The sequence below is a fragment of the Aquimarina sp. AU58 genome (genome assembly GCF_900312745.1).
Taxonomy (GTDB): Bacteria; Bacteroidota; Bacteroidia; order Flavobacteriales; family Flavobacteriaceae; genus Aquimarina; species Aquimarina spinulae.
Map to the genome: position 1 here is coordinate 1,441,787 of NZ_OMPD01000014.1, position 57,671 is coordinate 1,499,457.

Below are 57,671 nucleotides of genomic sequence, written 5' to 3' on the forward strand. Positions count from 1 at the left end.
AAAAGAGAGAATTCATATTATTAATCAGGAATTAGGTGACTTAGAAAAAAACGTCGAATTCTTTAAAACCAAAAATAATTTAACAAATTTATCTTCAGAAGCTTCTATAATGCTAGAAAAGTCTTTTGTTAATGAAAAAGAACAGTTAACTGCAACAATACAAATTGGATTAACAGATTATTTAATGGATTATTTAGAAAATTCTAAAAATGATCTTCTTCCTGTAAATCTTGGGTTTGAAGACCGTAAGGCAGTTACCTTGATTTCTCGATACAATGATATAGCATTGCAACGAAATAGAATACTTAAGAGTTCTGGAGTAGAAAACCCACTATTAATAAGCTTAAATGATAAGCTTTTTGATTTAAGAAAAAGCATACAACAAAGTCTCATCAATCTAAAAAAGACGCTTCAACTTAAAATAGATAACCTTAAAAGCAGTGATGCTATAGTAAATGCTCAAATTTCATCATTACCAGAAAAAGAACGAAAACTTAGAGATATACAGCGACAACAACAAATCAAAGAAACTTTGTTCTTGTATTTATTAGAAAAAAGAGAAGAAACAGCAATCTCTCTTGCTGCAACCGTTTCAAATGTAAAAGTTATCGAAAAAGCATATATTTCTCGTAGTCCCATAAGACCAAAAAAGAATATTGTATTTCTAACAGGCTTTCTTGCGGCACTAATTGTACCTATCGTTATTGTTTTCTTTAAAGATTTAATGAATACTAAGGTCAATGATATTAAAGAACTAAAAAAGAAATTAAAATTGCCGCTACTAGGTAGTATTCCTTCATCTCCAGAAGATAAAAAGCTGGTAACACATAAAGCAGATCGATCAATATTGGCAGAAGCATTTAGACTATTAGAAACCAATCTAGACTTTCTCTTGGCGCATTCTAAAGAAAAAGGAAAAACCATTTTAATTACTTCTAGTATTAAAGGAGAAGGAAAGTCGTTTGCCGCTAGTAATCTAGGGATAACTCTTGGTCGTTCTGGAAATAAGGTTGCTTTGTTAGAAATGGATTTAAGATCTGCAGAGTTAAAAGAGCGAATGGATGTTGATGGTAAAAAAGGAATTACCAACTTTATTAGAGACGAATCTATACAGATTGAGGATATAATGTCTAATATGAAAGGCTTTAAGAACTTAGACGTTTTTACCTCTGGGCCTAAACCTCCAAACCCTGCAGAATTATTAAAACATGAACGAATTGAAGAATTATTTGGGTATTTAAAAAAAGAATACGATTATATTCTTATAGATACACCTCCTATTACTGTTGTAGCAGATACTTTATTATTAAGTTCTTATGCCGATTTGTGTGTCTATGTAGTAAGACAAAAGTTTTCAGATAAAAGACTTTTGGATATTCCTAAAACACTAAATCAAGAAAAACGATTTGCTTCTATAGCAGTTTTGTTTAATGATGTAGACTTTAGAAAAATTGGATATGGATATGGTTATGGATATGGCTATGGAGAAAGACGAAAAGCAGGGTTCTTTAAAAGAATACTAAACCTTATGGTTAGTAGATAACCTAAACTCTATAGGTATTAGAAGAACTATAGTTTTAATCGATCAAATTGTCGTATTCGAGGCTACTTTATATATGTTTAAATTAGTAAGTATATCGATAAGGATCTTAGTATAAAACAAGTTTCTTTATTGGATAAGAATTGAGTTTTTGCTATATTCATATTGTAAATACATCATGTCATACAATCTTAATTAATCAAAATTTCCCCTAAAAAGAAGCTCGTGTCTTCTCGAGAAAATAAGTTGAGTAAATAATAAAATTTTGTAATCATTATTTTGAATTACAAAACAAAAAACAACTTAATGCATTTAGAATAGAATACTTGTTCTTTTATGTGAAAAACTGAAAAATACAATGGCTGAAAAAATTTACACCGAAGAAAATAGTGAGTATTTAAAAAAAAATCCTACCTGGCACGCCGAAGACTCGCCTTGGAAAGCTAAACAGATCATTAAAATGTTAGATCGTAATCCAATACATCCAAAATCTATTGTAGAAGTTGGTTGTGGTGCAGGTGAGATATTAAATCAATTGCATAAGACGATGCCCGATGATGTGTATTTTACAGGATATGATATTTCGAATGATGCTATTAATATTGCCCGGCAAAGAGAAAAATCTAGATTAGAATTTAAATCTGAAGATTTTCTAAAGATAGATTCAAAATTCGATTTATTACTAATGATAGATGTTTTTGAACATGTTGATGATTACCTTGGGTTCTTAAAACTATGTAAGCATAAAGCAAAAAATACGATATTTCATATCCCATTAGATATATCAGTTAACCGACTATTGAAAAATGATCTTATGTCTTTACGAAAATCTGTGGGACATCTACATCATTTCACAAAAGAAACAGCAATAGCTACATTGAAAGATTGTGGATATGAGATTGTTGATTTCTTTTACACGACAAGTTTTTTGGATTTCCCTAGAAAAACAATAAGTTCAAAAATTACGTATTTACCCAAAAAAATAATGTATAAAGCCAATAAAGACATAACTGTAAAGCTATTAGGTGGATGCTCATTATTGGTCATGACAAAATAGTGTAAATTACAATCACACTAATTTATATTTAGATACACTTAATTTTTAATAAAATTTCAGATATAGTTTATAGAGATAATTAAAATTCTGAAGTAAAGTGAAACTCGATCGATGGATATTTTTGCTGTGTCATTTGTAAGCTGAAAGAAGAATCAGCCAAAAATACAAGTTGCCCCTGCTTATCTTTTGCCAGAAATTTACTTTTTACACGTTTAAAGTCTTTAAACTCATCATTGTCCTGATCTTTAGCTTCTACCCAACAGGCCTTAAAAACATTTAGATTTTCATACGTACATTTTGCGCCATATTCATGTTCTAATCTATATTGAATTACTTCATATTGTAAAGCGCCAACGGTTCCTATCACTTTTCTTCCGTTCAATTCTAATGTAAAAAGCTGCGCAACTCCTTCATCCATTAATTGATCTATTCCCTTTGCTAATTGCTTAGATTTCATAGGATCTGCATTGTTGATATACCTAAAATGTTCTGGAGAAAAACTAGGTACTCCTTTATAATGCAAAATTTCTCCTTTGGTGAGAGTATCCCCAATTTTAAAATTCCCGGTATCATGTAATCCAACAATATCACCAGGATATGATATATCTACAATCTCCTTTTTTTCAGCAAAAAAAGCATTAGGGCTAGAAAATTTAAGTTTTTTATTATGTCTTGTATGCAAATACGGAACGTTTCTTTCGAAAGTCCCTGATACAATTTTGATAAAAGCCAGTCTGTCTCTGTGTTTGGGATCCATATTGGCATGAATTTTAAATACAAATCCGGTAAAATCTTTTTCTTCAGGATGCACCAATCGTACATCACTTTCTTTTGGTTTTGGCGGAGGAGCAATAGTAACAAAACAATCTAATAATTCTCTAACGCCAAAGTTGTTTAATGCTGATCCAAAAAATACAGGTTGTAAATCACCATTTTGATACTGTTCTTTTTCAAATTTTGGGTATATCCCTTCTACCAGCTCTAATTCTTCACGTAATGTGTCTGCAGCAGTATCACCAATTATGTCATTAAGACTCTGAGACGATAAATCAGATATTTCGATGGTCTCTTCAATATTTTTTCTGTTATCACCACTAAAAAGATTGATGTTTTTCTCCCAAATATTATAAATTCCTTTAAAATCATATCCCATTCCAATAGGAAAACTTAGTGGGATAACGGTAAGACCAAGTTTTTGTTCTATTTCATCCAGAAGCTCAAAAGCATCTTTTCCTTCACGATCCAGTTTGTTAATAAAAACAATCATAGGGATATTTCTCATTCTACAAACAGAAACTAATTTTTCAGTCTGTTCCTCAACACCTTTTGCAACATCAATCACGACAATTACACTATCTACAGCAGTTAAGGTCCTAAATGTATCTTCAGCAAAATCTTTATGCCCGGGAGTATCCAGAATATTAATCTTAATATCTTTGTACTCAAAAGCTAATACAGAGGTAGCGACAGATATACCTCTTTGACGTTCAATTTCCATAAAATCACTAGTAGCTCCTTTTTTAACTTTGTTTGATTTTACGGCCCCTGCTTCTTGAATAGCACCTCCAAAAAGTAATAATTTTTCGGTCAATGTAGTCTTACCTGCATCAGGGTGAGAGATGATTCCAAAGGTTCTTCTTCTCTCAATTTCGTCTATAAATTTCATTTGATTTTGTTTATTATTCTAAATATTTAGATACACTCGCAATCGCACCAAATTTCATAGTAAAACAGGCCTTTGCAGCTTATTCTTTTAACTATCCTATAGTTGGTGATATATTTATTATCTGCCCTTATATCTAAATGAGGATGCAAATATAGTACTAAAATGAACAATAATACTTATTGATATCATTAAGTAAAAAGGATATTGTTCTATATTAAAATAGATTCATTTTTAGCAGGCAAATATTCTAAATAAAACCTTGATGGTATATGCGTAGGAAATTTGCTCTGTATAGATTTTTATACCTGTCTTAATCGATTTTTTACGTTTTTTATCGAAAAAAACTATTTTTTGGCAAAAAAATAAAGAAAAACGTAAATCTATTGTCATATTTGTGTTGATTTCTAAATACGGTTTTACCTTACTATATGTGAGGTTTTTTTAATTAAAGGATTTGTAGAAACTAATTACCCCCGTAGTTTTTGCTTTAAACACAAATACATCGTCAAAATGAAAAAAATAGAGTATTACTTTTTTTTAAAAAATTATGTATACCATCCTATGAAGTATACAAATTCTTCCCCTCTTAGATTTTTTGAATATTGGATTAAAAGTGTCCAGCTGCATTAATCAATTAATTAATCAAAATTATTACGCTTTGATATTACGCTATATTTTGAAAAATAATTCACACAATGTTAATTAGTTAGTATATTGCTTATGTTAATTTTTACTCTATTTCTGCAAAGAAAGTTTACTTCACTTATTAGAATTGTATTTTTTACAATCTTATTTTCTTTTGGTAACGGTTATTCTCAAAATTTGTTAACAAATCCAGGGTTAGATGTTGCAGGAGTTGATTGTACAATGGACAACGGGGCGTTTGATGTAGCACCTGATGGTTGGGGTAAAATATATACTCCCGATAGATCTACAGAGACTCAAAGAACCTGGTATATTATTAATGCTCCAAGGCCAGCTTCTCCTGGTGGGGGGTGTTATTTTGGGTTTAGGATGTTTGGTGCTACTCAAGAAGGGATAAAACAAAATGTAACTTTGGTAGGAGGGGTGCAATATTCATTTTCGTTTGATTATCTTATAGAAAGCCGGCCGGGTTTACCGCCTTGTGCACCTCAAACAGAGATTAAGTTAGATGGTACAGTTGTAGCTACTGTTCCGATATCAAGTGTAGAAAATGTTTGGGAAAGACCTGTCGTAACATTTATTGCTCCAACAAGTGGTTCGTTTTCATTCGAATTTGTAGCAAAAGGAACTTGCCAAAACACATGGAATTTTGTAGATGATTTGGTTTTAGAAGTTACCGATCCCGATACCGATGGCGATGGTAATCCAAATATAAGTGACCCTAATCCTTTGGTAGCAACAGCTGTTGATGATAATGTAGCTGCAATGGTTGGAGGAAGCGTAAGTATTGATATTTTGGCGAATGATGATTATTTGAATAATAATGATCCCAATAATTTAGGTACAACCAGTATTACTCAGATAGGTGGTTCTGCCGGTGGTACAGTTGCGTTTGATGCATCTACAGGAGAGATGACATATACCCCAATAGTAGGAGAAGCAGGAAGTTCTGTTACAATTATTTATCAAGTATGTAATGATGAGAGTGGCGTATTGGTTTGTGATGATGCTATAGTAACAGTTGTAGTGGCAGATAATATAATAGCAAATGATGATACAGTGACTATTAATAGTGATACAGGTGGTAATTCTATCAATGTTGTTAACGATAATGATATTTTAAATGGAAATGGAGTTGCACTGGGAGTTGATGTTATGGTAACCACAGTCGCAGATCCCAATCCGGGAGATGGTGTTAGCTTCGATCCAAGTACAGGCGAGGTTACAGTTGTATCCAATACCCCACCAGGTGATTATATCATAACCTATACGCTATGTAGCATCGCGACACCATTAGTTTGTGATGATGCAATTATTACAATTACAGTAGTACCTGCACCAAATGGTACTATAACAGGGCATTTGTATAGTGACTTAAACGATAATAGCACACAAGATATTGGTGAACCAGACTTAGAAGGAGTAGATGTTAATATTATTGATGTTAATGGGGTAGAACAAACTGTAACTACCGATGTAAACGGAGACTTCACCGCAAATGTTCCTGTAGGAGCAACCGTAGTAGATATCGATAATACAACGCTTCCGTTAGGAAGCTTACAAACCGAAGGAACCGATCCAACAACAGTAAATGTAATAGGAACCGGAATAACGGTAGAAGAAAATAATGGATTTGTGATAATTGCTGATGTTGATGATGAAATCGTTGTATATACCGGGATTTCTCCGAATGGAGATGGTATTAATGATCAGTTTAGGATCGTAGGATTAGATAATTTTCCGAATAATACATTACAAATATTCAATCGTTGGGGAGTTAAGATATTTGAAGAGAACGGATATGAACAATCTGGAGCTAAATTCTTTGAAGGAATTAGTGAAGGAAGAGCTACAATGGGTAAGAATAAAGAATTACCAGTAGGGACTTATTTTTATGTTTTAGAATATGAAAACGCTAGTGGAATCAACATGTCCAAAGCTGGTTACTTGTATATAAATAGATAAATGTATCTGGAATATCATATATTTGTTATTCCCTAAATCGAATTAAATACTTATGAATACATCGTCAATAATGTTTATGCTTGTAGTTTTAGGTTTTGCTACAACTTCTATTTGCGCACAACAAGATGCTCAATATACCCAATATATGTACAATACGATAAGTGTTAATCCTGCCTATGCTGGTAGTCGTGGAGTATTAAGTATTATGGGATTGCATCGTAGTCAATGGGTTGGCTTAGATGGCGCGCCTCGTACTCAAACTCTTACCGTTAATACTCCGATAGGAGGTAATGAACGCCTTGGTTTAGGTCTATCTATTGTTAATGATGAGATAGGCCCTACCGATGAAACATATTTTGATATTGATTTTTCCTATTCTATTCCTACTTCAGATGAAGGAAAACTAAGTTTTGGATTAAAAGCAGGCGGTCATTTGTTAAATGTAGATTTTCAAAAACTATCTCAGTTTAATAGTAATGATGCTTTGTTTGAAAACAATATTGATAATAAGTTTAGCCCTAATGTTGGCGTTGGAGTCTATTATCATACAAATCGTTTTTATGTGGGATTAAGTGCTCCTAATCTATTAGAAACAAATCATTTTGATGAAAGTACAACAAGTAGTACTAGTACTGCAGTGAGTTTTTTGGCAGAAGAACGTATCAACTATTATTTAATAGCGGGTCATGTTTTTGATTTGACCGATGATATAAAATTTAAACCTGCCGTTTTAAGCAAACTAGTGTTTGGAGCACCATTACAAGTAGACGTTTCTGCAAACTTTTTGTTATATAACCGCTTAACTTTAGGAGCAGCATATCGTTGGAGTGCAGCGGTGAGTGGTATGGTAGGCTTCCAGATATCAGACTCTATGATGATCGGATTTGCTTATGATCGAGAAACAACAGAGTTAGGACAATCACAATTTAATGATGGAAGTTATGAAGTGATGCTACGATTCGAACTTTTCAAAAAATATAATAGAATGCTAACACCGCGTTTCTTTTAATTAAGTTTTTAAAATGTAATAGTAAAAAAATGGGGAAATATTTACTTAAATCATTATTGATTTTTATGCTGTTGTTTTTCGGAAACAATACTCTTTTATCTCAGGAAAAAAAACTCAAAAAAGCCAAAGAGCAGTACGATAAGTACCAATATATTGATGCACAAGAAACGTATCTTAAAGTAGCTAGAAAAGGATATAAGAGTGCAGATCTTTTTATGAATCTGGGAGATAGTTATTATTTTAATAGCCAGTTTGAAGAGGCACTAAAATGGTATGAAGAATTAGTAAATTCTTATCCCGATCAAGTCCAACCCGAATACTACTTTAGATACGCACAAACACTAAAAACTGTAGAAAGATATCAGGATTCTGATACATACATGCAAAAATTTGCGACTGCTAATGGAAATGATCTACGCGCAAAATTATTTTTAGACGGCTCTGATTATCTAAAACGGATCGATTTTCAATCGGGTAGATTTGAAATAGAAAATGCATCAGTAAATTCTTCTTTTGTTGAGTTTGGAACTGCTTTTTATGGAAAAAATATAGTTTTTAGCTCATCTAGAGATACGCTAACATTTAAAAAAACTATTCACCAATGGAATGGAGAGGCTTTCTTAAATCTTTTTGAAGCAACATATGACTCGGTGAATAGTAATTTTTCGAAAATTAAAAGGTTTGATCGAAAAATAAATTCCAAATTTCATGAATCAACACCTGTTTTTACAAAAGATACACGAACTATTTACTTTACAAGAAATAATTTTGAAGAAGGAAAACTAGGCCGTGATCAAAGAGGAACAAATAAGTTGAAAATATATCGTTCCTATAAAAACCCTGAAGGAGGATGGACAACACCGCAAAATTTACCATTTAATAGTGACGAGTATTCTGTTGCACACCCTACATTAAGTAGTGATGAAAAAACATTGTATTTTTCATCAGATATGCCTGGAGGAAAAGGACTCTCTGATTTATATGAAGTGGCTATTAATGGTGATGGTAGTTTTGGAGAACCAAAAAATTTGGGAGATAGAATTAATACAGAAGGAAAAGAAACCTTCCCATTTATAGGAGCAGATGGCGAGTTGTATTTTTCGTCTGATGGGCATATGGGCTTAGGAGGATTAGATGTATACGTTACAAAGGTTAATCCGCAAACAGATAAAGAAAAATTAGTAGTAAATGTTGGTAGGCCTATTAATGGACCTAAAGATGATTTTGCATTTATAATTGATGAGAATACCAAGAAAGGATATTTTTCGTCCAATCGTGAAGGAGGAAAAGGAAGCGATGATATTTATAGCTTTGTAGAACTAGAAGATTTAAAAGATTTCTGCGAGACTACAATTGCAGGATTGGTTACCGATAAAGATACTAATGAATTACTACCAGGGACCAAAGTCTCTCTATATGATAGTAACAACAATTTAATACAAAGTTTTGTTATGGGTAATGAAGCTACCTATTCACAACTGGTAGAATGTGAATCCAGCTACTTTGTACGAGCAGAGAAAGAGGAATACAATACTTTGGAGAAACTTGTGAATACGTCGGATAAATCCCAAACTATGGATACTCCACTTGCACTAGAAAAGAAAATTAAAACTGCAGATGTAGGAGATGATTTAACAAAGGTATTAGCGCTTAAACCGATTTATTTTAATTTTAATGGCTACACAATACGTTCTGATGCAAAAATAGAACTGGCAAAAGTAATTGAAGTGATGAATCAGTACGCTAATATGAAACTAGAAATAAGAGCGCATACAGATAGCCATGGAGAAGATCAATACAACTTATATTTGTCTGAAAAAAGAGCCGAAGCTACTGTAAATTATATGATCGATAATGGTATATCTGCAGATCGATTAATAGGAAAAGGATATGGAGAAACCCAATTGGTTAATGACTGCGGTAATGAATCGAATTGCGAGAAAGATAAACATCAATTAAATAGACGAAGTGAATTTATTATTATTAAATAAATTTTAGTACAATATATTTTTACATATAGTCAAAAACGCCTCAATAGCATGAGGTGTTTTTTATTCAAGAAATTCTGTTTTTTGAAAACTATAAGTGCATACCCCAAAATAGATATAAACCAAGCCTTGAGATGTGGTAGGTTTCTTGCTTTAGTATTTTTAATTCTATGACAAAGATTTTTACTAAGAATAGATATTGCTAAATTAATCTCTATAGGCAATATGGATTATGAATTACTCTTATGATTTTGTAATTTTGAAGCAATTAAAAACAATGGAAGAAGAAGAAAAAGTTATCCTGGTTAACGAAAATGACGAGCAAATCGGGTTGATGCCCAAACTAGAAGCACATCAAAAAGCTGTATTGCATAGAGCCTTTTCGGTATTTATTATGAATAGTAAAAACGAATTGATGCTTCAGCAAAGAGCGCATCATAAATACCATTCACCAGGTTTATGGACAAATACATGCTGTAGTCACCAAAGAGAAGGAGAAACTAATGTAGAAGCAGGAATACGAAGATTACAAGAAGAAATGGGGTTTACCACTTCATTAAAAGATTCTGTTTCGTTTATATATAAAGCTCCTTTTGATAATGGACTTACCGAACATGAATATGACCATGTGTTATTAGGAAAGTATGAAGAAGATCCTGTTATTAATCTAGAAGAAGTAGTCAATTGGAAATGGATGTCTATAGAAGCTGTGAAACATGACATATTAGTACATCCCGAACTATATACAGAATGGTTTAAAATCATTTTTGAAAAATTTTATTCGCACATAACCTTATGAGGATTAAAGCATGTAGAAAAGCTCATTTTAATGCAGCACATCGATTATATAGAAAGGATTGGAGTGACGAAAAAAACCTTCAAATATTCGGCAAGTGTAGCAATCCAAAATATCACGGCCATAATTACGAACTTATCGTAGCTGTAATAGGAGAGATTGATCCGGAAACAGGTTTTTTGATGGATCTTAAGATTTTAAAAGAGTACATTAAAACCGAAGTCGAAGACTATATGGATCATAAAAATCTTAACGAAGAGGTAGAAGAGTTTAAGAGTTTAAATCCTACAGTAGAAAATATAGCCTTTGTAATATGGCATAGATTGCGTAAAAAGATAGCTTCGCAATACGATATTGAAGTTACTTTATACGAAACTCCTCGCAATTTTGTAATCTATAAAGGAGAATAAAACATGGGACTACAAGTAGGTGATAAGGTTCCCGAGTTTATCGCTACAAATGATAAAGGAGAACATTTTTTGAGTTCTGGTATTATCGGGAAAAAGCCCCTGGTACTTTATTTTTATCCTAAAAACTTCACTCCCGGTTGTACAAAAGAAGCCTGTAATTTTAGGGATAATTATGTAGATTTTGAAAATCTTGGTGTAGAAGTGATAGGCATAAGTGCCGATAGTATAAAATCACACACAAGATTTAAGAGCTCATACAAACTTCCTTTTATGTTTTTATCTGACCCTAATGGTGAATTAAGAAAACTTTTTGGTGTGAAATCAGAATTGTTGGGATTACTACCAGGAAGAGAAACCTACGTGATAGATGAAAAAGGAATCATACAACTAAAATTTAATAGCATGAAAGCCTCAGAACATGTAAATAAAGCACTAGAAAAAATAAAAGAAATAGTAAACAAGTAACCAACTTCTTCAGAAAATAAAAATTAGAGGAGGAGTTCGTCTTTTACATACTTCATTATTAAATTGAAAACACTAATTTTGCACAAAACAAATTAGATATGGCAAATAAGAGAGACCTTAAAAAAGATATAAACTACGTTTTAGGAGATATTATAGAAGAAGTCTATATGTGGGAATTAGAAAACCCTGGTAAAGATGGTAAATCTGGAGAAGCAATCATTGATGAAGCAATTACATCTTTTGATGGTTTTATGGCTAGAGCTAATGAACGAAAACTTGAAAATCCTAAAAAACATTTTAAATCTCTTCGTGATGATTTAGAAAAAATAGCTAAAGCTTTAGTTAAAAAAGTAAATGCATTGTAATTTTTCTTTAAAAAATATTTGTAAAAACGGTTGTAGAAATTATATTTGCAACCGTTTTTGCCGATATAGCTCAGCTGGCTAGAGCAGCTGATTTGTAATCAGCAGGTCGTGGGTTCGAGTCCCTCTATCGGCTCTTAAAAAAAGTCCTAAACATTAAGTTTAGGACTTTTTCTTTTTTAGACTGTTTAAAAAAGAAAGAATACATTTAGAATAATTAAATATTCTATAAAACGATTTTTCTAGATACAGCAACCGTTTGATGGGTGATAAGAGCATCCTGGGATATAAGTAGCGCCACAACTAGGATTGTTTAATGCTACATGAGAAGTAGTACAGCATCGTAGCGCAGGGTTACAACATTTTCTAAGTACCGGAATACGACCACCGTGTATTCCTTTTTGTTCACTTTTTTTAAGACTTTTTGTTCCTTCTAAATTTAGAATGGTTTTTAACATGATGTTTAGGTTTTAAGTTTCATCACTAAATTAAGGAAAATACATATCGATGATATACGGTAATACCTCAATTAACATTTTATGATAGATGCTTATACGAATAGATCAAACTTTCCTTTTATTAATCGTTTTTTAACTTTTGTAAGTAGATATTTTCTTAATTTGGTTGTGTTATTAACCTTTAAATATATATCATGAAAAAAAAGAATCTGAAATCATTGAAACTTAACAAAAAATCTATTTCTAAATTAGGGTTAACGCAAGTTAAAGGAGGAGCAACAGGAGGTTGTCCAGGCCCAAGTGAGATTAGTTGTTTTAATACATGTCCAGCAAAATGTTGGCCATAAAATTTAGCGAACTTCGGTTCGCTTTTCTTTTTTATGAGTTTAAGTCGTTTATAAAATTTAACAAAGAATTTGTGCGCAAATTCTTCTTCCAAAAATAATTTTTAGGGAATTAAAAGACACTTTAAATATTGGGAAATCTGCAGAGTTTTAGAAAGTTATTCTTCTATAGTAGCCTTTACTTCTGCTTCTTTAGCCTTACGATCATCAATATACTTGATCAACTGCTTTCCGTATAATGATTTTTTTACCTTAGGACTTAAAGATCTGGCAACGGTATCCAGAAATTTTATGTTGGCATCAAAAACTTCATTAAGTGTGATATAAGGGGCTACTTCTAATTTTCTGTTTGTTACCGCAAAATTAATAGTATATAGATATTTTTGACGCATTAAATTTTTGTATGCCTTATCATTTTCAATGAGTTTTTCATCATCTTTTTGCTTACTGGCTTCAAAATCTTCTTTGATGATCCTAAGATTTCTTTCATTAAATCTTTTAAGCATTTTTTTGTATTCAGTATACTTCTCTTGATTTTTCCCGCCCTTTATTTTTACATCATTTTCAAAATCAAGTAAATTAGTGGTTATAGTGATCTCTCCTGGCTCTACAAAAAAGTCAATACGATCATTGTATTGTTTTCCATCATTTTTATCGAGGTATAGGTAATGAATTTCTGGCTCTTTAACCTCAGATTTAAGTACAAATTCAGAATTACCATCAATACTTACAGAATCTACATTCACCAATAGCGTATCTTGTATTTTTTGTAAGTATACGATTCCTTTTTTTAATCCTTTGATGTTACCTATTACTGTTACATTCCCTTCCTTAGTAGGTGAACTGCAATTCGTTAATAATACAGTTAATAATAATAGAATAGAAAAATACTTCATGTACTAATTTTTGATTTTTACTAGGGCCACAAAGATGCGAGTTTTATTTTAAATGAAATAAAAAAATAGAATCTAATGGTCAAAAAAATGGTCTCTTTTTTATTAGCTTCCCGAGGCTATTTGCATAAGAATGGTACATAAAATGGCTCCGTAGGTTCCTACTACATATCCAAAAACGGCAAGCAATACACCTACTGTTGCGAGTGAAGGGTGAAATGCAGCAGCAACTACTGGCGCAGATGCGGCCCCTCCTATATTAGCTTTACTACCCACAGCAAGGAAAAAGTATGGAGCTTTGATTAGTTTGGCTACTCCAATAAGAAGGAAGACATGTATAGCCATCCAAACAAGTCCGATGGCAATAAGTCCCGGGTTTTCGAAAATCTTACCGATATCCATTTTCATTCCTATAGTAGCTACCAGAATATAAATAAAGACACTTCCTAGTTTACTGGCTCCTGCTCCTTCATATTGTTTAACTTTGGTGTATGATAACAGAATTCCGATTGCAGTAGCAATGGTAATCATCCAAAAGAACTTAGAAGTAAACGAGGATAATGCAGAACTCTTGTCGTTAAAGACTTCAAAGTTATCAGATAATAGATTGGAAATCCCTGCAGCTCCCCAATGCGCAATCCCTACTACAGTGAATGCAATAGAAAGCATAATAATATAATCCGATAGAGAAGGGGTTCGGGTTATGCTTTCTGCATAACTAGATACTTTTTGCTTTAACGCTTCGATGGCACTATTGTCTGCTTTTAACCACCGGTCAATTTTATCACTCTTGCCAATACCCAATAATAATACAGCCATCCATATATTAGCAACTACAATATCAACCAATACCATTCCTCCATATTTTTCGGGATTATATTGATAAATTTCTAGCATAGCGGCTTGATTTGCTCCTCCACCAATCCAACTACCGGCTAACGTAGATAAACCTCTCCAAATGGCATCAAATCCAGCTCCGCCAACAGTTTCTGGTGAAACCAGAGAAATGAGTAGAATTGCAATTGGACCACCAATGATAACACCAAGGGTGCCTGTTAAAAACATAATTAATGCTTTTGGACCTAAATTAAAAATACTTTTAAGATCTATACTTAATGTCATTAACACCAAAGAAGCAGGAAGTAAAAACCTACTGGCTACATAATACACATTAGAAGATTTTTCTACTAATACTCCTTCTGCATTTAGTTCTTTCCATTCTGGAGAAATGATTCCTAATGAATTGAATATAGCAGGTAATAAATAACAAAGTAGTAGTGCGGGAACAAACTTATAGAAAGTTTTCCAAAAATTATTGTGAATAGAGGAAGTATAAAAAACTAACCCTAAACAAAGCATTAAAATCCCAAAAACTATAGTGTCATTTGTGAAAAAAGGAACGTTTTCCATTATTAATTATTTAGTTTTAAAAAAGATATATCGCAAAATACATTTAATTTGAAGAAGACAAAAATGACATCAAAATAGGAGTTTCTAGTCATTAATCCATTTTTTTAATACCATCTTTTGTTGTTCTGAAGCCTTTGGATCTTGTTTTAAAATTATCTTCTCTATAGTAGGTTTGGTTACATTGGATTTGAGTGTCATGATCTCGTTATTACGCTTAATTCTAAATGTAATTTCGTCTCCAATTTTCCATTTATTAGAATCACCAAACAGATCATATATATTATTAAGATTATATTCTTTTTTGTTAATGCTAAGCAAAACATCTCCTTCTAAAATCCCCAGTTCTTTTAAAAAGCTGTTAAACGGGATATCAGATGTGAAAATCACTTCTTTAGTAACTTCAGAACCAGTTACAAAAGGTTCTTGTTTAAAAATAAAATAAGAAGAAGGTGCATTCTTTGTTCCATAAAGTACTCCGGCCATATTAAGATAAAATTCATAATCAATAGGAGTATTACTCATAACATGTGTTTGTAAAAATGTACTCACTTCTGGATATGAATCTTCTTCTACAGCTTTAATAAGTTCTTTATCATCAAAAGGAACATCAATACCATATCGAACCGATAAATTTTTAATAAGATCAAGTAATCCATAAGCTCCTTCACTTTTTTCCCGCATTATGATATCCAGACACATAGAAATTAACGCTCCTTTCTCATAAACATTTCTGTAGCTATTGCGATAGGGATCAATCAAAATGTTTTTACTCATAGTTGTAAAAGCTATAGAATCATCAAAAGAAGAGGATGCTTCAATCTTACCAATAATTCGTTCAAAAAATTCATCTTTAGTAATAAGCCCTTGTGTAATTTGAAATAGCATCGAAAAATACTCTGTAGTACCTTCATATAGCCACAAATGTTCAGACATTTTTGGACTGTTATAATCAAAATTATGGATTTCTTTAGAATGAATGGTTAACGGTGTTACAATATGAAAAAACTCATGAGAAACAACATCGGTAAGTGCTTCATTAAGTTTTTTATGAGATAGTGATTCTGGCAATACAACTACTGTAGAGGTGTTATGCTCCAGAGCTCCAAATCCTTGTGCATCATCAGATTTTGCAGAGGATAGATAAAGCAATATAGTATACTTTTTTGTAGAGTTAATATCACCAAGAAAATCCTTTTGTGCTCTAATCATACGCTCCATCTGAGGCATTATTCTTGCTGCTTTGTGAGTTTTGTTTTTAGAATAAACACTTAGAAGTATTTCTATATCATTGACCTTAAAGCTGGCTTTATCAGGAATAGAGTACATAATAGGATTATCTACTACATCGGCGTATCTTTTAAAAGAAAAATAATCAATATCGTTTTTAGAAGTATTTGTTGCGTTGTCAAAAAGGATTTCTTCAACCGAAGCTGAAGCTTCCAGAAAAGAAGGGTGTTTAATAAATAACTTGTATTTATTTTCTTTCATTCCGCCAAAGTACCCTACAAAAGCATATAGATTTAAAATGAAATTTTTATCTTTTATAATATTAGATCCTGTTGGAGAGAAAACATCGTGAGAATCCTCAGAATCGTAGGTGTCATTTACCCAGTAGGTGATTTTGTCTAATTGTTTGGTGTTATTTATTTTCCAACGATTATCCCCATATTTTTGAACACCAATAGAATTTCCCTCGTGATCAAATGCTTTAAGATCGTCAACATATTTACCAAAGTCGTTATTTTGATAAGTACCAGGTACAATTTTTGGCAAGTAGTAACTTATTGTGTCCGAATTTAAGTTATCGATTTGGATTTCCACTTTAACTTTATCGTCTTTTACATTAACAAGATCGATAGAAGCACGTATGGTAGATACATTTGTTGAAGCAACAGGAAGTTGTGTAGTCTTACAACCAGTAGCCAAATAAAATATGGCAAATGCAAATAGTAGGGTTTTTATGGTATGAATCGTTCTTTGCACAGTTATAAAATATTTTTTTGAATATATGTTGCTACTCCATTTTCTTTTCCCGAAAGCGTAATAACATTTGCTACTTGTAAAGTTTCTGGTTTTGCATTTGCTACAGCTACACCAGTTCCTACTGCTTGTAGCATTGCAATATCATTATAATTATCTCCAAATGCAACTGCATCAGAAATAGGAATTTTAAAATAGGAGTCAAGTAGTATTTCTATGGCAGTTAATTTTGAAATACTTTTATGTGCAATCTCTATATATGTTGGTTTAGAACGATATAAATGAAGAGTGTCTTTGAAACTATCTTCTAAAAATGCATACGCTTGATCTATATAAGATTCTTCACCCATACACATAATCTTATGAGCTCCTTTGTTATGAGCTTTCCATTCTTGCACCACATGTTGGGTTGGTTTTACCACCGGATTTACTTTGGTGTTATTCGCTTCACGATTGGCCCAAAAATCCATTTCAGGAACAAACCAATCATTATTGTGATATAAGCTTATATGAAATTTTTTATCTTTATTAAAAGTATCTAATTCTTCTATAACATCGGGAGATATAAAAGTAGAATGAACAGGTTTTTGATCTACCAAAATTAACCCTCCATTATAGCATATCATAGGTTGGTTTTTTATATCTAATTCTTCTTGCAAATGATTCATAGCATCTGGCATTCTAGAAGAAATTAAAACTACAGGTATAGTGTTTTTAATTCTCTTAATTTCTGAAATCGTAAGTTCAGAAAGCTCTCTTTCAGAATTTAACAGTGTTCCATCAATATCAGAGAATACAATGCGATGTGGCATTAGGTGTTTTTGATTAGGGTTATATAATTTTTTTAATAAACTATTGATTCACAAAGTTAGTAATCCCGGTTAGAACTTCGGGCATTATTTTTCTAAAGGGTTCATTATATGATTTGTGATTTTCTAGTCTACCTCCTTTAATTTCTTTTAAGATATGATTCATATTTGTAACAAATAGATATTCGGCTTGTGGTATAATCTCTTTAAATTTCTCTGCTTGGATTAATTCTACCTGGATATCTTTATCACCATAAATTATGAAAATAGGCATTTCTAATTTTAAAATTTCATCAGATGGATTATACTTTATCCAGGAACTCATAAAGGGTTGTAAATTATATCTAAAAATAGATTCTAATGCCGGGTCATAATTAGTAGCCCTTCCATTTTCTTTTAATTGCTTAAAGGCTACAGAAGCACTTTTATCCAAACCAGGAGCTTGTTTCGCAATTTGTTCTATAATTACCTGATCTATTGATGCTGCATTTCCTGCTATAGAAATAAAACCATTTGCCCTTCCTTTTGCAGCAATCATACCTACTAGAGAACCTTGACCATGACCAGCGATAATGATTTTTTTATATTTTCCGTTTTTATTGAAATAATCTATTATTGATATTGCATCTTCAATATAATGATCTAAAGAAATTTCATGCTCCTTAATTCCTAAACCATCCATCTTAAAAAGCCTTTTGTCATAGCGATAAGTTGCAATACCTTCTTTGGCAAGTTCATAGGAAAGTTGCTTAAAAGTATCATTTTTAGACATTCGATCATTACCATCCCTATTAATCGCCCCGGCATCCATTATAAAAATAACCAAAGGAACATTACCCTCAGAATATGGAGTAACCAAAGAACCCTCTATATATTTATTGATTTTAACAACTGCAGAGTTAAATTCTTTTTTTTGAGCAAAACTCAGTGCAGAAATCAAGATCATAAATAAATAAAATTTACTCTTCATAGTAGGTGGGGTTTGTTTATATAACAAATAAGAAATGAATACTAATCAAATTGATATTGGCTAAATGTTTAATATGAATTGAATCGTGTTTGATTATCTAACACAACATACATAAAACAGATAAAACGACAAATTTGAAAGCATATTTTGATTTGAGACAATTACTATTTGTTATTTTTAATGTTATTTACGCGTAATTAATCATTTTTAACGAATCACTAACATACCCTTTTTTATCTTTGCTTCAAAATATATATAAATGAAACTTCAATATAAATGGTTACTTGTTTTATTCGTAATTTCTTTATCTGGATTTTCTGCAGATTATGATTGGGGGAAGACAGGACATAGAGCTACGGGTCAGATCGCAGATTCATACTTAACAAAGAAAGCAAAACGTAATATTGCAAAACTTCTTAATGGTCAAAGTCTTGCTTTGGTTTCTACATTTGCTGATGAAATTAAAAGTGACGAAAAATATAGAGGTTATAGCCCCTGGCATTATGTTAATTTTCCATTTGATAAGAAATATGGTGAAGAAGAGCCTAGTGAGTATGGTGATTTGGTAAAAGGGATAAATACATGTATATCGGTATTAAAAGACGAAAAATCATCTAAAGAAGATATGATGTTTCATCTTAAAATGCTAGTACATTTTATTGGTGATTTACACCAACCGCTTCATGTGGGTAGAGGAGAAGATAAAGGAGGAAATGATATTCAGGTACGTTGGTTTAGAGATGGATCTAACTTGCATAGGGTTTGGGATAGTGATATGATAGATTATTATGGTATGAGCTATACAGAATTATCTATAAATAAGACAGTTTTATCTAAGGATCAGATTAAAGCAATTCAAAACGGTGGTATAGTAAACTGGGTACACGAATCTCAAAAGCTTGCACAACAAGTATATGGATCGGCAAATGTAGGTGAAAAATTAGGTTATAAATATATGTATGATTATTTTCCTACTGTACGCATCCAATTGCAAAAAGGAGGAATACGACTGGCTAAAATATTAAATGAAATTTTTGGATAAAATTACGATTAGCTAATAGACATTTCATTACGGTATTGTTTGGGAGACATCGAAAAATGCTTTTTAAAAGTTTTGGTAAGGTGACTCTCATCTGTATATCCCAATTGATATGCAATTTCTGCAATAGTAAATTCAGTATGTTGTAAACGATACTCAACCAACTTCATTTTATATTTTGTAACGTATTGGTGTATAGATTCTCCTGTTTTTCTTTTAAAATATGTGCTAATTGAACTCTGAGACATATTAAATTTATTAGCCAAAAAATTTATCTTAGTAAGATCATTGTCATATACATGTTGTCTAATATGACTCAAGATCGAATCTATTTTATTGTGAGAAACAAGCATGTTTTTTTGATGTGAATTATATTTTTCAGAGATATTACGAACTATTATACTTAGGATAGTACTTATGGCATTAGAAATGATTTCTTGATAATATACTTTCTCATTTTTAAATTCTTCTAAGACAACATTATGAATATCCCAAATAATACTTCGATCTTCTTCATGAGAAATTACATCTCCTGGTATAATATTGGGTTGGTGTAATAATTGCTCAATACGTTGTAACCAATATTTTCTGTCTGGAAGATTGACTTTACTAGAAAACAAAAGCTCTGTAAACTTGAAATAAGTAAAATTTGTACGCTTTTCAATTTCGAAGTGATGTGTGTCTTCTGGCGCTAGTAAAAAGATATTGTTTTCTTTATAAGGAAACCGTATATCATTAATGGTATGATATCCACTTCCTTTTTCAATAAAAATGATTTCAAAATAGTTATGATTATGAGGTTCCGCTTCCCATTCATCAATAGCATATTGATGTACTACAAAAGTCTCATTCAAGGTATAACGGTTCATAAACAATTCTTTAACATTTTAAAGTTACAAAAATAAAATCAATAAAACAGGAATTCTTTTATACAAGTATTTTTAGTTGAATATGTTTGATTGTATTGATAACTAATTGATTAGGTTGTTTTTTGTACAAGTTATATACAAAATTATACAAGAATTAGGATGAAGGTAAGATATAAATTTGCTGCTCAAAATTTCACACAAATCTATCATGAAAACTAGAATTTATTTATATCATCTCACTAGAGTGATATTTGGAGCGTTGCTGGTGTTGTACGGGACTTATAATGTAATTAGGTATTCTGAGTTTTTAGAGCGACTGGACATCTATTTTGGTAATGTTACGGTATTTAATATAGGTTTTATAGAAGCCCTTGCTCCATTAGTGCCTTTTGAGGAATTTTTGATTGGATTATTTTTGGTTTTGGGAGTTTTTACCAGAAAGACTTTAATTGTTACAAGTATACTATTTGCCTTTTTTACTTTGTTTTTATGGGATGCTAATTCTTCATATCGTGCAGGAGCCCATTTGATTTCTTTTCTGATAACAATAGTACTCATCATTGGCAATACTTATGACCGAAATACAATACGTTATCATAAGGATTCATACCAGATAATACATAAAATATAGTGTTATACTTTTACTTAATATATTACAGATTTTCTAATGGCATATCTTTTTTATAGATAATCCAAACTTTTATTATTGTTGATTGTATACTGTTTCTTTATGATCCTTGCATTATGAAAACAGTTTTTTCAAATTTTTTAGCGATGAGATCTCCTTTACGAATTCCAAAATATCCGATAGAATCACCAATTTTGCTAAAAATCGGTAAAGATAGTAAGTTTACAAAATCAGCTTCCAACTCTTCTTCATCTTCATTTGATTCTTCATGTTCAATATAAGTATAGGCCCAATCAGAAGAAACAAAATCCTGGACAGGGAGAGGTGTTCCTAGTATCTGAATTGTCTCAAAGGTTTTTAAAATATTCTGATGAAATTTTATTACATGATCATTATCATTATAAGATAAATCTTCTTCTTCTTGCCATTCAGTATAGGCATAGATATCACTAGGAATTTCGAAAAATGACTTAAAAGTTACTAAAGAGTCTTCGAATTGATATTCTGGTATCAAAGTATCTGGGAAGTCCATACTTTTCAGTTCTGATATATCCCGGTTATAATATAGTATTTTGTAATTTTCTTTTGGGAGTATAAAATCAAAACATGCACCATATTGATTTACTGGTTCTGGAAAATATACAAAAAAGTATAAAATTCCATCTTTAGGAAGTAGTTCATGATTATGATGTAAGGCAACCTCAGATAAATTTAATTGTGCCAAAAAGACCATTGCTTTACCTTCAAAAACAGGCCATTCCATATCTTTTGGAAGATCAGGAGTTCCTCCTATTTTTGATTCTCCGAGTTTTGCTTTGTTTTTATTTGGGATTAATTTTACAGCAAGGTCATTCTCAGAATTAAGAAAATCAAAGTAGGAGTTTTTTACTGTTTCTGGGTTCTCCCATTTCTCGTTATCAAATTTAATTTTAAGATCTTTAATATATTCTTCTCTACTTTTCATTTTAATTTTTGTTTGAAATAATACTCCGAATGTATACGCATGTTTTAGAGTATCAAAAATAGAGAGGTTATGTCAATCAAATTACCCCGTTTTCAGTGTTTTTGGCTGATTACTATGTAGTAGGGATGTTTTTCTTTTGATTGTTTGGATGAGCATAAGCATATTGTTTTTTTATAAAACGGATTTTTCTGAAACGTAAAGCCGTCCAATCTTTATCTATAGAAACATGATTTATGGGTTCGAGATTATAATCTCCAAGAACTCCCCAACCATAATCTCTATTAATTTCTGTAGTATATTTTTTAGAGTTTTTTTTGGGATATGCAAACCAAAGTATAGCATCACCTACCAGTTTTGGATATACGGTTTCTATACGATTTTCTATTTGCTTCTTTTCGGTAACAAATATAACAGCAAAATCAACCTCTGATACCTGAATCAAAGACTCTTTAACAGTTACACCTTTAAGGCAATCAAGGTCTTCACAAAACCCTTCGGGTTCATTAAGTATTAATATCTCATCTAAAAAGGGAGGTAGCTGTAATTTTTTAAATAAAGGTGTCATGAGAATAAATTTTAGAAAAACTTGTGTCTCTTAAAGATACGAAAAAAACTGGTCATTTTATAAACTTAATGTTTTCATGAAAATATTTACATCTTGATTTGCATTAAGAACAATAAAAACAAGAAAATTGAAGTTTACTTTATAACACAAACTCAAATATATACATTATGAAAACAGTTTTTAAGAGCACCGTACTAGGTGCTTTAGCATTCGTTGCATGCACAACTTTCACTTCTTGTGAGAAAGATCAAGACAATGCTCACGAACAACTAGAAAATCAAACAGTAGTTGAAAAAGGAATCTTACATGAGCAAGCTTATCCAGAACGAACAGGAAAATTAGTTACTATCGAGCTTAACGGGGAATCTGTCGAAGTTGAAGAAATCGACGGGCAGTATGTTTTAGGAGATATCCTTATTGATAAAGAGGATGTTATGATCAAAAACGGTAAAAGTACAGGGCGTACAGGAAGTAGATGGCCAAACAACACCGTGTATTATGAAATACAAAGTAGTTTACCTAATCAGGCAAGAGTAACCAATGCGATTGCACATTGGGAGGCAAATACAAGCCTTAAATTTGTGAAAAGAACTAATCAGACAGCCTATATCTACTTTAGAAGTGGTAGTGGATGCTCTTCTTCTGTAGGTCGAACAGGTAGAAGACAAAATATCAATCTTGCAAATGGGTGTTCTACCGGGAATACAATTCATGAAATAGGTCATGCTGTTGGGTTATGGCATGAGCAAAGTAGAAAAGACAGAGATCAGTATATCACAATCAATTTTCAGAATATACAGGCGAATAGGGATTTTAATTTCAAAACATATTCTCAGCAAGGGTATGATGGTGATGAGTATACCAACTCGTTAGATTTTAATTCGATTATGTTATATGGTTCTTATGCCTTTTCTGCAAATGGGCAACCTACTATTGTAAAAAAAGATGGATCTACTTATAACGCACAAAGGAATGGGCTTTCTAGCGGAGATATCGCCGGAATAAAAATTATGTATCCCGGTGGCGGTGGAAATGATATTTGTGAAGGAGTGGCTCCTTGGTCCAGTTCTCAAAATTACCAAGTAGGAGATCGTGTAACATATAGAGGATATTTGTATGAAAGAACATCTAGTGGTTGGACTCGAATAGGGCAGTGTGGTACATCAAAATCATCAAACGCTCAAGATGCGCCACATCTTAACGATGTAGCAAAAAATTAATACTGCATTTTGTAAAAGAATAGGATAAAAAATAAACCCCTCCAGAATTTATTCTGGAGGGGTTTTTAGTATTGAAGCTACATCATAACTTTATCTCTTTGGCATTATCAGGAGTTTCAAAAATAGAACCTTCGTCATCCAGAAAGGTAATATCTGTAATTGTGGCTTCTCCCAATTCATTAGTGATACCTTTTTCTTCAGTCCAACCATAAAACTTCCATTTTGTAGCAAATGGTATTCCTTCTACGGTTTTAAAATCTTGATATTGTATAATATGCGGATCACTCTCTGCCTTAGTAATATCACCTTTACTTCCAAATGTAACAATATACGCTGTGGCTTGTAAAGTGTGATCTTTGGGATCTGTATAAATAATATACCAGTCATCTGGAGAATCCCCAATACCTTTTTCGAAAGAAAGCTTAGCAGTTTGATACTCTACTTCGCTTAAAGCTCTCATGTTTTCTAGCTCTAATTTGCTGCCGGGATCATTTAGTTTATATGGCATGGCAAAGAAATAAGTCCAGGTAAAGATATCGAAACGTGCTCCTTTATCGTTTGCATCTTCTGGGCACAAAAAAACGTTTTCACCAGTATAGATCAATTTACTCTCATCTTTTTTATCAATTCTGATTTTTGTAGAATTCGTTAACATGGTGATTTTTCCATCCAAACGTAATTTACCACCAAAGGAAATAACAATATTAAAACTTACCGCTTTATGGGTTAGGAAATCAGCTTTTTTATGTGCTTTCTCAATGTTTTTAATATGATGATCCATAATAGATACAGCACCATCTCCCATACCGCTATCTGGTTCTACCGGAATCTTTTCGGTTTTATTATCTGTAGCATCTGTAGTTTGATTTTCTTGCTTTTTATTGTTACCACAGCTTGAAATGATAATGGCCATGATCAAAATCCATAGATTTTTCATAAATAATAGTTTGTGTTACAAGTATTAAAATTACTAAAACCAATACTTCAACAAACAGTTTTTAGGAAAAATGTAACAGAAGATAGGCTAACTTTATAAAAAACTAATCAATACGTTTGGCAGGAGTTTTTTGTCCTCCTTGATTAAGTACAGCGCTAACCACCTTATTATTTTCTTTTATAAACTCTAGAGAAGCAGGGAACTCTTTTACAAAAAATACAGTTTCGCTTTCTGGATATATTTTGAAACTTTTTTGCCCTGTAGCTTGCGAAATCAGTTGTCCGTTTTCTAAAGATATTGTAAGATTAAATCCTTCTTTGATCTGGTAGACCCCTACATATTGGCTAAGTATATTTTCGGATACAGTAATAGCCTTTTTGTCTGCAGGAATAGGCGCATTTGTTTTAAATCCTTTAGATTCTTTAACTCTATTTTTAAAAATAGCTTCAGGTTTTTTACTATCAGTTTTAAACAAGATTTCAGAAAAACTATCCTCGAAGAAAAAAGTGTTTTCTGCTTTAGGAAAGATTTTGAATTTCTTACCGGCATCTCTTTGGCTGTATAATTGACCATCCTTTAAGCTAATACTTCTAACAGCTCCATCTTCAAATTTATATACACCGGTTAGTTTTTTTAATACTGAAGCTGAAACATTTGTTATTTTCTCTTTTCCGTAAGGTTTATCTATCGCTAAGGCTGCAATACGAATTGTAATGTCTGTAGGGCTATTGCAGTTGCAATTGGTTAATATTGCAGCATGTACATCTTCTTCAGGAATATAAATCTGATAGGAGGTATATCCAAAGATGCCGCCACCATGTTCAATTGTGGGTACTCCATTGATCTCATTTACACTCCATCCGTATCCATAATAGGTAGGTTTTCCATTATTTAGTGTTGTATTCTGAAATGCTTTTTTAATAGTCTCTGTTTTAACCAGAGTATTGGTGTTAACTGCATTTTGCCATTTATGTAAATCTTCTACAGTACTCATCAACGAACCGGCAGCATAGGGTAATGTCATGCTTAGATAAGCAGAATTAACATACCCTTCTCGAGTTTGATATCCCGAAGCTCTGTTTTTGATGATTTCTCTTTTACTACCATAGTATGAATTATTCATCGCTAATGGTTTGAAAATATTTTGCTCTACAAAATCCTCATAAGATTGTCCAGAAATTTTTTCAATTATAAAACCCAGGATAATATATCCAGAGTTATTGTATAACCATTTTTCGCCAGGATCAAAATCCATAGGTTCATTTTTAAAATAATTGATCAACTCGGTAGGAGTCATATCTTTTGCAGCGATCTCTGATAAATTCATAGAGGTGTAACTCTTAATCCCTGAAGTATGATTTAAGAGGTGATGTATTGTTATTTTTTTTCCATGTGTAGGGTAATCTGGGATGAATTTGGTGATTTCATCTTCGATGGTAAGTTTACCTTGTTCTATAAGCATTAGGATAGCAACCGAGGTAAATTGTTTAGTGATAGAACCTATTTCGAAAACATTATTAGGCTTCATAGGAACGTCGAGTTCTATATTAGCAAGCCCAAAAGCTTTATGATAAATGATTTTTCCTTGTTTGGCAACCAAAACAGTAGCTCCGGAGCCATCTGGTTTATACCTCTCTTGCAGAAGAGTATCAAATTTTTCTTCGAGACTTTGTGCAAAAGAGGAAAAAGAAAGAGCCGATAAAAATAGTAACACTACAAAAGTTGTGATTGACGAATGTTTGGTGATTTTCATAATAAGCTTTTTAATCGATTTATCCATATGACGCTCTAATACATTAATGGTTACAAAAAAATGAATAACTACTTGACTAATTTATGATGAATGATGTAACAAAAAGTAGAATTTGGTTACTTACTATTTACAAACACTCTTAATTAATCAATAAAATCTAACATATAATGAAAACAAGATCATTAAAAGTATGGACCACCTTTATCGTGTTACTGTGCATGTCTTTTACTCAGTCGTATGGACAAGAAGTTACAGGAACCTGGAAAGGGAAATTATCGGTTCAGGGGGCAGAAATTCCTTTAGCATTTCATATAGAAAAAACGAATGGAGCATTAACAGCAACAATGGATAGCCCATCTCAAGGAGCAACAGGAATCCCTATGGATACAGCACTTTTTGAAAACAATCAATTAACTTTAGCATTAAAACAAGCAGGAGTTAAATATGTAGCAACTGTCGATGCAAAAAAACTTACAGGAACTTTTTATCAAGGCGGAATGGAACTACCACTAGAAATGGAAAAATCAGAAAAAACTATACCAGGTAACCCAGAATTAGTTACTACAGATTCTGCTCTTGTAGAATTAGGTAATTTGGATAAAGGGGATTATAAATATTCAGTTGAAGATTATTTTGCAAAACCTAAAGCCAGAACTTTTCGTTTTTCTCCAAACGGGAAATACCTTTCTTATAGAGAGAAAGATGATAATAAAAAAAATCATGTATATGTAAAAGAAATTGCTACAGGCAAAATTACTCGTGTTATTGAAGAAAAAGAAGAATTGATTCGAGGATATGGTTGGGCAAATAATAACCGTTTGGTTTATGTAATGGATAAGGGAGGAAATGAAGATTATCATCTCTTTGCTGCAAATATTGATGGATCAGATCAAAAAGAATTAACTCCTTTTGAAGGTGTTCAGGTAAATATTCTTGAAGGTTTAAAAGAAGATGAAGATCATATGATCATTTCTATGAACAAGAATAACAAACAAATTTTTGAACCTTATAAAATCAATATAATTACTGGTGAGATTAAACAATTATTCAAAAATGAAGATGCTGCAAATCCAATTGCTGGATATAGTTTTGATAAAGATGGTAACCTTAAAGGATATGCCAAAATAAGAGATGGAGTAAACTTTGATTTATATTATGCCAAGGAAGAAGGAAAATATGAAATCATTAAACAGTTAAACTGGAAAGATACATTTTCTATTCTGAGATTTGATTATGCTACAGATAATCCTCATGATGCATATGTGGTTTCTAATCTGAAATCTGATAAATCTCAAATTTATTTATACGATCTTAAGGCAGATAAAGTGATTAAGAAAATTTTCTCGAACGATGAATATGATGTGTCTAGCCTTTCGGTGTCAAAAAAACGAGGATATGAGTTAGACTACTTTTCTTATGAAGGAGAAAAGAGTATAATTGTACCAGTAAGTGATTATTATAAGAAATTACACGCAAAAATTACAACGAAATTTCCAGATCATCAATACTCTATTGCGGATAAAACGGATGAAGAAGATAAATATTTAATTTTCTTACAAAGTGATAAATTATATGGAGTATATTATTCTTACGACAACAAGACTGGCGAATTTAAGTTGTTATATAACTTAATGCCACAGCTGAAGGAAAAAGATATGGCCGAAATGCGTCCAATTACTTTTACAAGTAGAGATGGCTTAACTATAAATGGATATATCACTTTACCAAAAGAAGCATTACAAGGAAAGAAAGTTCCATTGATTGTAAATCCACATGGCGGACCACAAGGTATTCGTGATTCATGGGGATTTAATCCAGAAGCTCAATTGTTTGCTAGTAGAGGGTATGCAACTTTGCAAGTGAATTTTAGAATATCTGGGGGGTACGGAAGAAAGTTCTTAGAGTCAGGATTTAAAGAAATTGGAAGAAAAGCTATGGATGATGTAGAGGATGGATTAAAGTATGTAATCGATCAAGGTTGGGTGAATAAAGATAAAGTAGCTATCTATGGAGGGAGTCATGGTGGATATGCAGTGTTGAGAGGCCTAACTAAAACTCCTGATTTGTATACTTGTGGTGTAGATTACGTTGGAGTTTCTAATTTGTTTACTTTTATGAAAACTATTCCTCCTTATTGGAAACCTTATTTAAAGATCATAAAAGAAATATGGTATGATGAAGATGTGGCCGAAGAAAAAGCTATCATGGAAGAAGTGTCTCCTGTATATCAAATAGATAAAATTAAAAAACCACTATTTGTAGTGCAAGGAGCAAATGACCCCAGAGTAAATATAGATGAATCAGATCAGATCGTTAAGGCTTTAAGAGATAAGGGGTTTGATGTACCTTATATGGTAAGATATGATGAAGGTCATGGTTTTGGTAAAGAAGAAAACTCTATAGAGATGTATAAAGCTATGATGGGATTTTATGCAAAACATTTAAATAATAAAAAAACAACAAAACCTGTAAAAGGATAAATTAGATTCTTTAATTGTAGATAAGAACCTCCTGAAACTTGATTCAGGAGGTTTTTTATGGTTTTTCTTCAAAGTCAGCACAATCTAATCTGATATCTGCATCTTCAAGCTCTGTTTGTATAAAATTACAATAATGATTGCTTTTATTTTTTTCATAGAACTTACAAGCATAACAAGTTCTCTGTACCGATAATATTCCAGATCTGTTTAGCTGATAAATTAAGATATTAATGGTCTTCAACAAAGATTCTTGTTCCTCGGTATCAAAATTTAAAAGTTGCTTCTTGATAGGGTCTGCAAAGTTTTCAACTTCAGAAACATTTTTTTGTCCTTTTGGAGTTAAGCTTATGTAATAACTTCTATTATCTGTTGACGTCTTATTTTTGAAGATCATTTCTTTTTTTTCTAGTGCCTTAACAGCATCACTAATTGTAGGTTTAGTTACATTAAACTCTTTTGCAAGATGACTTACTGTACATAAACCTTCTTTGTGATATGCAATAAAAATTATGATCTGTATCTGTATAGGACTTAAGCCTGCAGTTTTTGCGTGTTCCCATAACAACGTTCTAAAGACCTCAGAAATGCGTTCCAGGCCAATTACAATTTTGCTATTGATATCTTTATGTTGAAATGATATGTCAAAAATACTTTTACTCATATAAAATGCTAAAGAGAAAGCATCACTTTCTCCTTAGCAAAGTTAGTAATCCTAATTATTTATTTGTCGTTTTTAGCAATTTTCCATTTCAATAATCGAATATCCTTTGATTTGGATATCATTTATCATTTCTGGAGTTGCTTGTTCAATATGGCAGAGCCTACATTCATTAGTAGTAATTTTCTCTGTCTTAAAGGGTTTAGTATCCAGGTAATTTTCTCCGAATTTAAACACCATATCCTGATCTGTTATAGAATCGGGGACGAGTATGTCAAAATGCATTATGATCCCATCATTTCGTTGTACGTAAGTATCCCAAACGGCTATTTTCATCATTATAATATTACTTTGATTGTACGGTATATGGAAGAGACAAGTCGGTGCTTAAAACATTATATACTTTATACACACCAAGCATAGGTTTATCTTTGATTTCTGTATTTACCTGCATATAGGCAGAAACGGCATCGAACTTAAAGTCGGTTTGATTATTTATTCTATAATCTGGTATTACTACTTTAATGCTTGTTTTGTTGGTAATGACTTGAAAACCGGGTGAATCCATATACATAGGCATTCCAGGATTAGTGGGAGGTAATTTTACCGAGGTATCTGTTTTTTTGAATTGCTTTACCGATAATCCGCCTTCGACCCGATCATCTTTATGAAGAACCACCCAATGAGGATGCCATATGATCCCATCGTTATCATAGATAGAATCATTATTCTCATCCCATAATGGGGTGTCATCAAAATCGGGATGAGATGTTAAAGCCAATGCTAGAATACCCTTAGTGTCATTAAACCCTACATCTGTTGGTTTTAGAGTCGTAGGAAAAACATAACCCAAAACGGGAGCACCGTGCAATTGCCCTGCCGGAGCTGGAGTTGTTTTTCCTGCGTTTCCTTTAACATTAATTTCCCAAATAGTACTATTGATATTGGTATCATGTATAACAGAAGCCTTTACTATTTGTAGATCATCAGTATTGTATTTTTTACATTCGTCACAGGCAATTAACGTACTGCTAAGTGCCATGAATACTATAGTTATAATTAAATTTTTCATTTTTTTTTTGGTATTGTTGGTTTAAATGAGTCAACCATGATAAATAATTGACTCATTTCAAAATTGTATTATAATTAGGATTCCTAACTATTTAAATTAAAAAAATTATCCTTTTACATCTGCCATAGAAGCTCCAAAGTTAATATGTAGCACATTTCCATTAGGTGTTAGAAGTGCAGGAACAGATTGAACTCCTGCTGTTTCAGCATTTTTGATTTGAGAACGATCTTCTCCTAAATGAACAATCTCTACATTGTCTTTCCCAATTAGATTAACAATATCATGTTCTGCACTAATACATACTGGGCATCCAGCATGATAAAAAATTGATTTACTCATTTGTATATATTTTAAGGTTATGCAAAATTGCAATGCAAATATAGTAAGGAATCCTAACTAAAAAAAAGAATTTTGTAACTTTTTAATATGATTAAGAGAGAATCTTTTCAATTTAAAAGAACTATTATATAAAAAATGGGGTCTCTTTTTAATCTTTAAACGCTTTGTTAGAATCCTTGTCTTTTAGTTCATGTTCAGGTTTTTCATTTAGGTAGTTTTCCTCATTGTATAAACGAGAAAATAGTTTAATGTATTGATTAAATTCCTCGACTTTATGGTCTATTATTTCATTGTCCTTATATATAAACAATATGTCTACTAAGCTTCTATAATATTCTATGTTTGTGACAATCTCTTGAGCATATTCATATTGTTCTTTAATAGATAGGTTTCCGTAATATGTTAACTGTTCTTGATATTTTTTTGCCAGTGTATTCCATAGATTTCTAGCTTTTTTCTTTTTCTCTAATTGATAATATCCAGAAACGAAAGACCTTAGTAAGCTATAATACCCGTAGTATTCGACTGGTGTTTTTTCAATTCCCAAGTCCAGAATTTCTTCTGCCTTTATTCTTTTTCCTTCATTAATTAATGTTTCAGCCAGTCTGCTTATACTACTTCTATAACTAATTCCGTTTCTTCGAGTCTGTGGATCATGATAGATATTTGGATCTTCTCCATTTCCCCAGCTCCAATTTTTAACAATTGGATACATTATATCAGTATTGATTCTACCCATTTCATATGGATTATCAGGGTCTATTTCTGTTTGAATAGGTACTAATTTATATACCAATCCATCGAGTTGTAGATATTCTTTCATCCAAATATAATCGTCATCACCAAAACTACCTCCCGAAAAATATATTGGTCTTTCCCAATTATTATTAGCGATAATATCCAGCATTAATAAACGATGTTTTAATATATAATCTCCTTTTAGATGGATATCTATATAAGGTACTATTTTATCAGCATCTTTGGGGTGAACAATACCATTTTTGAGTACAGCTTCTTTATCTACAGGAATTCGAATATGTTGAGAAGGAAAGGTATTTACTTTTTTTCCACTTTGAAGACCCCCTTTGGTTCTGGGGTCACTAGACTCGATCCATTGCAACCAATTTTTTATTAGCATTGTATCGTTGGTAATGGGTTTATGATAAATAACATCGTTATTTCCATATCTATAAAATTCATGTAGAAGTTGTGAAGGAATGGGAGCGCTTTTATATGCAGCTCTTTTCATTTGATCAATGTACCAATCGGTGGTTAGATAAGTGGTTACTATTACTCTTACATCGGTTCTATATTCCTCAATATCTTGTATGTACCACAAAGGAAATGAATCATTATCTCCAATAGTAAATAAAATAGCATCTTTTTGACAAGATGATAAATACATTTTTGACATAGATTGGGCTGTATATCGATTAGATCGATCATGATCATTCCAATTCTGTTGAGCAAGTATAATAGGTCCTGCAAATAAGCAAGGAATTAGTATCATCAAGGATGTCATTTTAAAATTTACTAGGTTTTTAAGGGTATCAAATAATGCGTATACACTAAATCCTACCCAAATGGCGAATACATAAAAAGAACCGACCAAAGCATAATCACGTTCTCTTACTTCAAATGGTTTCTCATTTAGATATATTTTTAATGCTAATCCTGTGAAAAAGAAAAAAACGAATAGCACCCAGAAGTTTTTTTTATCTTTTTTGAATTGAAATGTAAGTCCTATAATCCCTAATAGAAGTGGTAAAAAGTAATAAGTATTACGAGCTTTGTTTTTAAGAACATCACTGGGTAGGTTATCTTGTGATCCCAGGTGTATTTCGTCGATAAACTTAATGCCACTTAACCAGTTTCCGTTTTGACTTGTCATTTCTCCCTGGATGTCGTTTTGTCTTCCCACAAAATTCCACATAAAGTATCGCCAATACATATAACCAATTTGATAGCTAAACATGAAGTTGATATTATCTCTGAAAGATGGTTTTTCTATATTGAGGTAATTGCCAAAGGATTTAAGAAACTGGTCATAATCTTTATTATCTCTTTTACTTGTGGCATATTCTCGTCGGAATCTGGTCACTGCATCAAGCAATTTTTTTTCATTACTAAATTCGGGTTTGATTGTGAACTTAGGTGGCTCCGAAAATTTCATATAATTAGGAATATGCTCTAAGCTCCACATCCTTGGGAAAAATCCTTTGTGGTTATCGTCAAGGTTTTGTTTTGCATTTTTCCAATCATTTACTATAATGTATTTCCCTGTTTTTTTATCTTTTTCATATTTTGGAATACCGTCTTGATACGGTTTTTTTTCATCTAGGTATGCATAAGCCTCTGTGTATTGAGGACCGTAAAACAGGTAAGTTTTTGGGTATTGTTCTAAGTTATAATACGCCAATACTTCTCTAGCATTATTTGGATTGTTCTCATTAATTACAGTACCCGCATTTGCACGAATTGGAAGCATGATCCAGCTAGAAAAACCAATCAGAATAAAGAGTATAGAAAGGAATAGGGTATTAAGAAGGGGATACTGCTTTTTTCGAGTGTATTTTAATCCGAAGTAAAAGATAATTGCAATTATTAACCCGGCAATCAAGGTTCCTGAGTTAAAAGGTAAGTTAATAGTATTAATAAAGAATATCTCAGAAATACCAAAGAAAGCAAGTATAGATGGTAGTAATACTTTAAAAATGAAGACCAAAATGGCGACTACTATGATATTAGCACAAATAAAACTCTTTGTATTAATGTTTTTATAATTTTTAAAATAGTATAATAGGCCAATAGCTGGAATTGACAATAATCCCATAAAGTGAACACCGAAAGATAATCCAACGATAAAAGATAGTAATAATAGCCATTTGTTTCCTCTTGGTAAGTGCATATCTCGCTCCCATAATAACCCCAGATAGAATAGAAGAGATAAGATACAAGTTGCCATGGCGTATACTTCGGCTTCTACTGCATTAAACCAAAAACTATCTGTGAAGGTAAATGTTAATGACCCTACTAATCCGCTACCTAGTATTGCAATTGTTTTATTTATGGTAAGAGTTTTATCCTTTGGATTAAGTTTTCGAACAAGATGAATAATAGACCAAAACATAAATAGAATGGTAAATGCACTGGCAATAGCAGAAGTACAATTGAGTATAAAAGCAATTTCTTTTGGATCAGATGCAAAAATTGAAGCAAATGCTCCAATCATTTGAAAAAGAGGAGCTCCTGGTGGGTGTCCAACCTGTAGTTTAGAGGAAGTAGATATATATTCTCCAACGTCCCAAAAGCTATTAGTAGGTTCTACAGTAAGTAAGTAAACACTTAAAGAAATTATAAAAACTACCCACCCTGTTATTCTATTCCATTTTTGAAAACTAAGTTCTGTCATTTATTTTGATCACAATTTTATGTTCTGAAATCAAATAAATGTGAAAATAAATATCCAGGCTATTTTTAATGAGCCGAATAAGGTACTAGTACGGGTATGATTTTATTTTTTGAGCAATAAATCTTGTCTGCTAGAGATATTTAACTTGCTGTAAATGTTTGTGATATGTGTTTTTACAGTGCTTAGGCTTATAAATAATTCGTTTGCAATTTCTTTATTACTTTTTCCTGATATGATGAGGTTTTTTATTGCTTTTTCTTGCTTGCTAAGAGGTATTGCTTTAGGGGTTTTTGATTTTTTCCATAATTTTATGGCGATCAAGACTAATACAACAATAACAAGAAAAGCTATACCATTAACCCATAAGCTTACTTTGTATTTATGGTTAACGATTTCTCGAGTAATAAAATTGAGTTTATTTTCGAGATATGCATAGGTGGATGGATCAAGTTCACTGGATTTTAATTCTTTCAGAAAACTTAGATAATATTCTGGATTGGCTTTAGCATCTTTTTCTAATAAATTTTGGTCATCTAGTTTTTTAATGCCAATAAGTTTTACCAAAAGTATTTGCAAAGAATCTTTTACATACCCTTTGGTTTCTATAAGGTATTGTTTAGGATCAAAATCATCGGTTAGATTTTCATATTTGGCTTCAAACTTTTTTAATTTTTGCCACTCTAAATCAGCAGAATTACTTGTAGTATACTTCCCAAACATCGTTTCTCCTTTGGTAAAGTGAATGGTGTCTTTTTTAGATAGTATAAATAGTTGAAAGTTCTTTATCTTGTTTGAAAGCTTATTTTTTTCTTCGGCAGATATAGGATTAAGTTGTATCTTATAAATACGTTCTTTTGAAGTAAATAAGTCTTGATCAAACGCAAAAAAACCTTCCTCGGTTAAAGGAGTTGATGCAATTGTAGTTGTATGGTAAGTATTGGTATTTTCTTCAAGTTCAATTTGACTTAGATAAACCTGTTGTTCCCATTTTTCGGAATGTTCTATATGTATATAACCAGAAACACAATTTTGCCCGAATATTGATGAAAAAAAGAATAACAAAATGATTAGAAGGGAGTTTTTTTTTCTCATTTTTTAGTGATATGAATATAAAACCGTAACCGTAATTTTATTAAATATAGTAAAGGTAATAAAATATAAATTGCTTCAAATTTAAAAATGAAGTATCATTTTTTAAGTATTTACATTTACATATTAGGTTATGAAATGACGCAACCTTTAGCAGAAAAAAACATCTATCCAATATAAAAATTATTGATGAAATAGTATTATGAAAAAAATTCTTCTTGTTATTATAATTTGCACTCAATTTAGTTGTTCAAAAGATGATGATTCCTCTATTCCTGAGACAATCCAAATTAGAATCAAAAATATAAGTCAGTTTAATTATTCAGATATCCAGATAAATACTGGTGGAGGTGAAAATAATTATGGAAATATTTCTGCCAGTAGAACATCGAAGTATGGAGGTTTTGATTTTGCATACAGATATGCGTTGGTAGAATTGAAGATTAATGGAGAAATATTTACAATCCAACCAATCGATTATTTTGGAGAGGTTAAATTGACTCCGGGGAATTATACTTATGAAATAGGAGCTAATGATTCTGCCGAACGATATGGCAAGCTTACTTTAAATTTAGTTCGAGATTGAATTAGGTGATATAATAAAATAGATATAAAAAACCGCTTCAATGTGTTTAACAACGAAGCGGTCCAATATCTATAAGTATAGCAGTCTAACTACTATTTTATCATATCGTAACTACGTTTAATAAAATCTGTTAACTCTTCTCCTTTTAATAGATTTTGAGAAAGTCTGGCCAAATCCAGAGATTGTTTTATTAAGCGTTCTTTTTTCTTATCTGTTTTGGTAGCAGCAATTTGCCCAATTAGTTCATGATTTGTATTAATGATCAAATTGTACATTTCTGGCATATTACCCATACCAAACATTCCACCACCACCGGTTTGTTGCATCTCTTTCATACGACGCATAAACTCTGGTTGGGTAATCATGAATGGAGAAGCATTACTATCCATAGCTTCTAATTGTACGGTATATGTTTCTTTTGGAACTACTTTTTCAAGATCAGCTTTAAGTGCTTCTTTTTCTTCATCAGATAATTTAGAGATGGTTTCTTCATCTTTTTTGATAAGATTATCGATGTGATCCCCATCTACACGTGCAAAAGAAATATTTTCTTTACTAGTCTCCATTTTTTGGATCAAATGAGAAACAATAGGAGAGTCTAAAAGGAGTACTTCATATCCTTTATCTTTGGCAGCAGATATGTATGAGTGTTGCTCATCTTTATTAGAAGCATAAAGAAGAACGAGCTTACCATCTTTGTCAGTTTGAGAATCTTTAATTTTTTCTTGTAATTCTTCAAATGTAAAGAAAGAACCATCTATTGTTGGATATAGTGCAAATTTGTCAGCTTTTTCGAAGAATTTATCTTCAGAAAGCATTCCGTATTCGATCACAATTTTAATATCATTCCATTTTTGCTCAAAATCTTCTCTATTGTTTTTAAACATAGAGCTTAGTTTATCAGCAACTTTACGAGTGATGTAACTAGATATTTTCTTTACATTACCATCGGCTTGTAAATAAGATCGGGATACATTAAGAGGGATATCAGGAGAATCAATTACACCTCGAAGCATGGTAAGGAATTCTGGAACAATACCTTCTACATTATCAGTAACAAATACTTGATTTTGATATAATTGGATTCTGTCTTTTTGTATGTTCATATCCTGACCCAGTTTTGGGAAATACAGAATCCCGGTTAGGTTAAAAGGATAATCTACATTAAGGTGGATATTAAAAAGAGGCTCTTCAAATTGCATAGGGTACAATTCTCGATAGAATCCTTTATAATCCTCATCTTTTAAATCGGCAGGCTGTTTTGTCCACGCAGGATTAGGGTTATTGATAATGTTATCAACTTCTTGAGTTGGTGCAGGATCTTCTTCTTTAGCATCCTCGGGTTTTGGTAATGTTTCCGTTTTAGTACCAAATTTTATAGATACTGGCATGAATTTATTGTATTTCACCAATAACTCACTTATTCTGCTATCTTCAAGAAACTCAGCATCATCTTCGCCAATATGCAGGATGATCTCTGTTCCTCTTTCTGTTTTATCATGTTCCTCTATACTATAGGTTGGAGATCCATCACAAATCCAATGTGCAGCGGGCTCATCTTTATAGGATTTTGTAATGATTTCTACTTTGTCTGCCACCATAAAAGCAGAATAGAACCCAAGACCAAAATGCCCTATTATTCCAGAATCTTTAGCACTATCCTTATATTTTTCAAGAAATTCTTCGGCACCAGAAAAAGCTATTTGGTTAATATATTTCTCAACCTCTTCTGCAGTCATACCAATTCCTTGGTCGATAATATGTAATTGCTTTTTGTCTTTATCCACTTTAATCTCGATAAGTGGATTTCCATATTCTACTTTAACGTCACCAATACTTGTTAAATGTTTTAGCTTTAAAGTTGCATCTGTTGCATTCGAAATGAGTTCTCGTAAAAAAATCTCGTGATCAGAATACAAGAATTTTTTAATTAATGGAAAAATGTTTTCTACAGATACATTAATACTTCCTGTTGCCATTTTTATATTGTTTTTAGTTTAATTGTCATCTTATGGTGTGGTGTATTCAAAAAAAATACCAATAGTATGTATCTGCCAAACTGGCACTGAAGTAAGTTTTTTTCATATCTGTTGTAATGATTTGTTGACACAATGGACTAAGGATGTAAATGGGTTTTTTTGAAGTATATAGTTTGTTTACAATTCAATATATAAATGCTATGAATATTGGTTTAATACGCATAGCTAATTTAGAAGGGAGAAACTTTGCTATGAGAATAAATACCCTAGAGTTGTAAACTGTATAAATTCTGATTTGGCGATGGTTTTTATTATCGCCATCAGGATGATTGGTTTTGAAAAAGATTAAAAAATAAAATACTTAAAAATATATCAATCATATATTTTTTTGAAAACATAATCTGTTACTTGATCTAAAAGTAGAGATTTTGAAGAGTACTATAGTCGGTCACCCGACTGGCTTGGTTTGTTTATTTATTGGTTAGGTTGATAGAAAGATGCGCTGTGGTTGGCGCATCTTTCTCGTTTTAGAGGTAGCCATTTTATATACAAAGTCGTAAATAATGATGCATAGTAGATTAAAATCTGCTTACATCGGGTATGATGTTTCCCGATGTGATAAATACAGTAAAAACAATTGGTCGAGTTAATACTGTTTTATAGCAGTATTTGATTAATGTAATGTAAGTCTTTTCTTATAATTCTAATGAGATGCATCAAAAAATTGAGATCATTTTGGTGTAATGTAATAGAAACTGCGAGTTGTTTTGTATACTGTTGATTTACAGGTTTTAATGTGGTGTTTAGAAAGAGATTAAGTGTAAGGCTATCTATTAATTTTTTAGATTTCTTAATAAGAAAGAGGTTTAGATACAAAAAAATTGAGACCTGTCATGCAATTTGAAAATACATTTATGCGTATCTTCACAATTAGAACCCCCTAGAATGTTAAGAAGCAAAATATACATATCTATTTTTGTTGCTACATTTCATTTTTATGTTTTTTCGCAGCAGAGAGAGACTGTTTTAAAACTAATAGACCAAGTAGAAAATGCAACAAATACAAATGAAAAGCTTTATTTATTAGATTCGTTATCGAGTGTATTATATGAAAAAAGGAATTCAGATTTTGAATTTTACAAACAAAACTATCCGAAATATACACTACAATATATTGATTTGGCTAAGCAACTGGATAGCTTTGATCTGGCAGCTTTTAAAACTTCACGACTTACATTTCATTATCTTCAGGTAATTGGTAAACCAGATTCTGCATTGGTTATTGTAAATAATTGTATTAAGGATAGTCTCAAAATTAAAAATAAAATTAACCTGGGACATCTCTATATTAAAAGGGCAGGAGCGAATTATCAAATTGATAACTTAGAAAAAGCAATTGTAGATTATACTAATGCAGAGAAAATATATCATCAAACCAAAGATTCTATTTTTGAGGCAGATGCAACTTATTTTAATGGGCAGGCATATGAGCGATTGGGTAAACTTTCTAAGGCAATTTTAAAATATCAGGCAGCTAATCGATTATATACCAAAATGAAAGATACTGCTTATATAGCGTATAGTGGGTTGGCAGTATCCGGAATTTTTAGCCAACTTTATCTTTTGGAGAAATCTTTTGAAGAAAGGCAGAAAATTAGAGTATTATTGAATAGCCAAAAGAATAAGGATTTTCAAGCTTTATCTGAATTAAGTGTAAATGATGCTCGTGATTTTGTAAAGAAAAAAGAATATAAAAAAGAAGGAGAAGCTTATCTAACTGCCCTTGCATTGATGAGAAAAGAGAAAGGTCGCCATGCCAATATGTTTAGGTTAAGGGCATATGTTTCAGAATTTTACTCTAAACAAGGCAAACAAGATATTGCAAAAAAGTATTTAGACACCCTCGAACTTTCTACTGATTTAATAAATAGCCCTTATGATAGAATATTTTATTTAAAAGCATTAGGTAGATATAAAGTTGCAAAGGGAGAATATAAAGAGGCGATTCCTATTTTTGAAGAAGAGATTGAGATTTTTAAGAATTCGAATGATATTCAGGGACAGGTACATTTGGAAAAAGAACTCTATGAAGCAAATAAAAACCTGAATAGACTACCAGAAGCTCTAATACATTTAGATAGATATCAATTATTGAAAGATTCTATCTATAATTTAACCCGATCTAATAGTGTTATTTATTATCAGACATTATATGAGGCAGAAAAAAGAGATAGTAAAATTGCAATTCAGAAAGCTAATATCCAGATGCTCGAAGCAAAAGATAAAGCAAAGAAAAACCTGTTAATATTTGGAGGCATCGGTTTAACGCTTTTGTTTTTATTGATCTATTTGTATAGAAATAGAATATTTCTGATTCGAAATAAAAAACTACAACAATCATTTTTACAAGAACTTTTGCAAACCCAGGAACGTGTTGGGAAACGCATCTCTAAAGACCTTCATGATAGTGTTGGTCAAAGTTTGTTACTCATTAAGAACAGGATTCTACAGAACAAAGATACCAAGACAGCTACTGTGGTAGATGGTGTAATAGATGAAGTGAGAGCTATCTCAAGAAGTTTACATCCATTTAAATTAGAAGAACTAGGTCTTACGGTAACTTTACAGAGTAGTGTGGAGATGATCGACGAGAATTACGATATTTTTATTTCGGCAGAAATAGATAATATCGACCAGGTGTTTGATCAGGAAAAAGAAGTTAATATCTATAGGTTGGTACAGGAAAGCTTTAATAATATTATTAAACATTCTAAAGCGAGATCTGCAGAAATTAAGGTGACTAATAAGGAAAATAATGTAGAAATAATTATTAAAGATAATGGTAAAGGGTTCGATGTTTCTAAAGAAAAAATATCGATCTCCAAAATAGGTCTTAAAACATTAAGTGAGCGTTCAAAATTTTTGAAAGCTACTTTTGATATACTGTCTGAAATTGATAGTGGGACTACGTTGATATTTAATATTCCGAAACATGCTTAAACCTAATATACTTATTGCAGATGATCACCCTTTATTATTAAGAGGGCTAGAGGAATTTTTGAAAGAACGGAAATATAACATCATAAATACGCATTCTGATGGGCTTTCTGCGTATAATGCAATCATAAAAGATAAACCAGATATTGCTATTTTGGATATCGAAATGCCTAATCTTACAGGTGTAGATATTGCTAAAAATTGTAAGCGATACCAGATAGATACCAAAATCATTTTGATAACTCTTCATAAAGAAAAGAAGTTTTTTGAAGATGCAGTAAAATATAATATTCATGGATATTTATTAAAAGAATTTGCTTTAACAGAGATTGAGGCTTGTATAGCAAGTGTAAGTAGGGGAGAACCTTATTTTAGCGAAAAAATATACAAACGTTTCACAAATGTTTCAGAGCGTAATTCGGATATAGAAAAACTAACTCCTTCCGAAGTTAAAATCCTAAAACGCATAGCAGAAGAAATGACAAGTACAGAAATTGCAGATCTTTTGAGTATTTCTGTGAGAACTGTCGAAAAGCACAGAGCAAATATAATTCGAAAACTTACCCTTGAGCAAAAGCCAAATGCTTTGTTGATCTGGTCTCAGAAAAATAAACAATTACTACTCTAACCAGGATATGTTCACTATTGTAGCCTAATTACGTGGGGCTACGTATGTTTTGAGGTGATGTATATCTATATATTTGTCTATATAATAGTTGAATAGAAATCTTTTTGATTTTGACAATAGAAAAAAACAAAGTCGATGCAGGATATTATTACTGAAATAAATGGTTCTAGAGGTAGTTCATTTTCGGTTTATCCAAATCCTTTAAAAGGGGAGGTTTATATTGACTGCAAAACCGAAATGCCTAATGCCAGCTGCGAAGTTTTTGATCTAAATGGAGATTTAATTATAGGGAATAAAAATTTGTCGATTAAAAATACAATTTCATTTACTTCTTTTCCATCAGGAATGTATACTATTAAGGTACGTGATGATAATAAGGTAGTGATAAAGAAATTTCTAAAACTCTAGTTTTAGGAAGATTGGGGGATGGGGACTACTAATTTTAATTAGTAGTCTCTTTTTTTACAGAGGTTTGTAATACAGTTATTTATGATTTATTTGTTATGCGCGCATATAATATAAGCAGGGTTTCTTTTATCAAAATGTTAAGAATACATATATTGTGTGATAACTTTTAGTTAAGCAAAAAATAACTCACAACTCACAATACATAATAAACTAACAACATGTATACTTCAAAAATATCTGGTTTAGGGTCTTATGTCCCTGAAAATGTCGTAACCAATGATGATCTATCTAAGGTGATGGATACAAATGATGAATGGATTCAGGAACGTACCGGTATAAAAGAACGACGTCATATCAAAAAGGGAGATGGTAATAGTACTTCTATTATGGGAGTCAAAGCAGCAAAAATAGCTTTAGAGAGAGCTAAACTTACTACAGATGATATAGAACTTATCATTTTTGCAACTCTTAGTCCTGATATGTATTTTCCTGGAGGAGGAGTTAGAGTTCAGGAAATGATGAACATGAGAACTATCCCGGCATTGGATGTTCGTAATCAATGTAGTGGGTTTGTATATGCGATATCGGTAGCAGATCAATTTATCAAAACCGGTATGTATAAAAATGTATTGGTCATAGGAAGTGAAAACCATAGCGGTGGTTTGGATATGACAACTCGAGGAAGAGGGGTTTCGGTAATTTTTGGAGATGGAGCAGGAGCAGCGGTATTAACAAGAAGTGAAGAAGAAGGTAGAGGAATTTTGTCTACACATTTGCATAGTGAAGGGGCCCATGCCAAAGAACTATCTCTAGAAGGTCCTAGTACAGAACATTGGGTGCCAGAAATTATTTCAGAGAATCCTCAAGAAAATATTCCTTACTATCCATATATGAATGGTCAATTTGTATTCAAAAATGCAGTAGTACGTTTTTCTGAAGTAATTAATGAAGGGTTACAGGCCAATAATTTATCTGCTACAGATATAAGTATGTTAATACCACATCAGGCAAACCTGAGAATTTCTCAATTTGTACAACGACAATTTAAATTATCTGATGATCAAGTTTATAATAATATTCAGAAATATGGTAATACCACGGCTGCATCTATTCCTATTGCATTGACAGAAGCTTGGGAGCAAGGTAAAATTAAGGAAGGAGATTTAGTAGTCTTAGCGGCCTTTGGAAGCGGGTTTACCTGGGGTAGTGCTATTATTAGATGGTAATCTAAATAAGTAAAAAAATGAAAAACGCGAAGCAATTAAGCTTCGCGTTTTTTTATCTAATAACTCGGTTATTAATTTTTTAAAGGCTAATTCAAATAAATCATAACCATGACTATACTATAATAAACGTTGTAAATTGTAAAGTGTTACAGAATTTGTTATTTTTTTGCATTTATTTAACTTTAATAAGGTTTTTAAGAAAGCTGTATTAAATTTAACAAATATCTGAGTTATTAGTTATAATATTAACATTTTTTTTGAGAAAAACCTGATTATAGTATTCCTCCGCCAGATTTTTCATTATTATCTCTTCGTTTTCTTGAAACTTTTCTATTTTTTCCGCTTCCGAATCGATAAGATAGTCCTAGGAAAACAGTTTGTGTTTCACCTTGAAACTGTCCATTTTGTGGATATGGGTTGTTTGCAGAAAACCTGAAACGCATTGTGTTAAAAATATCGTTAAAGTTAATACTGGCTGTACCTTTACCTTTTAAGAAATTATATCGGGCTCCTGTATTTACAAAATAAAATGGTTTGGTTTTAAATAATATACCTTCCTGTTCTCCTCTGTAAAACCCAAATACCTGAAAAGTCAAGTTTTTTGTCGCTTTAAAACTATTGTTAAGTCTAAAATTATATACTACAGCATCTACTTCTCTATTTATATTATCGACTACTCCTTTTTGTGTCTGTGAATAGAGGTCAAAACTAGCATTAAAACTCCACCATTTTGTAGCTCTATAGTTACTAGATACTTCGACACCGTAAGAAGAATTATTATCAAAATTTTTGAATGTTAATATCTGACCTTCCTCAACATCTGGGTTTTCTATAAGAGCCTGACTTATTTCATCATTAATTATTCGGTAAAATACTCCTCCGGTTATCGATCCTTTTCCTAATTTTCGTGTGTAGTTCGCTTCTATAGAGTTCGTAAACTGTGGATTCAACTCAGGGTTTCCTATAGAAACTATTCTTGGTGTACTCCATTCACGTATAGGATTTACCTGATTTAACCCAGGTCGATCAATTCGTCGGCTATAACTTAATTGGTAACTGTTTTTCTCTCCCGGAGTATAGCTGATAAAACCAGAAGGGTATACGGTAAAAATATCATCTTCAAATATTTTTTCTCCATCAAAAACAGCTTCGACTTCATAGCTTTCGAGACGTGCTCCTAACTGATATGACCATTTTTCAAAATTTTGACCATATGTACCATAAAAAGAATGTATGTTTCGGTCATAATTATATTTTGAATTCGCGAAAAGTGTAGAACGATAGTCATTATCCGTTCTTCTTAAGCGAGTTTCATATCCTAATTCTAATTTGGTCTTTTCTGATAATGGGTTTACATAATCGAGGTTTATTGTAGTATTTTTTCGCTCATTATTAATAAGGTCATTATAATTTGTGAACGATCCGTCTCCTCCAACAAAGTTAAAACGATCATCGCTATCACTTTCAAAAACATTATAATCAACTTCTAGTTCTATATTGTGTCCTTCTTTTTTAAAATCATGTTTGTAATCGAAGTTATATGTAGAACCTTGGTTATCACTATCACTTAATAGTTTTTGTGATAAATCATTCTGGTCGTTATTAAAAAAGGTGATATCTGTAGTTCCGTCTGTAAGTCCGTCAAACAAATTTTGATTGGTATATACCGAGACAGTATTATGGTCATCAATAAAATAATCTAAGCCTATTTTAAATAGGTGAGACTTGTTATTATCTAAGAATTTAAAATCTGTTTGGTAATTTTGATCTTGTCTAAACACACCTCCTGCATTTTGTCGTTTGGTGATGTTATTACCATAATTACCATAAAAGTTAACTTTTCCGGTTCTGTAATTTAGATCTATAGAGCTATTAAAACGAGCATTTTTTTCAAAGTTAAGCCCTAAATTAATATTACCATTAAAGCCTATATTACTATTCTTATGTAGTACGATATTAATGATACCACTCATTCCTTCGGGATTATACTTGGCAGAAGGATTAGTAATCAATTCTATTTTCTTAATAGAGGTAGAGGGGATTTGTTTTAATAATTGTGTAGCATCAATATTAGTAGGTTTACCATCTATCAGGATACGTACATTTTGATTTCCGCGTAATGCGATGTTACCGTCCTGGTCTACATTAACCGATGGAATATTATTCATGATTTCTGAAGCAGTACCCCCGGTTGTGGTAAGGTCTTTTCCTACATTGATAACTTTACGGTCAATTTTTTGTTCTATTGTTGTTCGTTCGGCAACTATAGTCACATCGTCTAGAGATTCGGCTTCTTCTTCTAATGATATGGTACCAACATTGATATTCTTATTTTTTTTAGAAATCTCAATAGGTTGAGAATACGTTTTGTATCCTATAAATTGTACTTTTAACGTATAATTTCCTTTTGGTATATCAGAAATTGAGAAGTCTCCACTATCGGTACTAATACCTCCACTTATAATTTTATCTGCTCCATCATGAATTGCTACGGTAGCATAGGGTATGGGTTGCTGTAGATTTTTGTCTATTACTTTTCCTTGTATAGTACCTACTACAGCTTCATTACTTGGTTGTGCTGTTAGGAATAGACACCAAAATGAGAAAAATAATAAAATTACTTTTTGATTGATTGTTTTCATCTGAACGTTTATTTGATTGATAATTGTTATGCATTGTACTTTGTATTGCCTAATACAAATACGTGATTATTTACAAAATTGACACTGTGATTAATCGTGTTATATGTGTAAGACGACGGTAAGTCTATTCTGTTACACCTTATTTTGACTTTAACAAAATATTAAATAATTAAAAACCGCCTCTAATATTAGAGGCGGTTTTCTATAATAACCAAATAGTAACACTAACCATCAACTATGAATAAAATTTGATTATTATAAAGTAACTAACTAACTAAATTTATGAAAATTCATATCTTTTATATGTAAGACGAAGTGCTTTGATTTGTGTTACATTCATCTTTTATTTTTAACAGTTTTCAGGTTATTTTTAACGTTTTAGCCTTTATTTGGTGTCCTAATAGACCTATTTTTCCTGCTTTAAATTCAAATACAGTTTATGGATAAAAAAACATTAGTACTAGGAGCATCTTTAAAAGCAGATAGATATTCAAACTTTGCTATTCATAAACTGGTAACTTATGGTCATGAGGTTGCTGCTGTTGGATTAAAAAAGGGAGAAGTTGCTGGTGTAAAAATTGAAACTGATATAAATGATGTAGATAATATAGATACAATTACTCTATATTTAAACCCTCTTAGACAACAGCCTTATTATGATGACATCATACAGCTAAATCCCAGAAGAGTAATTTTTAATCCCGGAACAGAAAACCCAGATTTTTATCAAAAACTTAAAGAGGTAAATATTGAAGTAGAGATAGCTTGCACACTAGTATTACTTTCTACGAATCAGTATTAATCCTAAAAAGGTTAAAAACCCATTAAGAATTAAGATAAAGAAACCAAATTTAAAACCAAACCATAGATCACTATTCTCGCTAATGATATAAGATAAAATTGGGGATAAGATTGCAATAATTGGCACTAAGTTATCTTTTACTTTTAGTTTTGTAAATAGCCCAAATGCATATAAGCCTAATAAAGGGCCATATGTATACCCTGCAAATACAAATAGTTTTGCAATTACACTTTCGTCCTTTATTATGTACTTAAAAGCGATAATAACCAATACTAGTATGAAAGAAAATAGAATATGGATTTTTTTTCGGGTCTTGACCTGATCTTCTGGGCTGTATTTTTTTTCTATGTCGAGTATATCGATACTAAATGATGTGGTTAATGAGGTCAGCGCACTATCGGCACTACTATAAGCTGCAGCAATAAGACCAAGTACAAAAAAGATTGCAATACCAAAACCTAATCCGCTTTGTGTAGCAATTACAGGAAAAAGCTGATCCTTATGAGCATCAATCCCATTTTGCGATGCATATTGAGTAAGTAGTAACCCAAGACCTAAAAATATAAAGTTTACAATAGTTAATACAATAGTAAACCAAAACATATTTTTTTGTGCATCTTTTAGGCTTCGGCAGGTAAGGTTTTTTTGCATCATGTCTTGATCCAGCCCAGTCATTACAATTGCAATAAATGCACCTGATAAAAATTGTTTCCAAAAATAATTCGCACTTTTAAAATCATCAAAAAAGAACATTCTCGAAAGATCACTTTCTAATACATAACCCAATAAGTTTGACCCTCGAATCCCTAAATCATCTGATACATAATATATGGCTACACCTACTGCAATTAGCATGAACAGTGTTTGTAGTGTATCGGTCCATACAATAGTTTTAATTCCTGATTTAAAAGTGTATAGCCAGATTAATAATATGGTTATGATAACGGTAACCCAAAAAGGAACTCCCAAGGCATCAAAAAGAATAGACTGTAAAACATTTGCCACCAAAAACAATCTAAAACTCGCTCCAACTACTCGTGATAGTAAAAAAAATGAAGCTCCGGTTTTATATGAGTAATTACCAAAACGTTGATCCAGATAGGTGTAAATTGAAGTTAAATTAAGTTTATAATAAAGAGGGAGTAGTACAGTACCAATAACAGTATATCCCAAAATATACCCTAATACTACTTGCATGTAGCTAAACTGTGAAGCTTCAATCCACCCCGGAACCGAGATAAAGGTAACACCGCTTAATGAAGCGCCAATCATCCCAAAAGCTACAATATACCAAGGGGATTGTCGATTCGCTTTAAAAAAAGCATCATTTCCTGAGTTTTTTCCTGTGAAATAAGAGATGAGAAGAAGAATCCCAAAATAAGCCGCAATAAGGAGTAGGATATGTAATGGTTGCATGAATTTCGGTTAAAAATGAATTCCCAAAATACAAATTAACCAGTAATGGTAAACCATAAAATCAAAACTATTTGTTTCTTACATCGCTTTCGACCATCCCATCACGAAGTCGGATAACACGATGTGCGTGTGCAGCAACTTCTTCTTCGTGAGTTACAAGAATAACGGTGTTTCCTGCAGCATGAATTTCATCAAAAAGCTGCATAATTTCTAATGAGGTTTTAGAATCCAGATTTCCTGTAGGCTCATCAGCCAATATTATCGAAGGTTTATTTACCAAAGCACGACCAACAGCTACACGTTGTCGCTGCCCTCCCGAAAGTTGATTAGGTTTGTGATCCATACGATCAGATAAACCAACATCGGTAAGTACTTCTTCTGCTCTAACGGTTCTGTCTTTTTTAGAAGCACCGGCATAGACCATAGGTAAGGCAACGTTATCTAATGCAGTAGTTCTGGGCAATAAATTAAAAGTCTGAAAAACAAAACCAATTTCGCGATTTCGAATATCAGCTAATTCATTATCGGTCATTTTACTAACATCATTTCCGTTTAGGTTATACGTCCCACCGGTTGGTGTGTCAAGACATCCCAGTAGGTTCATTAGAGTAGATTTACCAGAACCAGAAGGACCCATTATTGCCAGGTATTCTCCACGAGCAATATCAAGATCAATACCTTTAAGTACATATACTGTTTCCTGACCTAATTGAAAATTTCTGATAATTCCTCTAATTTCAATAACATTTCCCATATAGTAATCTTTACAGATGGTTAAGATACAATTTTAGACTATATGACGCAGCAGATAAAAAGTTGTTACACTCTAATTGCAAAATGTTCTTTTGTTGATTCTGTGTGCTACTCTGGGAAAGGCAGATGGGTTAAAAGTAAGTTAAAAAATAAATCCCTTAAAGCCTCCTAATAATACTATGATTTTTGTCATTTTTTGCATTTCATGTTACGATTAGTTTTGCTCTGGAATGTTAACTAACAAAAACAAATATGAAAGCACTAAAACGCCCCGAACCTATTAATGTAGAGATTGTCTTAGATCCTAAAGAAACAATTATGAGTAAGACTGATCCTAAAGGAATAATAGAATATGCGAATGATTATTTCATGGAAATTTGCGGATATGAAGAGCAAGAATTAATAGGTCAACCTCATAATGTGATTCGTCATCCAGATATGCCCAAAATTATTTTTAAGTGGTTATGGGAACACTTGTTGGCAAAGAAAAATATACACGCTTTGGTTAAGAATCTGGCAAAAGACGGTAGATATTACTGGGTGATTACAGATTTTGATGTAAAACTGGATGATGAAGGGCAAATTACTTCTTTTTTTGCACGAAGAAAAGCTCCGCCTAGAGAAGCAATTGAAAAAATAGATAAACTGTATAAAAAACTACTAGCAATAGAACAGGCTAGCGGAGTCGAAACAACAGAAAAATATCTCGTTGGATTTCTTGAAGAGAAAGGGATGACCTATCATGAGTTTATTGAAGAGGTTTGCCTGTCTGAAGAGACCAAGCCTTATGATCCAAAAGAATTACAATATCATAAACGAAGAACAGTATTTTCAAGAATGTTTAGATAATATATGATGATGTTTATGATACAATAATTACTTTTTTAAAATTTTATATGAGTGGGTAAGCTCATGTGATTTAGTTTATGTTTAGAAGTAAAAGCCTAAGGATTAATTTAATCTTTAGGCTTTTTTATGCTCTGATGGTGAAGTGTTCTTTTGCTTGTTCGTTTCTAATACATACAAAACCTAAATAAAAAGTATCAATAGTTACGGTGATTTTTGGGTGTTCTTGTATTGTTTTCCATAAAATGGTATTGTCTTCAGATTCATATATAGAATTGAGGATGATAATACTGTCATTATGAACCATAGACAACAGTAATTCTATATTCGAGAAAGATTGTGATTGATTCATGTCGAGATAAATCATATCATAATCATTTTTCGATTGGATATTATGATCAATCTCAACCAAATTATCTATTGATAAAATCTCTGATATAACCTTCGAATCTGTTAAAACAAGACCAGTTTTAATATCAAAATAAGGAAGTATACGATTAAGAAGTTTAGCAGTACGATATCTAACAGGATTTTTTTTGTCTGCTTTTTTATATATTGATTTTATGGTTATATATGCTTTTCGTTTTTCGGTATTATAAAAACATCGGGTCACTAAATTGTATACAAAAGGAGAATGTACTCCATGTTGATTGGTAGATTTAGAAAGAAATCTGAGATATGCTTTTATTTTGAAATACATTTTTTGGTCTAAATCAAAAATCTAACACTATTTGTTTAATCATATCATTCTTCCATTTTTTCGGAAAGCTCAAACCATCGCGTTTCATTTTCTTCAATTTCCTGAATGATTTTCTGAAGTTTTTTAGACTCGGTATTTATTCTTTCTTCGTTCAGATTACCTTCGGCAAAAAGGTTTTCGATTTCTTTCTTTTGCAGCTCTAATTTTTTAAGCTCTCGTTCAAGTTTATTGAATTCTTTTTGTTCATTATAAGAAAGAGCAGCTTTATTATCCTTTTTCCAGGTGTTTTTGACTTTTGTATCCGCAGTAGTATCAGATGTTTTTACCTCAACTTCTTTACTGTCTTCATAAATACGATAATCGGTATAATTACCGGGAAAATCCTGAATAGCACCATTGCCTCTAAACACGAATAAATGATCTACGATCTTATCCATAAAATAACGATCATGGGATACTACAATCAAACATCCTGGAAAATCTAATAAGAAATTTTCGAGGACATTAAGTGTTACAATATCTAAATCATTGGTTGGCTCATCAAGAATCAAAAAATTAGGATTTTGAATTAAAACGGTACATAGGTATAATCTTTTACGTTCACCTCCGCTTAATTTTTCTACAAAATCATATTGTTTTTTTCGGTCAAACAAAAAACGTTCGAGCAGTTGTTGTGCAGAAATTTGCCGTCCTTTTTTTAAAGGAATGTAATCTCCGAATTCTCGAATTACCTCGATAACTTTTTGACCTTCTTTAATGGTAATACCGCTTTGTGTATAATATCCAAATTTTATAGTGTCGCCAATCACAATTTTCCCATGATCAGGAGTGATCGAACCTGTAATCATGTTTAGAAAAGTAGATTTACCTGTTCCATTTTTACCAATGATACCAATACGTTCTCCTTTTTTGAAAACATATTCAAATTGGTCTAACAAGATAAGTTTATCAAAACGTTTAGAGACTTTATGAAGCTCGAGAATCTTACTCCCCATACGTTCCATATTAATCTCGAGCTGAACTTCATGATCATTACGACGTTTATGAGCGCGTTCTTTGATTTCATAGAAATCATCAATTCTAGATTTGGATTTGGTCGTACGTGCTTTCGGTTGACGGCGCATCCAGTCTAATTCTTTTTTGTAAAGTTGCTTGGCTTTATCTGTTGTAATTTGCTCATTTACAATTCTAGCCTCTTTATTTGCCAAATAATAGGCATAATTACCTTTGTAACTATAAAGTTGGCCATTTTCTAATTCTATAATCTCATTACATACATTTTCTAAAAAATAACGATCATGAGTTACCATGAATAGCGTAAAATTCTCTTTGGCAAAATATTCTTCTAACCATTCTATCATTTCTAAATCCAAATGGTTAGTAGGCTCATCAAGATATAGTAGATTAGGTTTGCTTAATAATATATTGGCAAGGGCTAATCGTTTCTTTTGTCCACCAGATAATTCACTTACCTTTTTATTAAGGTCCTCTAGTTTAAGTTTAAAAAGTATTTGTTTATACTGTGTTTCAAAGTCCCAGGCATTAATTGCATCCATTTTTTCAAATGCTAGCTGATAGCTTTCTACATCGTTGGGGTTTAACAACGCTTTTTCATAAGTGTTAATTACTTGAAGAATATCATTGTCTGAGGCAAAAATAGTTTGTTCGATGGTAAGAGAAGGATCCAAATTAGGTTCCTGAGGCAAAAAAGCTACTTTAAGATTTTTGCGATATACAACTTGGCCTTCATCGGGTTCTTCATCACCGGCAACAATATCAAGGAGAGAAGTTTTTCCAGTTCCGTTTTTGGCGACAAAACCAATTTTTTGTCCTTCGTTGATTCCGAAAGAAATGTTTTTAAAAAGGATACGCTCTCCGAATCCTTTAGCGATATTTTCTACTGATACGTAATTCACAATTTTTTATAAAGTTGCAAAGGTACAAGGTTTATAAGTTACAAAGAAGCAAAGTTTTGAAGTTTCTGTATTGTGAAACGATAAATAGAAGATTTATTACAGTATTAATGTTTTATAGCGGTTAATATTAACTGCATTGTTATTTATTAAAATAAGAGAATTATGTGTCATTGTAATTCAAAATAAATTCATTAGGTCTATAGGAGTAATTTTTTTGTGAGATACAGCTACTTAGGATTGATTGCAGTGACTTAAATATGAATCACAAGGATTTTTAATATCTTTCAGAGATTATTTACACACTACAATCATTTTTTACCAGGATAATATATGAGCAAGATATATGTTGAATTATACTTAATTTTTAAATATCAGGCATAAGGGTTTGGGAGAGAAAGTGTTATGTCGATTTTTAGATATTACACTTGTTATGCAGGTTTTTATGTGTTTAATATTAAAGTTATTATTATTATTTTAAGCAATTAATATATTACTTTTTTTACCTACTAATAAATGAGAAAGACACTACTTTATTTATTTACCTTGTTTTTTGGTCTATTATCCTTTGCTCAAGGAACTTATAGAGACGAATTTGGGTCTGTATCTTATGCAAACAACGATGGAACGCTAAATTGGGCAGGAAACTGGAATGAAATCGAACCTTTTGATTTTAATAATGACCCAGCTGGTGGTTTTATAAGTGTTAATAGTAATCGGCTTAGATTTAGCTGGATATGGACTGAAACTATAAGCAGAACGGCAAATTTATCCGGAGCAACAAGTGCTACACTTTCTTTTAATTGGGAAACATCTAGCCTCGAGGCAGGAGAGGAACTTGCCATTAGAGCATCTAGTGATGGAATTAATTTTACTACTCTAACAACATTTGTAGGTACTCAATCTGGTTTTTATAGTGTTGATATTTCGGCATATATTTCTGCTACTACAACAATTCGTTTTGATAATGTTGGAACCAACTGGAGTGATTCTGGTGATAGCGTTTTTATCGATAATGTGCAGATTTTAACTGCGGTGACTGTTAATCAACCTCCTACTATTGTAGTTAGTGGTGATCAGCATTTTTGTCCTAACCCTACCAATTCTAAACCAGTAGTGCAAACAGTTACCATTACCGATCCCGATGACACAACTGCCGATGAGATTTCTATACAAATATCATCAGGATATGTTAATGGGCAAGATTTGTTAACATTAACCGGTAGTCACCCTAGTATAACGAGTTCTTGGAATGCAACAGAAGGGAGGTTATTTCTTACTGGCCCAGCAACATTTGCCGAGTTTGGAGCAGCAATTTTGGCTGTAGTATATTCTACAACTGCATCTAGTCCTCCCGAATTAAAAGAATTTTCTATAGTGATAGGGAATGCGCTTTTCCTGCCAGAGACGGGGCATTTTTATGAATTCGTATCAGATGCAGGGATTCGGTGGGATGATGCAAGAGATGATGCCGCTACGAGAACATATTTTGGACTACAAGGATATTTAGCTACATTAACTAGTGCTGCTGAAGCTGCTTTTGCAGGATCGCAGATAACAGGCAATGGGTGGATAGGAGCAAATGATGAAGCAGCAGAAGGACAATGGACATGGGTTACCGGGCCAGAAGCAGGAACTCTTTTTTGGACAGGAAATCAAACTGGATCTGTTGTTCCTGGTGAATTTGCATTTTGGAATACGGGAGAGCCTAACAATTGTTGTGGAGGGGAAGACTATGCACATATTACAGCTCCAGGTATCGGGATTCCTAATTCATGGAACGACTTACCTATTGCTGGAGGAGGAGGAGCATATGCATCACAGGGTTATATTGTAGAATATGGCGGTATGCCAGGTGATATACCTCTACAAATATCTGGAGTAACTAGATTAAGAATAAGTTGCTCTGTGATTACTAATAGACAGCGAACGTATAGAGTAAATAACTAAGTTCTGTTTGTTAGGAAGGTAAAGATATATTTCTTTTTCGTCTGGTTACAGAAAAAAGAAATATAAAAATCGATAAAAATATAGAAACTCTAGCCAGGTAATTTCCTGCTTTTACGTAGAATGTGATTTTATCATTTGTAACAAGGGTTCCTTTTAATGCTCCTTGTTTTTCATAATCTAATTTTACTACAATATTTCCTGTTTGGTTAATAATAGCAGAAATTCCGGTATTGGCACTTCGTGCAATGCTTCTTCTTGTTTCAATAGCTCTTAGTCTGGCATAAGATAAGTGTTGTCTATGTCCTTGAGTATTACCCCACCAGGCATCATTAGTAATAATTGCCAGAAAACTCGCTTTATTTCTAATATACCCAGTGGCAAATTCTCCATATATACTCTCATAACAGATTAAAGTTCCTACTCCAATACTATCTTTAGAGAAGAACACTTCTCTATCTTCTTGCGTAGTTTTCTTGGCGACCGTTCCGCCAAGATCAATCATGGCATCACCCAAAATAGGTTTTAAAATACTTTGGTATGGGAAATTTTCTACACCAACAACTAGTTTGCTTTTGTGATATAACTCATCAGTTCCGTCGGGACGAACAAAAAATGCAGAATTATAGTCATCATAATAAATGCCTTCTTTATAAGTGTTCGTTTGTTTACGAATTTTATCAGGATCATTAAATACATCTATTAATGATATTCCTGATAATACATTTGCATTGGGATATTGGTTAAGTATTCGTTGTGCAGTTTTTTTAGCAATAGAGATAGAGAAATTAGTAAGTCTGTTATTGTCTGCAAAAACAGTTTCTGGAGCAATAATAAAATCTGTTTTTGAAGTAGCAACGGTATTGGTTAATGAGTCTAATAATTTACCTATTCGGGTATCTGTGGTGTTATACTTTTCTGTATAGGGATTTATGTTTGGCTGTAGAATAACCACTTCGATATTGCTACCTTTTTCTTTATACGTTTTTAGAATAATAAATGATATTACAATAGGGATTAGAATAATCAATCCATTACGAATCGCAGATCTGTACAGAATAGCTTTATCCTTATGTTCTTTAAAAAGCAGTATGCTTTTAAAAATACTAATGTTAATGATCCAGATCCAAAGCGTACCACCAAAAGTTCCTGTGTATTCGTACCATTGTACCCAGGAGGTAAAGCTTGCGAATCCATTACCCAGGTTAAGCCAGGGCCAGGAAAACTCCCATTGTAAGTGCGTATATTCAAAAGTCATCCAAAAGCAAACCAGAAATATACTACTAATCGTAAATGTGGTTCTTTTGGCAACAATGTGATAAATCAAAAATACCAAAGTCATCACAAGGCTATTTACAATTTCTGCAAACCACATACCAAACGCAGTAGAATTATAGATCCACCAGGTGGTAATTATATTCCAAATAAAAAAGGTGAGAAAAGCAAAGGCAAAAACCTGGCTTTTACTGTATTTATTTTTGCGAATGTTATATTCTGCAATCAAGAGAGGAACAAACCCAAAAAATAGAAATAAAGGAAAACCATAGGTCGGCCAGCTAATGGCGAGTAAAAGACCTGAAATAATACACAATATGATGTTTCTCATAAAAAAAGCTTCCTTATTAATAACGAAATTAAACTTATTTAGTTACAATTAATATAATTGAATGTTTCTTTTTTGTAACGTTTAGTAATGGGTAGTCTTTTAAGTGCTCAAACTAGCAATTTGATATAATTCTTTGCAATGTGATATTTACGAAATTGATTACTTAAAACTATATTTTATTTTGAAGGGTATAGAGTTACTTTTTTTAATTTCTTTTCTAGTTTTTTTATGTTTTGATAGCTTAGTCTTTGTGAAATTTATAGCGGTCAAAATTTATAAATTCATACCTCGTTTTTAGTGGTGTATGGCTAATATTCTTGTATTTCTACTAGCCTTTATACTATATTTGATTCGGTTATTAATACTTGTTTTATGCATTGGAATCACTGTCAGGAAAAAGAAAAGTAAAGGCTTCAATTAGAGCAATAATATATCTGTTGTGTGAAGAAATACTTTCAATTGTATTCCATGAATATTAGTAAATGGGCAATCACATCTAAAAAGAGGATGACCTATCAGATTTGATTTTCTTTATCTAAGATCTTGATGAAAAAAACACATCAGTCGATGACTCCTAAAAAAAGAAATGTAAGCAGTATCATAAACAAACAAAGCTCTAAAATGAGCTTTGAATATAAAAACATTCTCTCGCGAGGAATAGACACACATGGTGAGTGTCTTAAAATGTTCATCACAACTGTAAATATTGAATATTTAAATTATGAAAAAATCAATTTTAAACATAGGAAGAGCTTTAAGTAAAGAAGCGCAAAGAACAATTAATGGAGGAGGCCCGAATGATATAGAAAGTATATATGGCCCTCATGAATGTTCAATGTGTACTGATGGACACCGTTGTTATTATGATGTAGATGGTAATGGATATTGCACAGCTGAGACGGATGATTAACTGATCCCTAGATCTTAAAATATTTTTATTTGATGTTGAAAAATCACCGTTTTTGAAGGTGGTAATGTCTAAAAAGCTCAGTCATTTTTTAAGAACTTAATAAAATTTCTCTAAGTACATGATAAAAAAGTTATAGATTGATATTAATTATTGATTTCCAACAAAATATATTGTTTTTGTTACCCTAGTTCTTCGATCTAGCTCAGGATAAACTAAAGGCTAGGATTCATCTTGATATAGTGTTATTAATAGTGGATTTACTCTTTTTTATTACGGGCTTGGAAGAAAATAATTGGTGTACTATTATTTCATTCTATATATGAAAATATAAAGTGTTTTTTAAAGCTTTTGTATTATAAAAATATTCTTTTGGTAAAGAATAGATACAAATTGTAAGTGTCTTAAAACAGTTGTCGTAAAAAATAATATTAAAACTTATATCATGAAAAAATCAATTTTAAACTTAGGGAAAACTTTAAGTAAAGCAGAACAAAAATCAATTAATGGAGGTATTGCCTCG

49 protein-coding genes and 1 tRNA gene (2 of these 50 running past the window's edge) are annotated in these 57,671 nt (G+C 32.0%); 25 read left to right on the plus strand and 25 right to left on the minus strand.

The window, feature by feature from the left end:
- Together DK441_RS17600 and DK441_RS17605 are read left to right on the plus strand one after the other, a co-directional pair.
- Positions 1-1,543, plus strand: the 3' portion of a protein-coding gene (locus DK441_RS17600) for a tyrosine-protein kinase (protein ID WP_109851852.1). The gene continues 812 nt to the left of window position 1, outside the view; 1,543 of the gene's 2,355 nt are visible here — the last part of the coding sequence; its start codon lies beyond the left edge, outside the window; it ends in the stop codon at positions 1,541-1,543.
- Positions 1,544-1,898: 355 nt separating this feature from the next.
- On the plus strand, positions 1,899-2,597 hold the full coding sequence (locus DK441_RS17605; protein WP_109851853.1) for a bifunctional 2-polyprenyl-6-hydroxyphenol methylase/3-demethylubiquinol 3-O-methyltransferase UbiG: 699 nt from the start codon (positions 1,899-1,901) through the stop codon (positions 2,595-2,597).
- Between the two features lie 79 nt (positions 2,598-2,676).
- On the opposite strand, the gene DK441_RS17610 is transcribed toward DK441_RS17605, so the two are convergent.
- Positions 2,677-4,263, minus strand: a complete 1,587-nt coding sequence (locus DK441_RS17610) for a peptide chain release factor 3 (protein WP_109851854.1) — start codon at positions 4,261-4,263, stop codon at positions 2,677-2,679.
- An 822-nt stretch (positions 4,264-5,085) separates the two neighbouring features.
- On the opposite strand from DK441_RS17610, the gene DK441_RS17615 reads away from it, so the two are divergent.
- The 8 genes from DK441_RS17615 to DK441_RS17650 all read left to right on the plus strand — a co-directional run bounded on the left by DK441_RS17615 (position 5,086) and on the right by DK441_RS17650 (position 12,039).
- Positions 5,086-6,873 (plus strand): gliding motility-associated C-terminal domain-containing protein, encoded by a 1,788-nt coding sequence (locus DK441_RS17615; RefSeq protein ID WP_160112151.1) that lies wholly within the window; start codon positions 5,086-5,088, stop codon positions 6,871-6,873.
- Positions 6,874-6,925: 52 nt separating this feature from the next.
- On the plus strand, positions 6,926-7,882 hold the full coding sequence (locus tag DK441_RS17620) for a type IX secretion system membrane protein PorP/SprF (RefSeq protein WP_109851856.1): 957 nt from the start codon (positions 6,926-6,928) through the stop codon (positions 7,880-7,882).
- A 29-nt stretch (positions 7,883-7,911) separates the two neighbouring features.
- Positions 7,912-9,873 (plus strand): OmpA family protein, encoded by a 1,962-nt coding sequence (locus DK441_RS17625; protein WP_109851857.1) that lies wholly within the window; start codon positions 7,912-7,914, stop codon positions 9,871-9,873.
- 274 nt (positions 9,874-10,147) lie between these two features.
- Complete coding sequence (gene idi / locus DK441_RS17630; RefSeq protein ID WP_109851858.1) at positions 10,148-10,669, plus strand: isopentenyl-diphosphate Delta-isomerase; 522 nt, start codon at positions 10,148-10,150, stop codon at positions 10,667-10,669.
- On the plus strand, positions 10,666-11,076 hold the full coding sequence (locus DK441_RS17635; RefSeq protein ID WP_025665954.1) for a 6-carboxytetrahydropterin synthase: 411 nt from the start codon (positions 10,666-10,668) through the stop codon (positions 11,074-11,076). The genes idi and DK441_RS17635 overlap by 4 nt, the downstream gene beginning before the upstream one ends.
- 3 nt (positions 11,077-11,079) lie before the next feature.
- A complete protein-coding gene (locus DK441_RS17640) occupies positions 11,080-11,541 on the plus strand; it encodes a peroxiredoxin (RefSeq protein ID WP_109851859.1) in 462 nt (153 codons plus the stop codon).
- Between the two features lie 98 nt (positions 11,542-11,639).
- The gene (locus DK441_RS17645) at positions 11,640-11,906 is read left to right on the plus strand and encodes a hypothetical protein (RefSeq protein ID WP_109851860.1); all 267 of its coding nucleotides are present in this window, start codon (positions 11,640-11,642) and stop codon (positions 11,904-11,906) included.
- Between the two features lie 59 nt (positions 11,907-11,965).
- Positions 11,966-12,039 (plus strand) — tRNA-Thr (locus DK441_RS17650).
- Positions 12,040-12,145: 106 nt separating this feature from the next.
- On the opposite strand, the gene DK441_RS26680 is transcribed toward DK441_RS17650, so the two are convergent.
- The gene (locus tag DK441_RS26680) at positions 12,146-12,361 is read right to left on the minus strand and encodes a hypothetical protein (protein ID WP_074408204.1); all 216 of its coding nucleotides are present in this window, start codon (positions 12,359-12,361) and stop codon (positions 12,146-12,148) included.
- A gap of 194 nt (positions 12,362-12,555) precedes the next feature.
- Between DK441_RS26680 and DK441_RS26685 the strand changes: the two genes are divergently transcribed.
- Positions 12,556-12,708, plus strand: a complete 153-nt coding sequence (locus tag DK441_RS26685; RefSeq protein WP_160112152.1) for a hypothetical protein — start codon at positions 12,556-12,558, stop codon at positions 12,706-12,708.
- Positions 12,709-12,863: 155 nt separating this feature from the next.
- Here DK441_RS26685 and DK441_RS17660 read toward each other — a convergent pair whose 3' ends face one another.
- The 5 genes from DK441_RS17660 to DK441_RS17680 all read right to left on the minus strand — a co-directional run bounded on the left by DK441_RS17660 (position 12,864) and on the right by DK441_RS17680 (position 18,767).
- Complete coding sequence (locus tag DK441_RS17660) at positions 12,864-13,601, minus strand: DUF4369 domain-containing protein (protein WP_109851862.1); 738 nt, start codon at positions 13,599-13,601, stop codon at positions 12,864-12,866.
- Positions 13,602-13,703: 102 nt separating this feature from the next.
- The gene (locus DK441_RS17665; RefSeq protein WP_109851863.1) at positions 13,704-15,008 is read right to left on the minus strand and encodes a DUF819 domain-containing protein; all 1,305 of its coding nucleotides are present in this window, start codon (positions 15,006-15,008) and stop codon (positions 13,704-13,706) included.
- 84 nt (positions 15,009-15,092) lie between these two features.
- The gene (locus DK441_RS17670; protein ID WP_109851864.1) at positions 15,093-16,991 is read right to left on the minus strand and encodes a peptidase M61; all 1,899 of its coding nucleotides are present in this window, start codon (positions 16,989-16,991) and stop codon (positions 15,093-15,095) included.
- 2 nt (positions 16,992-16,993) lie between these two features.
- On the minus strand, positions 16,994-17,800 hold the full coding sequence (locus tag DK441_RS17675; protein WP_109851865.1) for a Cof-type HAD-IIB family hydrolase: 807 nt from the start codon (positions 17,798-17,800) through the stop codon (positions 16,994-16,996).
- 40 nt (positions 17,801-17,840) lie between these two features.
- A complete protein-coding gene (locus tag DK441_RS17680) occupies positions 17,841-18,767 on the minus strand; it encodes an alpha/beta hydrolase (RefSeq protein WP_109851866.1) in 927 nt (308 codons plus the stop codon).
- Positions 18,768-19,026: 259 nt separating this feature from the next.
- Between DK441_RS17680 and DK441_RS17685 the strand changes: the two genes are divergently transcribed.
- The gene (locus tag DK441_RS17685; RefSeq protein WP_109851867.1) at positions 19,027-19,809 is read left to right on the plus strand and encodes a S1/P1 nuclease; all 783 of its coding nucleotides are present in this window, start codon (positions 19,027-19,029) and stop codon (positions 19,807-19,809) included.
- 8 nt (positions 19,810-19,817) lie between these two features.
- Here DK441_RS17685 and DK441_RS17690 read toward each other — a convergent pair whose 3' ends face one another.
- The gene (locus tag DK441_RS17690) at positions 19,818-20,675 is read right to left on the minus strand and encodes an AraC family transcriptional regulator (protein ID WP_109851868.1); all 858 of its coding nucleotides are present in this window, start codon (positions 20,673-20,675) and stop codon (positions 19,818-19,820) included.
- Between the two features lie 208 nt (positions 20,676-20,883).
- Here DK441_RS17690 and DK441_RS26690 point away from each other — a divergent pair, with 208 nt between their 5' ends.
- Entirely contained in the window at positions 20,884-21,306 is a 423-nt protein-coding gene (locus DK441_RS26690; RefSeq protein WP_160112153.1) for a DoxX family membrane protein, read from the plus strand.
- Positions 21,307-21,403: 97 nt separating this feature from the next.
- Here DK441_RS26690 and DK441_RS17700 read toward each other — a convergent pair whose 3' ends face one another.
- Together DK441_RS17700 and DK441_RS17705 are read right to left on the minus strand one after the other, a co-directional pair.
- On the minus strand, positions 21,404-22,267 hold the full coding sequence (locus DK441_RS17700; protein WP_109851870.1) for a DUF1963 domain-containing protein: 864 nt from the start codon (positions 22,265-22,267) through the stop codon (positions 21,404-21,406).
- A 112-nt stretch (positions 22,268-22,379) separates the two neighbouring features.
- Positions 22,380-22,832 (minus strand): hypothetical protein, encoded by a 453-nt coding sequence (locus DK441_RS17705; RefSeq protein WP_109851871.1) that lies wholly within the window; start codon positions 22,830-22,832, stop codon positions 22,380-22,382.
- A gap of 167 nt (positions 22,833-22,999) precedes the next feature.
- Between DK441_RS17705 and DK441_RS17710 the strand changes: the two genes are divergently transcribed.
- Positions 23,000-24,052, plus strand: coding sequence for a M12 family metallopeptidase (locus tag DK441_RS17710; protein WP_160112154.1), 1,053 nt, complete (start codon positions 23,000-23,002; stop codon positions 24,050-24,052).
- 82 nt (positions 24,053-24,134) lie between these two features.
- On the opposite strand, the gene DK441_RS17715 is transcribed toward DK441_RS17710, so the two are convergent.
- Positions 24,135-24,989 carry a DUF6503 family protein gene (locus DK441_RS17715; RefSeq protein WP_109851872.1) on the minus strand — a complete coding sequence of 285 codons (855 nt, stop codon included), beginning with the start codon at positions 24,987-24,989 and terminating at the stop codon, positions 24,135-24,137.
- Positions 24,990-25,092: 103 nt separating this feature from the next.
- Complete coding sequence (locus DK441_RS17720) at positions 25,093-26,742, minus strand: serine hydrolase (RefSeq protein WP_109853553.1); 1,650 nt, start codon at positions 26,740-26,742, stop codon at positions 25,093-25,095.
- A gap of 218 nt (positions 26,743-26,960) precedes the next feature.
- On the opposite strand from DK441_RS17720, the gene DK441_RS17725 reads away from it, so the two are divergent.
- Positions 26,961-29,222, plus strand: a complete 2,262-nt coding sequence (locus tag DK441_RS17725; protein WP_109851873.1) for a S9 family peptidase — start codon at positions 26,961-26,963, stop codon at positions 29,220-29,222.
- Between the two features lie 55 nt (positions 29,223-29,277).
- On the opposite strand, the gene DK441_RS17730 is transcribed toward DK441_RS17725, so the two are convergent.
- The 6 genes from DK441_RS17730 to DK441_RS27205 form a co-directional block, all read right to left on the minus strand.
- Entirely contained in the window at positions 29,278-29,883 is a 606-nt protein-coding gene (locus DK441_RS17730) for a MarR family winged helix-turn-helix transcriptional regulator (protein WP_109851874.1), read from the minus strand.
- Between the two features lie 72 nt (positions 29,884-29,955).
- Entirely contained in the window at positions 29,956-30,219 is a 264-nt protein-coding gene (locus tag DK441_RS17735; protein WP_370444326.1) for a DUF2024 family protein, read from the minus strand.
- Between the two features lie 7 nt (positions 30,220-30,226).
- Positions 30,227-30,952, minus strand: coding sequence for a hypothetical protein (locus DK441_RS17740; RefSeq protein WP_025665974.1), 726 nt, complete (start codon positions 30,950-30,952; stop codon positions 30,227-30,229).
- A 105-nt stretch (positions 30,953-31,057) separates the two neighbouring features.
- On the minus strand, positions 31,058-31,291 hold the full coding sequence (locus tag DK441_RS17745; protein ID WP_109851875.1) for a thioredoxin family protein: 234 nt from the start codon (positions 31,289-31,291) through the stop codon (positions 31,058-31,060).
- Positions 31,292-31,439: 148 nt separating this feature from the next.
- The gene (locus DK441_RS17750; RefSeq protein ID WP_109851876.1) at positions 31,440-34,703 is read right to left on the minus strand and encodes a DUF2723 domain-containing protein; all 3,264 of its coding nucleotides are present in this window, start codon (positions 34,701-34,703) and stop codon (positions 31,440-31,442) included.
- Between the two features lie 102 nt (positions 34,704-34,805).
- Positions 34,806-35,795 (minus strand): response regulator transcription factor, encoded by a 990-nt coding sequence (locus tag DK441_RS27205; RefSeq protein WP_305000508.1) that lies wholly within the window; start codon positions 35,793-35,795, stop codon positions 34,806-34,808.
- Positions 35,796-35,994: 199 nt separating this feature from the next.
- Between DK441_RS27205 and DK441_RS17760 the strand changes: the two genes are divergently transcribed.
- Complete coding sequence (locus DK441_RS17760) at positions 35,995-36,378, plus strand: hypothetical protein (RefSeq protein WP_109851877.1); 384 nt, start codon at positions 35,995-35,997, stop codon at positions 36,376-36,378.
- Between the two features lie 92 nt (positions 36,379-36,470).
- Here the strand turns inward: DK441_RS17760 and htpG are convergent, their stop codons facing one another.
- A complete protein-coding gene (gene htpG / locus DK441_RS17765) occupies positions 36,471-38,357 on the minus strand; it encodes a molecular chaperone HtpG (RefSeq protein WP_109851878.1) in 1,887 nt (628 codons plus the stop codon).
- 945 nt (positions 38,358-39,302) lie between these two features.
- Between htpG and DK441_RS17770 the strand changes: the two genes are divergently transcribed.
- From DK441_RS17770 to DK441_RS17785, 4 genes are all read left to right on the plus strand, one after another.
- The gene (locus DK441_RS17770; RefSeq protein ID WP_109851879.1) at positions 39,303-41,357 is read left to right on the plus strand and encodes a sensor histidine kinase; all 2,055 of its coding nucleotides are present in this window, start codon (positions 39,303-39,305) and stop codon (positions 41,355-41,357) included.
- On the plus strand, positions 41,350-41,982 hold the full coding sequence (locus tag DK441_RS17775) for a response regulator transcription factor (protein WP_109851880.1): 633 nt from the start codon (positions 41,350-41,352) through the stop codon (positions 41,980-41,982). The genes DK441_RS17770 and DK441_RS17775 overlap by 8 nt, the downstream gene beginning before the upstream one ends.
- Before the next feature lie 135 nt (positions 41,983-42,117).
- Positions 42,118-42,390 carry a T9SS type A sorting domain-containing protein gene (locus DK441_RS17780; RefSeq protein ID WP_109851881.1) on the plus strand — a complete coding sequence of 91 codons (273 nt, stop codon included), beginning with the start codon at positions 42,118-42,120 and terminating at the stop codon, positions 42,388-42,390.
- A 218-nt stretch (positions 42,391-42,608) separates the two neighbouring features.
- Positions 42,609-43,616: a 3-oxoacyl-ACP synthase III family protein gene (locus DK441_RS17785; protein WP_074408180.1), complete on the plus strand. Its 1,008-nt coding sequence runs from the start codon at positions 42,609-42,611 to the stop codon at positions 43,614-43,616.
- A gap of 272 nt (positions 43,617-43,888) precedes the next feature.
- Here the strand turns inward: DK441_RS17785 and DK441_RS17790 are convergent, their stop codons facing one another.
- On the minus strand, positions 43,889-46,258 hold the full coding sequence (locus DK441_RS17790) for a TonB-dependent receptor domain-containing protein (protein ID WP_109851882.1): 2,370 nt from the start codon (positions 46,256-46,258) through the stop codon (positions 43,889-43,891).
- A 439-nt stretch (positions 46,259-46,697) separates the two neighbouring features.
- Here DK441_RS17790 and DK441_RS17795 point away from each other — a divergent pair, with 439 nt between their 5' ends.
- Complete coding sequence (locus DK441_RS17795) at positions 46,698-47,060, plus strand: CoA-binding protein (protein ID WP_109851883.1); 363 nt, start codon at positions 46,698-46,700, stop codon at positions 47,058-47,060.
- Here DK441_RS17795 and DK441_RS17800 read toward each other — a convergent pair.
- Both DK441_RS17800 and DK441_RS17805 read right to left on the minus strand, forming a co-directional pair.
- The gene (locus DK441_RS17800; protein ID WP_109851884.1) at positions 47,037-48,476 is read right to left on the minus strand and encodes a sodium:solute symporter; all 1,440 of its coding nucleotides are present in this window, start codon (positions 48,474-48,476) and stop codon (positions 47,037-47,039) included. The two genes, DK441_RS17795 and DK441_RS17800, sit on opposite strands and share 24 nt — an antisense overlap.
- Positions 48,477-48,543: 67 nt before the next feature.
- A complete protein-coding gene (locus DK441_RS17805; RefSeq protein WP_074408176.1) occupies positions 48,544-49,230 on the minus strand; it encodes an ABC transporter ATP-binding protein in 687 nt (228 codons plus the stop codon).
- 251 nt (positions 49,231-49,481) lie between these two features.
- Here DK441_RS17805 and DK441_RS17810 point away from each other — a divergent pair, with 251 nt between their 5' ends.
- Positions 49,482-50,078 carry a PAS domain-containing protein gene (locus DK441_RS17810; protein WP_109851885.1) on the plus strand — a complete coding sequence of 199 codons (597 nt, stop codon included), beginning with the start codon at positions 49,482-49,484 and terminating at the stop codon, positions 50,076-50,078.
- 124 nt (positions 50,079-50,202) lie between these two features.
- On the opposite strand, the gene DK441_RS17815 is transcribed toward DK441_RS17810, so the two are convergent.
- A complete protein-coding gene (locus tag DK441_RS17815; RefSeq protein WP_109851886.1) occupies positions 50,203-50,775 on the minus strand; it encodes a hypothetical protein in 573 nt (190 codons plus the stop codon).
- Between the two features lie 44 nt (positions 50,776-50,819).
- On the minus strand, positions 50,820-52,691 hold the full coding sequence (locus DK441_RS17820; RefSeq protein ID WP_109851887.1) for an ABC-F family ATP-binding cassette domain-containing protein: 1,872 nt from the start codon (positions 52,689-52,691) through the stop codon (positions 50,820-50,822).
- A 513-nt stretch (positions 52,692-53,204) separates the two neighbouring features.
- Between DK441_RS17820 and DK441_RS17825 the strand changes: the two genes are divergently transcribed.
- On the plus strand, positions 53,205-54,638 hold the full coding sequence (locus DK441_RS17825; protein WP_109851888.1) for a C-type lectin domain-containing protein: 1,434 nt from the start codon (positions 53,205-53,207) through the stop codon (positions 54,636-54,638).
- A 10-nt stretch (positions 54,639-54,648) separates the two neighbouring features.
- Here DK441_RS17825 and lnt read toward each other — a convergent pair whose 3' ends face one another.
- Complete coding sequence (gene lnt, locus DK441_RS17830) at positions 54,649-56,241, minus strand: apolipoprotein N-acyltransferase (protein ID WP_109851889.1); 1,593 nt, start codon at positions 56,239-56,241, stop codon at positions 54,649-54,651.
- 721 nt (positions 56,242-56,962) lie between these two features.
- Here lnt and DK441_RS17835 point away from each other — a divergent pair.
- Together DK441_RS17835 and DK441_RS26695 are read left to right on the plus strand one after the other, a co-directional pair.
- Positions 56,963-57,151: a hypothetical protein gene (locus tag DK441_RS17835; RefSeq protein ID WP_074408171.1), complete on the plus strand. Its 189-nt coding sequence runs from the start codon at positions 56,963-56,965 to the stop codon at positions 57,149-57,151.
- Between the two features lie 442 nt (positions 57,152-57,593).
- Positions 57,594-57,671, plus strand: partial view of a hypothetical protein gene (locus DK441_RS26695; protein WP_160112155.1) — the 5' portion only. Its footprint extends 87 nt past the window's final position; only the first 78 of its 165 coding nucleotides appear in the window; it begins with the start codon at positions 57,594-57,596; the stop codon falls past the right edge of the window.

Coding starts and splice junctions, on each gene's coding strand:
- DK441_RS17605 (WP_109851853.1), top strand. CDS start 1,899: ATGGCTGAAAAAATTTACACCGAAGAAAATAGTGAGTATTTAAAAAAA.
- DK441_RS17610 (WP_109851854.1), bottom strand. CDS start 4,263: ATGAAATTTATAGACGAAATTGAGAGAAGAAGAACCTTTGGAATCATC.
- DK441_RS17620 (WP_109851856.1), top strand. CDS start 6,926: ATGAATACATCGTCAATAATGTTTATGCTTGTAGTTTTAGGTTTTGCT.
- DK441_RS17625 (WP_109851857.1), top strand. CDS start 7,912: ATGGGGAAATATTTACTTAAATCATTATTGATTTTTATGCTGTTGTTT.
- idi (WP_109851858.1), top strand. CDS start 10,148: ATGGAAGAAGAAGAAAAAGTTATCCTGGTTAACGAAAATGACGAGCAA.
- DK441_RS17635 (WP_025665954.1), top strand. CDS start 10,666: ATGAGGATTAAAGCATGTAGAAAAGCTCATTTTAATGCAGCACATCGA.
- DK441_RS17640 (WP_109851859.1), top strand. CDS start 11,080: ATGGGACTACAAGTAGGTGATAAGGTTCCCGAGTTTATCGCTACAAAT.
- DK441_RS17645 (WP_109851860.1), top strand. CDS start 11,640: ATGGCAAATAAGAGAGACCTTAAAAAAGATATAAACTACGTTTTAGGA.
- DK441_RS26680 (WP_074408204.1), bottom strand. CDS start 12,361: ATGTTAAAAACCATTCTAAATTTAGAAGGAACAAAAAGTCTTAAAAAA.
- DK441_RS26685 (WP_160112152.1), top strand. CDS start 12,556: ATGAAAAAAAAGAATCTGAAATCATTGAAACTTAACAAAAAATCTATT.
- DK441_RS17660 (WP_109851862.1), bottom strand. CDS start 13,601: ATGAAGTATTTTTCTATTCTATTATTATTAACTGTATTATTAACGAAT.
- DK441_RS17665 (WP_109851863.1), bottom strand. CDS start 15,008: ATGGAAAACGTTCCTTTTTTCACAAATGACACTATAGTTTTTGGGATT.
- DK441_RS17675 (WP_109851865.1), bottom strand. CDS start 17,800: ATGCCACATCGCATTGTATTCTCTGATATTGATGGAACACTGTTAAAT.
- DK441_RS17680 (WP_109851866.1), bottom strand. CDS start 18,767: ATGAAGAGTAAATTTTATTTATTTATGATCTTGATTTCTGCACTGAGT.
- DK441_RS17685 (WP_109851867.1), top strand. CDS start 19,027: ATGAAACTTCAATATAAATGGTTACTTGTTTTATTCGTAATTTCTTTA.
- DK441_RS17690 (WP_109851868.1), bottom strand. CDS start 20,675: ATGAACCGTTATACCTTGAATGAGACTTTTGTAGTACATCAATATGCT.
- DK441_RS26690 (WP_160112153.1), top strand. CDS start 20,884: ATGAAAACTAGAATTTATTTATATCATCTCACTAGAGTGATATTTGGA.
- DK441_RS17700 (WP_109851870.1), bottom strand. CDS start 22,267: ATGAAAAGTAGAGAAGAATATATTAAAGATCTTAAAATTAAATTTGAT.
- DK441_RS17705 (WP_109851871.1), bottom strand. CDS start 22,832: ATGACACCTTTATTTAAAAAATTACAGCTACCTCCCTTTTTAGATGAG.
- DK441_RS17710 (WP_160112154.1), top strand. CDS start 23,000: ATGAAAACAGTTTTTAAGAGCACCGTACTAGGTGCTTTAGCATTCGTT.
- DK441_RS17715 (WP_109851872.1), bottom strand. CDS start 24,989: ATGAAAAATCTATGGATTTTGATCATGGCCATTATCATTTCAAGCTGT.
- DK441_RS17720 (WP_109853553.1), bottom strand. CDS start 26,742: ATGAAAATCACCAAACATTCGTCAATCACAACTTTTGTAGTGTTACTA.
- DK441_RS17725 (WP_109851873.1), top strand. CDS start 26,961: ATGTCTTTTACTCAGTCGTATGGACAAGAAGTTACAGGAACCTGGAAA.
- DK441_RS17730 (WP_109851874.1), bottom strand. CDS start 29,883: ATGAGTAAAAGTATTTTTGACATATCATTTCAACATAAAGATATCAAT.
- DK441_RS17735 (WP_370444326.1), bottom strand. CDS start 30,219: ATGATGAAAATAGCCGTTTGGGATACTTACGTACAACGAAATGATGGG.
- DK441_RS17740 (WP_025665974.1), bottom strand. CDS start 30,952: ATGAAAAATTTAATTATAACTATAGTATTCATGGCACTTAGCAGTACG.
- DK441_RS17745 (WP_109851875.1), bottom strand. CDS start 31,291: ATGAGTAAATCAATTTTTTATCATGCTGGATGCCCAGTATGTATTAGT.
- DK441_RS17750 (WP_109851876.1), bottom strand. CDS start 34,703: ATGACAGAACTTAGTTTTCAAAAATGGAATAGAATAACAGGGTGGGTA.
- DK441_RS27205 (WP_305000508.1), bottom strand. CDS start 35,795: ATGAGAAAAAAAAACTCCCTTCTAATCATTTTGTTATTCTTTTTTTCA.
- DK441_RS17760 (WP_109851877.1), top strand. CDS start 35,995: ATGAAAAAAATTCTTCTTGTTATTATAATTTGCACTCAATTTAGTTGT.
- htpG (WP_109851878.1), bottom strand. CDS start 38,357: ATGGCAACAGGAAGTATTAATGTATCTGTAGAAAACATTTTTCCATTA.
- DK441_RS17770 (WP_109851879.1), top strand. CDS start 39,303: ATGTTAAGAAGCAAAATATACATATCTATTTTTGTTGCTACATTTCAT.
- DK441_RS17775 (WP_109851880.1), top strand. CDS start 41,350: ATGCTTAAACCTAATATACTTATTGCAGATGATCACCCTTTATTATTA.
- DK441_RS17780 (WP_109851881.1), top strand. CDS start 42,118: ATGCAGGATATTATTACTGAAATAAATGGTTCTAGAGGTAGTTCATTT.
- DK441_RS17785 (WP_074408180.1), top strand. CDS start 42,609: ATGTATACTTCAAAAATATCTGGTTTAGGGTCTTATGTCCCTGAAAAT.
- DK441_RS17790 (WP_109851882.1), bottom strand. CDS start 46,258: ATGAAAACAATCAATCAAAAAGTAATTTTATTATTTTTCTCATTTTGG.
- DK441_RS17795 (WP_109851883.1), top strand. CDS start 46,698: ATGGATAAAAAAACATTAGTACTAGGAGCATCTTTAAAAGCAGATAGA.
- DK441_RS17800 (WP_109851884.1), bottom strand. CDS start 48,476: ATGCAACCATTACATATCCTACTCCTTATTGCGGCTTATTTTGGGATT.
- DK441_RS17805 (WP_074408176.1), bottom strand. CDS start 49,230: ATGGGAAATGTTATTGAAATTAGAGGAATTATCAGAAATTTTCAATTA.
- DK441_RS17810 (WP_109851885.1), top strand. CDS start 49,482: ATGAAAGCACTAAAACGCCCCGAACCTATTAATGTAGAGATTGTCTTA.
- DK441_RS17815 (WP_109851886.1), bottom strand. CDS start 50,775: ATGTATTTCAAAATAAAAGCATATCTCAGATTTCTTTCTAAATCTACC.
- DK441_RS17825 (WP_109851888.1), top strand. CDS start 53,205: ATGAGAAAGACACTACTTTATTTATTTACCTTGTTTTTTGGTCTATTA.
- lnt (WP_109851889.1), bottom strand. CDS start 56,241: ATGAGAAACATCATATTGTGTATTATTTCAGGTCTTTTACTCGCCATT.
- DK441_RS17835 (WP_074408171.1), top strand. CDS start 56,963: ATGAAAAAATCAATTTTAAACATAGGAAGAGCTTTAAGTAAAGAAGCG.